The sequence below is a fragment of the Leptolyngbya sp. GB1-A1 genome (assembly GCF_039962475.1).
GTDB lineage: Bacteria > Cyanobacteriota > Cyanobacteriia > Elainellales > Elainellaceae > Leptolyngbya_A.
Genome location: NZ_JAMPLI010000002.1, coordinates 230,687 through 288,357, shown reverse-complemented (window position 1 = coordinate 288,357; position 57,671 = coordinate 230,687). Strand labels below are relative to the sequence as shown.

The 57,671-nt window shown below is 50.2% G+C and carries 45 protein-coding genes and 1 pseudogene (1 of these 46 cut by a window edge); 23 read left to right on the top strand and 23 right to left on the bottom strand.

Features of this window, described 5'->3' with window-relative positions; genetic code table 11:
- Window positions 1-162: 162 nt before the first annotated feature.
- A complete protein-coding gene (locus NDI45_RS03205) occupies window positions 163-1,869 on the top strand; it encodes an alpha-glucosidase (protein ID WP_348246268.1) in 1,707 nt (568 codons plus the stop codon).
- A 426-nt stretch (window positions 1,870-2,295) separates the two neighbouring features.
- On the opposite strand, the gene NDI45_RS03200 is transcribed toward NDI45_RS03205, so the two are convergent.
- On the bottom strand, window positions 2,296-2,493 hold the full coding sequence (locus tag NDI45_RS03200) for a hypothetical protein (protein ID WP_348246266.1): 198 nt from the start codon (window positions 2,491-2,493) through the stop codon (window positions 2,296-2,298).
- A gap of 267 nt (window positions 2,494-2,760) precedes the next feature.
- Here NDI45_RS03200 and NDI45_RS03195 point away from each other — a divergent pair, with 267 nt between their 5' ends.
- From NDI45_RS03195 to NDI45_RS03175, 5 genes are all read left to right on the top strand, one after another.
- Window positions 2,761-4,086 carry an ABC transporter substrate-binding protein gene (locus tag NDI45_RS03195; RefSeq protein WP_348246264.1) on the top strand — a complete coding sequence of 442 codons (1,326 nt, stop codon included), beginning with the start codon at window positions 2,761-2,763 and terminating at the stop codon, window positions 4,084-4,086.
- A 24-nt stretch (window positions 4,087-4,110) separates the two neighbouring features.
- Window positions 4,111-5,013, top strand: a complete 903-nt coding sequence (locus NDI45_RS03190) for a sugar ABC transporter permease (RefSeq protein WP_348246262.1) — start codon at window positions 4,111-4,113, stop codon at window positions 5,011-5,013.
- A 3-nt stretch (window positions 5,014-5,016) separates the two neighbouring features.
- On the top strand, window positions 5,017-5,913 hold the full coding sequence (locus NDI45_RS03185) for a carbohydrate ABC transporter permease (RefSeq protein WP_348246260.1): 897 nt from the start codon (window positions 5,017-5,019) through the stop codon (window positions 5,911-5,913).
- A gap of 62 nt (window positions 5,914-5,975) precedes the next feature.
- Window positions 5,976-7,091 (top strand): ABC transporter ATP-binding protein, encoded by a 1,116-nt coding sequence (locus NDI45_RS03180; RefSeq protein WP_348246258.1) that lies wholly within the window; start codon window positions 5,976-5,978, stop codon window positions 7,089-7,091.
- 252 nt (window positions 7,092-7,343) lie between these two features.
- Window positions 7,344-8,531 (top strand): calcium-binding protein, encoded by a 1,188-nt coding sequence (locus NDI45_RS03175; RefSeq protein ID WP_348246256.1) that lies wholly within the window; start codon window positions 7,344-7,346, stop codon window positions 8,529-8,531.
- Window positions 8,532-8,941: 410 nt separating this feature from the next.
- Here NDI45_RS03175 and purQ read toward each other — a convergent pair whose 3' ends face one another.
- Complete coding sequence (gene purQ, locus NDI45_RS03170; protein WP_348246254.1) at window positions 8,942-9,637, bottom strand: phosphoribosylformylglycinamidine synthase subunit PurQ; 696 nt, start codon at window positions 9,635-9,637, stop codon at window positions 8,942-8,944.
- A gap of 190 nt (window positions 9,638-9,827) precedes the next feature.
- On the opposite strand from purQ, the gene NDI45_RS03165 reads away from it, so the two are divergent.
- Window positions 9,828-10,808 (top strand): cysteine synthase A, encoded by a 981-nt coding sequence (locus tag NDI45_RS03165; protein ID WP_348246252.1) that lies wholly within the window; start codon window positions 9,828-9,830, stop codon window positions 10,806-10,808.
- A gap of 239 nt (window positions 10,809-11,047) precedes the next feature.
- On the opposite strand, the gene NDI45_RS03160 is transcribed toward NDI45_RS03165, so the two are convergent.
- The 8 genes from NDI45_RS03160 to glpK form a co-directional block, all read right to left on the bottom strand.
- Window positions 11,048-12,451: an MFS transporter gene (locus NDI45_RS03160; protein ID WP_348246250.1), complete on the bottom strand. Its 1,404-nt coding sequence runs from the start codon at window positions 12,449-12,451 to the stop codon at window positions 11,048-11,050.
- 681 nt (window positions 12,452-13,132) lie between these two features.
- Entirely contained in the window at window positions 13,133-14,872 is a 1,740-nt protein-coding gene (locus NDI45_RS03155; protein WP_348246248.1) for an endonuclease, read from the bottom strand.
- 268 nt (window positions 14,873-15,140) lie between these two features.
- Entirely contained in the window at window positions 15,141-15,455 is a 315-nt protein-coding gene (locus NDI45_RS03150; RefSeq protein WP_348246246.1) for a hypothetical protein, read from the bottom strand.
- A gap of 43 nt (window positions 15,456-15,498) precedes the next feature.
- The gene (locus NDI45_RS03145; protein ID WP_348246244.1) at window positions 15,499-17,220 is read right to left on the bottom strand and encodes a hypothetical protein; all 1,722 of its coding nucleotides are present in this window, start codon (window positions 17,218-17,220) and stop codon (window positions 15,499-15,501) included.
- A gap of 17 nt (window positions 17,221-17,237) precedes the next feature.
- Window positions 17,238-18,257 carry a hypothetical protein gene (locus tag NDI45_RS03140; RefSeq protein ID WP_348246242.1) on the bottom strand — a complete coding sequence of 340 codons (1,020 nt, stop codon included), beginning with the start codon at window positions 18,255-18,257 and terminating at the stop codon, window positions 17,238-17,240.
- 891 nt (window positions 18,258-19,148) lie between these two features.
- Window positions 19,149-20,636 carry a carotenoid oxygenase family protein gene (locus tag NDI45_RS03135; protein ID WP_348246240.1) on the bottom strand — a complete coding sequence of 496 codons (1,488 nt, stop codon included), beginning with the start codon at window positions 20,634-20,636 and terminating at the stop codon, window positions 19,149-19,151.
- 76 nt (window positions 20,637-20,712) lie between these two features.
- Window positions 20,713-22,053, bottom strand: a complete 1,341-nt coding sequence (gene guaD / locus NDI45_RS03130) for a guanine deaminase (protein WP_190794385.1) — start codon at window positions 22,051-22,053, stop codon at window positions 20,713-20,715.
- Between the two features lie 229 nt (window positions 22,054-22,282).
- Window positions 22,283-23,806: a glycerol kinase GlpK gene (gene glpK, locus NDI45_RS03125; protein WP_348246237.1), complete on the bottom strand. Its 1,524-nt coding sequence runs from the start codon at window positions 23,804-23,806 to the stop codon at window positions 22,283-22,285.
- A 255-nt stretch (window positions 23,807-24,061) separates the two neighbouring features.
- Here glpK and NDI45_RS03120 point away from each other — a divergent pair, with 255 nt between their 5' ends.
- From NDI45_RS03120 to NDI45_RS03110, 3 genes are all read left to right on the top strand, one after another.
- Entirely contained in the window at window positions 24,062-24,235 is a 174-nt protein-coding gene (locus NDI45_RS03120) for a PCP reductase family protein (protein WP_348246235.1), read from the top strand.
- Between the two features lie 27 nt (window positions 24,236-24,262).
- Window positions 24,263-24,799: an N-acetyltransferase gene (locus tag NDI45_RS03115; RefSeq protein WP_348246233.1), complete on the top strand. Its 537-nt coding sequence runs from the start codon at window positions 24,263-24,265 to the stop codon at window positions 24,797-24,799.
- 502 nt (window positions 24,800-25,301) lie between these two features.
- Complete coding sequence (locus NDI45_RS03110; protein ID WP_242067576.1) at window positions 25,302-26,414, top strand: substrate-binding domain-containing protein; 1,113 nt, start codon at window positions 25,302-25,304, stop codon at window positions 26,412-26,414.
- A 130-nt stretch (window positions 26,415-26,544) separates the two neighbouring features.
- Here the strand turns inward: NDI45_RS03110 and NDI45_RS03105 are convergent, their stop codons facing one another.
- On the bottom strand, window positions 26,545-27,453 hold the full coding sequence (locus NDI45_RS03105) for an alpha/beta hydrolase (RefSeq protein ID WP_347277928.1): 909 nt from the start codon (window positions 27,451-27,453) through the stop codon (window positions 26,545-26,547).
- A 200-nt stretch (window positions 27,454-27,653) separates the two neighbouring features.
- On the opposite strand from NDI45_RS03105, the gene NDI45_RS03100 reads away from it, so the two are divergent.
- On the top strand, window positions 27,654-29,123 hold the full coding sequence (locus tag NDI45_RS03100; RefSeq protein ID WP_348246231.1) for an FAD-binding domain-containing protein: 1,470 nt from the start codon (window positions 27,654-27,656) through the stop codon (window positions 29,121-29,123).
- A 143-nt stretch (window positions 29,124-29,266) separates the two neighbouring features.
- Here NDI45_RS03100 and NDI45_RS03095 read toward each other — a convergent pair whose 3' ends face one another.
- Window positions 29,267-30,622 (bottom strand): hypothetical protein, encoded by a 1,356-nt coding sequence (locus tag NDI45_RS03095; protein WP_348246229.1) that lies wholly within the window; start codon window positions 30,620-30,622, stop codon window positions 29,267-29,269.
- A gap of 270 nt (window positions 30,623-30,892) precedes the next feature.
- On the opposite strand from NDI45_RS03095, the gene NDI45_RS03090 reads away from it, so the two are divergent.
- The 4 genes from NDI45_RS03090 (at window position 30,893) to NDI45_RS03075 (ending at window position 33,401) form a co-directional block, all read left to right on the top strand.
- On the top strand, window positions 30,893-31,786 hold the full coding sequence (locus tag NDI45_RS03090) for an AraC family transcriptional regulator (RefSeq protein ID WP_348246227.1): 894 nt from the start codon (window positions 30,893-30,895) through the stop codon (window positions 31,784-31,786).
- A 39-nt stretch (window positions 31,787-31,825) separates the two neighbouring features.
- The gene (locus NDI45_RS03085; protein WP_190794375.1) at window positions 31,826-32,560 is read left to right on the top strand and encodes an AzlC family ABC transporter permease; all 735 of its coding nucleotides are present in this window, start codon (window positions 31,826-31,828) and stop codon (window positions 32,558-32,560) included.
- The gene (locus NDI45_RS03080) at window positions 32,557-32,889 is read left to right on the top strand and encodes an AzlD domain-containing protein (RefSeq protein ID WP_190794374.1); all 333 of its coding nucleotides are present in this window, start codon (window positions 32,557-32,559) and stop codon (window positions 32,887-32,889) included. Before NDI45_RS03085 ends, NDI45_RS03080 begins: the two co-directional genes overlap by 4 nt.
- A 128-nt stretch (window positions 32,890-33,017) precedes the next feature.
- The gene (locus tag NDI45_RS03075) at window positions 33,018-33,401 is read left to right on the top strand and encodes a hypothetical protein (RefSeq protein ID WP_190794373.1); all 384 of its coding nucleotides are present in this window, start codon (window positions 33,018-33,020) and stop codon (window positions 33,399-33,401) included.
- Window positions 33,402-33,622: 221 nt separating this feature from the next.
- Here the strand turns inward: NDI45_RS03075 and NDI45_RS03070 are convergent, their stop codons facing one another.
- The 4 genes and pseudogenes from NDI45_RS03070 to NDI45_RS03055 form a co-directional block, all read right to left on the bottom strand.
- Window positions 33,623-34,957 (bottom strand): hypothetical protein, encoded by a 1,335-nt coding sequence (locus NDI45_RS03070; protein WP_348246224.1) that lies wholly within the window; start codon window positions 34,955-34,957, stop codon window positions 33,623-33,625.
- A 496-nt stretch (window positions 34,958-35,453) separates the two neighbouring features.
- Window positions 35,454-36,050: a chromophore lyase CpcT/CpeT gene (locus tag NDI45_RS03065; RefSeq protein WP_348246223.1), complete on the bottom strand. Its 597-nt coding sequence runs from the start codon at window positions 36,048-36,050 to the stop codon at window positions 35,454-35,456.
- Window positions 36,051-36,233: 183 nt separating this feature from the next.
- Window positions 36,234-36,752, bottom strand: a complete 519-nt coding sequence (locus NDI45_RS03060) for a DUF2085 domain-containing protein (RefSeq protein WP_348246222.1) — start codon at window positions 36,750-36,752, stop codon at window positions 36,234-36,236.
- A 191-nt stretch (window positions 36,753-36,943) separates the two neighbouring features.
- Window positions 36,944-37,059 (bottom strand): annotated as a pseudogene (locus NDI45_RS03055) (protease); the annotation flags it as partial.
- 1,086 nt (window positions 37,060-38,145) lie between these two features.
- Here NDI45_RS03055 and NDI45_RS03050 point away from each other — a divergent pair.
- A complete protein-coding gene (locus NDI45_RS03050; RefSeq protein ID WP_348246221.1) occupies window positions 38,146-39,171 on the top strand; it encodes a glycosyltransferase family A protein in 1,026 nt (341 codons plus the stop codon).
- A gap of 447 nt (window positions 39,172-39,618) precedes the next feature.
- Here the strand turns inward: NDI45_RS03050 and psb27 are convergent, their stop codons facing one another.
- The 4 genes from psb27 to NDI45_RS03030 form a co-directional block, all read right to left on the bottom strand.
- Entirely contained in the window at window positions 39,619-40,017 is a 399-nt protein-coding gene (psb27, locus tag NDI45_RS03045) for a photosystem II protein Psb27 (protein WP_190794368.1), read from the bottom strand.
- Between the two features lie 236 nt (window positions 40,018-40,253).
- The gene (locus NDI45_RS03040; protein ID WP_348246413.1) at window positions 40,254-41,768 is read right to left on the bottom strand and encodes an MFS transporter; all 1,515 of its coding nucleotides are present in this window, start codon (window positions 41,766-41,768) and stop codon (window positions 40,254-40,256) included.
- Between the two features lie 137 nt (window positions 41,769-41,905).
- The gene (locus NDI45_RS03035; RefSeq protein ID WP_190794367.1) at window positions 41,906-42,778 is read right to left on the bottom strand and encodes a DUF72 domain-containing protein; all 873 of its coding nucleotides are present in this window, start codon (window positions 42,776-42,778) and stop codon (window positions 41,906-41,908) included.
- 241 nt (window positions 42,779-43,019) lie between these two features.
- Window positions 43,020-43,184, bottom strand: a complete 165-nt coding sequence (locus NDI45_RS03030; protein WP_190794366.1) for a hypothetical protein — start codon at window positions 43,182-43,184, stop codon at window positions 43,020-43,022.
- A 134-nt stretch (window positions 43,185-43,318) separates the two neighbouring features.
- Between NDI45_RS03030 and dnaK the strand changes: the two genes are divergently transcribed.
- From dnaK to NDI45_RS02995, 7 genes are all read left to right on the top strand, one after another.
- A complete protein-coding gene (gene dnaK, locus NDI45_RS03025) occupies window positions 43,319-45,967 on the top strand; it encodes a molecular chaperone DnaK (protein WP_190794365.1) in 2,649 nt (882 codons plus the stop codon).
- Between the two features lie 11 nt (window positions 45,968-45,978).
- The gene (locus tag NDI45_RS03020) at window positions 45,979-46,926 is read left to right on the top strand and encodes a J domain-containing protein (RefSeq protein WP_348246217.1); all 948 of its coding nucleotides are present in this window, start codon (window positions 45,979-45,981) and stop codon (window positions 46,924-46,926) included.
- Between the two features lie 237 nt (window positions 46,927-47,163).
- Complete coding sequence (locus NDI45_RS03015) at window positions 47,164-48,699, top strand: hypothetical protein (RefSeq protein WP_348246215.1); 1,536 nt, start codon at window positions 47,164-47,166, stop codon at window positions 48,697-48,699.
- Between the two features lie 73 nt (window positions 48,700-48,772).
- Window positions 48,773-49,684: a glycine betaine ABC transporter substrate-binding protein gene (locus tag NDI45_RS03010; RefSeq protein ID WP_348246213.1), complete on the top strand. Its 912-nt coding sequence runs from the start codon at window positions 48,773-48,775 to the stop codon at window positions 49,682-49,684.
- Window positions 49,681-50,652: an ABC transporter ATP-binding protein gene (locus NDI45_RS03005; RefSeq protein ID WP_348246211.1), complete on the top strand. Its 972-nt coding sequence runs from the start codon at window positions 49,681-49,683 to the stop codon at window positions 50,650-50,652. Before NDI45_RS03010 ends, NDI45_RS03005 begins: the two co-directional genes overlap by 4 nt.
- A gap of 122 nt (window positions 50,653-50,774) precedes the next feature.
- Window positions 50,775-51,197: a VOC family protein gene (locus NDI45_RS03000; protein ID WP_348246209.1), complete on the top strand. Its 423-nt coding sequence runs from the start codon at window positions 50,775-50,777 to the stop codon at window positions 51,195-51,197.
- Between the two features lie 321 nt (window positions 51,198-51,518).
- On the top strand, window positions 51,519-52,385 hold the full coding sequence (locus NDI45_RS02995; RefSeq protein ID WP_348246207.1) for an arylamine N-acetyltransferase: 867 nt from the start codon (window positions 51,519-51,521) through the stop codon (window positions 52,383-52,385).
- 62 nt (window positions 52,386-52,447) lie between these two features.
- Here NDI45_RS02995 and nifV read toward each other — a convergent pair whose 3' ends face one another.
- From nifV to purL, 3 genes are all read right to left on the bottom strand, one after another.
- Entirely contained in the window at window positions 52,448-53,581 is a 1,134-nt protein-coding gene (nifV, locus tag NDI45_RS02990) for a homocitrate synthase (protein WP_348246205.1), read from the bottom strand.
- Window positions 53,582-53,875: 294 nt separating this feature from the next.
- The gene (gene purF / locus NDI45_RS02985) at window positions 53,876-55,381 is read right to left on the bottom strand and encodes an amidophosphoribosyltransferase (protein ID WP_190792524.1); all 1,506 of its coding nucleotides are present in this window, start codon (window positions 55,379-55,381) and stop codon (window positions 53,876-53,878) included.
- Window positions 55,382-55,940: 559 nt separating this feature from the next.
- Window positions 55,941-57,671: the 3' portion of a phosphoribosylformylglycinamidine synthase subunit PurL gene (purL, locus tag NDI45_RS02980; RefSeq protein ID WP_348246203.1), read on the bottom strand. The gene runs 651 nt beyond the window's last position; 1,731 of the gene's 2,382 nt are visible here — the last part of the coding sequence; the start codon falls outside the window, past its right edge — the gene reads right to left on this strand; its stop codon occupies window positions 55,941-55,943.

Here is a 57,671-nt window from a genome sequence, read left to right as displayed (position 1 = left end):
CCAGGGGATTTGTTGTTGTAGGATGCCTGATTGATTTGTTTTGGAACAAAATGCAGGGATGAATCCAGGCAATATTGCTCTCTGCGGTGCGATTTCATACGCAATATCAGTATGTTAAGTTGTCCAGGATTTGCGATCTTGACGAGCAGGAGAGTTCCTGAGATGCAGAAGAGATGGTGGAAAGAAAGCGTCGTCTATCAAATCTATCCGCGCAGCTTTAAGGACAGTAATGGCGACGGGGTTGGCGATCTCCGGGGGATCATCGAGAAGTTAGACTACGTGCAAAAGCTCGGTGTTGACGTGGTCTGGCTCTGTCCCGTTTATCAATCCCCTAACGATGACAATGGTTACGACATCAGCGACTATTACGACATCAACAACGAGTTTGGCACCCTGTCCGATTGGGAGGAGCTGCTCGCAGGATTGCACGATCGCGGCATCAAGCTAATGATGGACCTGGTGGTTAACCATACCTCCGACGAGCATTCCTGGTTTGTCGAAGCGCGCAAATCCAAGGACAATCCGTATCGGGATTACTATATTTGGCGATCGGGTAAGGAGGGTCGCGAACCCAATAACTGGGCGTCCTTTTTCGGTGGGTCAGCCTGGCAGTACGACGAGGCAACCGATGAGTATTACCTGCACCTGTTCTCTCGCAAGCAGCCCGATCTCAATTGGGAGAATCCGAAGCTGCGTGCCGAGATTTATACCATGATGCACTGGTGGCTGCGGAAAGGCATCGACGGCTTTCGCATGGATGTCATCAATGTGATCTCGAAAGTCCCTGGCTTGCCGGATGCTCCTGTAGTGACGAGCGATCGCTACCAATTTGGCGGACAGTATTTCGTCAACGGACCGCGTCTTCACGAGTTTCTGAGTGAAATGAAGCAGGAAGTGCTATCTCACTACGATATTGTCACCGTCGGCGAGACACCGATGCTGACCACCGAGCACGGCATTGCACTCACCCATGAGGAGACGGGGCATCTCAATATGCTGTTCCAGTTCGAGCACATGGTCATCGACGAAGACCCCAACAGTGCCTTACCGCACCGGAGCGTTCAGCCGTGGCGACTACACAATCTCAAGCAAGTGATGACACGGTGGCAAAAGGATTTGGAAAGGAAGGGCTGGAATAGCCAGTACCTCACGAACCACGACACCCCACGGGCAGTCTCTCGGTTTGGGGATGATAGTCAGTACCGGGTTGAGTCAGCCAAATTGCTCGCCACGTTTCTGCATCTGCTGCATGGCACGCCCTATGTCTATCAGGGCGAAGAGATCGGGATGACCAACGTCAGGTTTGAGTCGATCGAGGATTACCAGGACATTGAGACGCGCACGGTCTATCACGAGTTGGTGGAGGAAAAAGGCATTGCTCCCGATGCTGCAATGGAAATTATTTATGCCAGAAGCCGTGACAACTCACGCACACCGATGCAATGGGACGGCACCCTGTACGCTGGATTCACCACTGGCACTCCCTGGCTCAAGGTCAACCCCAACTACCGCGAGATCAATGTTCAACAAGCACTGACTGACCCAAACTCGATCTTTGCCTACTACCAGCAGCTCATCCGGTTACGCAAAGCTCATCCGGTCATCGTTTACGGCACGTATGACCTTATCCTGGAATCGCATGAGCAAGTTTATGCGTTCACGCGAACCCTGAAGGACGAGCGTTTGCTGGTTTTGCTGAATTTCACCCAAGACACGCCCGTTCTTACCCTGCCAGACGAAGTATCCTTTGACAGCCAGGAACTATTAATTAGCAACTATGGAATGAACAACGATGAGGTAGAGGGGAGCGAGGAGATTCGCCAACTCACGCTGCGTCCTTTTGAGGCACGAGTGTACCGATTGCAGTAGTTTGCTGAGGAACGCGATCGATTGGGTGTCCGTCGCCTGAGAGCAAAAAACTTAGAGCAAGAAACAACGTTAAGCCCCAGAAGTTAAGCCCTAGAAAAAGAAGGGGATTCGATTAACGGTATAAGCTTTAAAGGATTTAGCGAAAGACAATCGAGTAATCCCACTATTCGTAATAGGAAAAATCCGATTACCTGCAGATTGCAGAGCCAAGAAAAGAGCTAGCTAAACAATTACAAATCTAAGCTGACGGAGTTCGTTACACAATGGACTCTTCTTATAAATTCCGACTAAGGTTATTCCGAGATATCTATCTTGGGATAGAAACAAAGCAAATATTCAAGATACGTAATACATAAAGGATTTACTTTTCTTAATGTATTGCTATATCCAATAGCAGAGGCGATCGCGCCGCAGAGCTTGATAGATCTAAAAGTCAGGTGAGGTTTGTATTTCTGAAAACAATCCTGCAATTCTCTTTGCAAACATTTGTGTTTCAGGAATTACGAAACGGTGGAAAAAAGGGCTTGCTTCTTTATTAGCACTCTTTTGTCCAATGATTGCATGGACAAGATGACTAAAACAAAGGGTAGTCAGCGTTGTCTTCTCTGAATTCTCCTCAGACATAGAGCAAGCTTCACAGTCTAGCAATCGAGAAGTTCAGGGTCATAAGCGCAAGGCGGAGGCAAACTCCAGCCGGGTCTTTTGCTTTCTGTGCTTTGTTCCTCGTTCTGTAAATCTCTCTGTAAATCTCTTTTCTCTCGAACTGTTCGATCTCGTTGTTTTTGTGCGAACTGTCAGCGAACAATGGCAAACCTGTTTTGTTTAGTTTCTTACTTAACTGTTTAGCCCCGTGACCCTAGCATTGATCGATAATTCAAACTTTTATAACCCATGAGTACTGATTCTTCAACTCACAACCTGCATCACTCTTTTAATCGCTGGTTGCTGCGTCGCTGGCGATTTCTTGCTACGGCGATCGTCGTTTGTCTAGGCGTGATTTTCTACAGTGTGATGGCACTGTCGCAGCAGCCAGTTCACATCGCAATGCTGATGACTGCACTGGACGTGGCACAGGAGCAACACATTATTGAGGCATTTGAAGCCCAAAATCCCGATATCAAAGTCGATGTGATCGAAGGTCCGAACGCCACGAATCTGGTCGAGGATTTGTACACATCCTCTTTCTTGCTGGGTAGCTCGCCTTATGATGCCGTGATTATGGATGTCGTCTGGCTACCTAAATTCGCTGCTGCGGGCTGGCTAGTGGATTTGACCGATCGCATTCCAGAATCCGAGCTGAAAGACTTTATTCCCGAGACCGTGGAAGGGAGCCGCTACCAGGGAAGACTTTACCGAATGCCCTACCGCACCGACTCCGGGTTGCTTTATTACCGGGAAGACCTGTTGCAGGCAGCAGGCGCACAGCCCCCCGAAACCTTTGAAGACCTGATCAATATTTCCAAGCAAATTCAGCAGTCGCAGGGTGCAGACTGGGGCTACGTCTGGCAGGGACGGCAGTATGAAGGACTCGCTGCGATGTTTGTCGAGGTGCTGGAAGGCGCAGGTGGGTTCTGGGTCAATCCCCAAACCCTCGAAGTGGGACTCGATCGCCCCGAAACGCAGAAAGCCATTCAGTTCCTCAGAACAACGCTCGATCAGGGCATTTCCCCTCCTGGCGTCACGACTTATCAGGAAGAAGAAGCCCGCCGATTGTTTCAAAGCGGACAGGCAGTGTTTATGCGGAACTGGCCCTACGCGCTGCCCCTCGCCAATGCTGACGACTCTGTGATCAAAGGCAAAGTTGGATTTAAGCCGATGGTTCACGCGCCGGGTCAATCCAGTGCCGGAGCATTGGGCGGCTGGGGGATTGGCATTGCCAAATCTTCTCCCCACCCTGAAGAAGCATTGCGGTTTGCTCAGTACTACGCCAGCGAAGAGGCACAGCGTAACCTGGTGCTGAAAAATGGCTATCTGCCCACCCGTCGATCGCTATACACTGATCCGCAGGTGGTAGAAAAATACCCCTACTTCCCCCGGATGCAAGCGGTAGCAGAAAGTGCAGCCCTGCGTCCGCCGATCGCCCAATATGCTCAGGCATCGGATATTCTTCAGCGATACCTGAGTGCTGCCCTGACGGGTCGAACCGATCCAGAACAAGCAATGCGTGATGCTGCCAAGGAGACGCGCAATTTGCTTCAACGCTACTCTGCCCGCTGAGCCGTATCCCATTAGGAGTCTTTCATGGCTGACACAATTCGTTCAAGAGAACAGCGCACGGGCTGGCTGCTGCTGCTTCCGGCAATGCTGGTGCTGCTGCTGGTTTATGCCTATCCAATCCTGCGATCGATCTGGCTAAGTCTGTTTACGCAAAACCTGGGAACGCAGTTACAGCCCGTGTTTACGGGATTGGACAACTACGGACGCATGGCACAAGACGGTCGCTTCTGGCAGACGATCGGCAATACAACGGTCTTTACTCTCTCGTCCCTGGTGCTGGAGCTGATTTTGGGGATGGCGATCGCGCTGGTGCTGAACCACGCCTTTCGGGGACGGAGTGCGGTGAGGACGATCGCAATTTTGCCCTGGGCACTGCCGACGGCTCTGATTGGCACGACCTGGGCATGGATTTTTAACGCCGAGTTTGGTGTCTGGAACGACATTCTGCTGCGGCTCGGCATTATCGATGCGGGCGTCAACTGGCTGGGCAATCCGACCCTGGCGATGATGTGCGTGATTGCGGCGGATGTCTGGAAAACGACTCCGTTTATCTCAATTTTGCTGCTGGCAGGCTTGCAGTCGATTTCGGGCGACTTGTATGAGGCTCATGCGATCGATGGCGCAACGGCATGGCAGAGCTTCCGCCAGATTACCCTGCCCCTGCTGATGCCCCAAATTCTGATTGCCGCGCTGTTTCGATTCGCCCAGGCGTTCGGCATTTTCGATTTGATTGCGGTGATGACGGGCGGTGGTCCTGGTGGCGCGACAGAAACGGTGTCAATTTACATCTACGCCACTATCATGCGCTATCTGGACTTTGGCTACGGCTCTGCGCTGGTCGTGGTGACCTTTGTGGTGCTGATTGCGGCAGTGGGGCTGGCTGCCTGGCTGCTTTCGAGAACTCGTACTGCTTTGAGAGGAGGTTAAGCCATGACGACGATTCAGCCGCCCGCTCGATCACAGGAAGCTCCACCCAGACAAACGCCCCAGAAGCGATCGGTTTCAATTCAAAATATTTTGTTTTTGATCGCCGTGCTGCTGGTGATTTTGTTTAGCCTTGCGCCGATTCTCTGGCAATTGCTCACCTCGTTTAAGGTGAATCAGGACATTGCCGCCATTCCAAACGTTTATTTTCCCAGTCGCTATACGCTTCAGCACTACATTGAGATTTTTAATCGCCGCCCGTTTTTGAACTATATGCTCAACAGCGCGTTTGTGGCGATTAGCTCCACGCTGCTCTGCCTGGCATTGGGCACCCCTGCCGCTTATGCACTGGCACGACTGAAGGTCAAAGGCGAACGGATTATTCTGGCGATCGTCCTAATTGTGACGCTATTCCCCTACATTCTGCTGTTTATTGGTTTGTTAGAAATCGTTCGCACCTTTGGACTCGCGAATAACTATTTAGCGTTAATCATTCCGTACACGGCAATTAATATTCCGCTAACCATTCTGGTGATGCGAAGCTTCTTCCAGCAGTTGCCTCGCGATCTGGAAGACTCCGCTAAGGTAGACGGCTACAACACCTGGGGAATGCTGACGAAAATTCTGCTGCCCCTAACCACGCCTGCCCTTGTCACCACCGGAATTCTCGCCTTTATCGCCGCCTGGAACGAATTCATTTTTGCTCTCACGTTTATCACTCGTGAATCAATGAAAACGATTCCGGTTGCCGTTGCCCAGATTAGCGGAACCGCTGTATTCGAGATTCCCTATGGAGCATTAGCCGCTGCTACGGTGATTGGTACGCTGCCTCTCGTCGCCCTGGTGCTGCTGTTCCAGCGTCGAATTGTGCAGGGCTTAACCGCAGGCGCAGTCAAAGGCTAACGACTTACCCACTGATTTACTTACCCACTGAATCTACCCCACTTAACTCTCCCAACAAAACCATGCCAAAACTCGAACTCATTCACCTCAACAAAACCTACTCGCCTAAAGTCGTCCCCGTGCGCGATCTTAGCCTGGGCGTGGACAACGGCGAATTCCTCACACTGCTGGGTCCGTCGGGCTGCGGCAAATCCACGACGCTGCGAATGATCGCCGGACTGGAACAACCCACCCGCGGCGAAATTCGGATTGCCGATCGCAATGTCACAAATAAAGCAGCAGGCGATCGCAATATTGCAATGGTGTTCCAGAGCTACGCGCTGTATCCGCATATGAGCGTGTATGACAATATGGCTTCCGGGCTACGGCTGCGCCACATGAAGTCAGACGAAATTCGGCGGCGGATTCATGAAGTCAGCGGCTTTCTGGGTCTGGAAGAACTAATGGAGCGCAAACCGGGACAGCTCTCCGGCGGACAGCGGCAGCGCGTTGCCTTGGGACGAGCACTCGTACGCCAGCCCGACGTGTTTCTACTCGATGAACCGCTCAGTAACCTAGATGCCCTGCTGCGGGAACAGGTGCGAGCCGAGCTAAAAGAAATTTTCACCTCGCTGAATACGCCCATAGTCTACGTGACCCACGACCAGACCGAAGCCATGACCCTTTCCACGCGAGTCGCCGTCCTGAATGGCGGCATTTTGCAGCAGCTTGACCCGCCCCGCCGCATCTACACCCATCCCGCAAACCGATTTGTGGCAGGCTTTATCGGCAGCCCGCAAATGAACCTGCTTGATCTGAAGTGCGACGGGCGATCGGCGGTCTTCGGTAACTATCGCATTCCCCTGCCCGATGGCTTTGTGCCGCCGCCAGAAATCACGCTGGGCATCCGTCCAGAACATGTCCATCTTGCCGATCCTAATCAGCACAGTGCTTCGACGGTGCAGGGCAGAGTCGTGCTGTCGGAAAACCTGGGCATGAGCGAACTGATTACCGTCCGAGTCAGAGGCGCAGAAACGATGATCTTCCGTGCTTTGATTTCCAGCGACAACCCCTTCCGGGGCGAAGAAATCACCCTCACCCTGCCGCCCGAACACATCCACTGGTTCAATACCCAAACGGGGGAACGTCTCCCCGCTAAAGTGCTTCAGTCTGTGGGCGATCGAAATCATCTGGGGTAAGCCCCAGTAAGCGTTAGTTTGAGAAGTCGCCAATGCCCTAGATTACCTCCTGAACCCCCTCCCCCATCCACTCACCACCCCTCTACCCCTCCACCTCTCCAGCCCCCTGGAGTTTTTTTTGCATTTCCGGGAACGCTTTGGAATCGATCGCAGTCCTGTGGAGGGTAGGCGAAAAGAATGCAATTGAGCCATGCGAATGAGTACCCCTTCGGGTTATTGATTCGTGAAGGTTTGCAGTGAAGGGAGACGGGTATGATTAACTGGATTGCGCTGGGTCTAAGCTTGTTTAGCGGTGGTACGATCGGTGGCATTAAAATTGGGGATGTCGTCAATGGCGTGAAGTTTATTGGGGATGTCTTTGGCTTTAATAGCAATGAAAACAAAAACATTCTGGAAGATCCTAGTTTTGGCAGTAACCTGCTAGGAAATCTGTTTAATACTCTCAGCAGCAGCAACTTTTTAGGCGGTATTGATCTGGGAGATGTTTTCACTTCAACGATCGGCGGAGGCACTTCTGGCTCATCGGGTTCAGGCGACGGAGGCTTTAACTTAGGTGATATCTTTTCGGGCTTAGGCAATAATAGTTCCTTTGATTCGATCAATCTGGGAAGCTTGCTGAATACGATCGTAGGTTCGGGTTCTTCGAGTTCAGTGAATAGCTCTTCTCTGGGCGATCTGTTTGACAACCTGGGCAGCCTATTTGGCAATATTGATCTCGGTGATCTGTTTGGTGGGCTAGATGACGATTACTATTACGTTTTTAGCCCCATGCCTGTTACCAATCTCTTCCAGAACTTGAGCGGTAACGATGTTCTCAGTCGCCCTGCTAGCAAGTTTGATGAAGTTGATTTATTAGACGGATTGGGCACATTTCTAAACGTGCTGGGTGAAGCAAATGTCCTGAATGGAATGGGCGTGCAGGATGTGACACGCGGCAATGTCGTGAACGATGCGCTGACGGGTAAAGCGAACAACGATCTGCTAATTGGCTTAAACGGCAACGATCGCCTTGCGGGTGCACTCGGTCGCGATATCCTCAATGGCGGTGAAGGAGACGATCGCTTGAATGGCGGCGATAGCGATGATGTCCTCGTGGGTCGCCTTGGCAAGGATATGCTGATGGGCGGTCGCGGCAAGGATGTGCTGATGGGCAACGAAGGCGCAGATACAATGATCGGTGAGCGGGGCAGTGACCTGTTTGTGCTGGACTACAAGTACGGCATGAAAGACAGCACCGACCTCATCCAGGACTTCAAGAAAGGCATCGACCTGCTGGGATTGCCCGAGGAAATCAACTTCAAGCGGCTGAAAATTACCCAAAAAGAAGACGATACGGTAATTAGCCTGGGTCGGACTTCGATCGCTGTTCTGAAAAATGTGGATGCCGATCGCATTGGCGCATCTGATTTTCTCAGCTTGGTGCAGCAGTCAGATCGCTAAAAGGTTTCAGGCTTACTTCAGCTAGTGGACTCCAGGCTTCTCAACTCCTAAAGCTTCTCAACTCCTAAAGCTTTTTAACTCCTAAAGTTTGCGGGCAAAGTGTGTGGAGGCTAACATTCAGGGTGCATCTTTATCTGAAAATTATCTGAATATTGCACGACAATCTTATTTTCTTATCGTTTCATTTCCGCTTCGGTTTTCTAGCATTGCCTCACAGCACAATTCACCCCTTCAAGATTCACCCCTTCAAACTGAGGAGCGCAGATTCACTCAACGGTGGGTTCAATATCCTCTGTGCCTCCTCAGTTCCCCAGTCATTCCCCGATCGTGAAGGACTTTAAATCGATCGTCAGTCCCCCCTCTGAGAAATTGAGAGAAATTGGGGGACTATCAGGCTTTTAAAGCACGCCCTAAGCCTCTACGAGCACCGACAGCAAGCCCTTAAACAATCCTAGCCCGTCCGTGTTGCCCAGAGCCGGGTCGGAAGCGCGTTCTGGGTGGGGCATCATGCCTAGCACATTGCCCTGTCGGTTGCAGATGCCTGCAATATTATTGAGCGAGCCGTTTGGATTTGCATCCGGCGAGGGGTTTCCTGCGGGGGTAGCATAGCGAAAAAGCACCTGCTGGTTGTCCTCTAGCTCTGCTAGAGTGTCGCGATCGGCGTAATAACAGCCTTCTCCATGAGCGATCGGCAACGTAATGACCTGTCCCGACTGGTAGTGCTGCGTCCAGGGCAAATCATTGCGTTCAACTTTAAGCGGCACTCGATCGCAGACAAAGTGCAGATCCCGGTTTCGCATGAGTGCCCCTGGCAGCAGACCCGCTTCGGTCAACACCTGAAATCCGTTGCAGATGCCCAGTACAAATTTTCCCTGCTTCGCGTGTTCAATCGTGGCTTGCATCGCTGGAGAAAATCGAGCGATCGCCCCACAGCGCAAATAGTCGCCGTAGCTAAATCCACCCGGCAGGATCACCACATCCAAATCAGATAAATCGCTGTCTTCGTGCCAGATCATCCGCGTCGGCTGCTGAAGCAAATCGCGGCTCACCATTGCTACGTCACGATCGCAGTTTGATCCGGGAAAGACAATTACGCCAAATTTCATGCTGCTGCTCCTGATTCTGCTCTTGATTCTGCTTTTGGCTGTGCCCCTTTTATCATGGTATCAAGGCGAAGCGGCATCCCGTGATAGGAGTTCGTCATTTGGAGTTCGGCATGCGGAATGACAAATTAATTTGCGGATGCACGCGATCGGTCAGAATCAGAGAAAGAGATCTAAGCAAGCAGTTTCCAGCATGGACATTAACGACGGATTTGTTGGTGCAGTCGGCAATACTCCCCTGATTCGGCTGCACAGTCTCAGTGAAGAGACCGGGTGCGAGATTTTGGGCAAAGCAGAGTTTCTCAATCCGGGTGGTTCCGTAAAGGATCGGGCAGCCCTCTACATTATTCAAGAAGCAGAAAAGCAGGGCTTGCTGAAACCGGGCGGCACTGTTGTTGAAGGCACGGCAGGCAATACCGGAATCGGACTGGCACACATTTGCAATGCTAAAGGCTACAAGTGTCTGATTATTATTCCCGACACTCAATCCCAGGAAAAAATCGATTTGCTGCGGACGCTGGGGGCAGAAGTTCGCCCGGTTCCGTCAGTGCCCTACCGCGATCCGAATAACTACGTGCGGCTGTCAGGCAGAATTGCGGAAGAGTTAGAAAACGCGATCTGGGCAAACCAGTTTGACAATCTGGCAAACCGTCGCGCCCACTACGAAACCACCGGACCCGAAATCTGGCAGCAAACCGAGGGCAAAATCGATGCCTGGGTTACAGCCACAGGAACAGGCGGCAGCTACGCAGGCGTTTCGCTTTATCTGAAAGAGCAAAATCCAAACGTGCGCTGTGTCCTGGCAGACCCGATGGGCAGCGGACTGTATAGCTATGCCAAATTTGGCGAAATTAAAATCGAAGGCAGCTCCGTCACCGAAGGCATCGGCAACAGCCGGGTCACTGCCAATATGGAAGGCGCACCGATCGACGACGCTATCCAGGTACACGACCAGGAGGCACTGCGGATGATCTACCAGCTTCTTCGCAAAGATGGCTTGTTCATGGGTGGTTCGGTAGGCATCAACGTGGCCGCAGCCGTAGCCTTGGCTAAACAACTGGGTCCAGGACACACGATCGTCACCCTTCTGTGTGATGGGGGGGCACGCTATCAGTCACGGCTGTTTAACCCAGAGTGGCTGGCAAGTAAAGGGTTATCGGTTCCGGCTGCTTAGGAGCGCCTGTCGTATCCCCGATCGCATTCAAGGTTTTGCAGCCCCCTCAATCCCCCCTTGTGACTTGCCGCTCCTAAAAAGCGAGGGGGGACTTTAAACAATTTGGGAGTTTCCCCTCTGTAGAAGCTTGGGGCGATCAAAATGACGCTTAGCCACGGCTGAACCCAGAGTGAGGGTGTTCTTACTGGCCTGGAGAAAATGCCCATCCTACAGGCTCCCTGCATTGCCATCATCAGCGATTAATCCCGCCGCCCATCATCCCGCAGCACAAACGTCAGAACAGCCGCCAACAAACAAACGCCCGCCAACCCAACTAAAAGGGGCATAACGCCGATCGACGTTTGCAGAATCGGTAAGCCAAAGGTTCCCAGAACGGCTCCCGCTTTGGCAACGGCAGCAGCAAACCCGGCTCCACTTGCCCGAATCGACGTGGGAAACACTTCACCCGACAGCAAAAATGTAGTCGAATTCGGTCCAGCATTCATCGTCAGGTTAAACACAAAAAAGCCCAGAAAGACGATCGCCGTATTCCAGGCACTGGCTGAACTGCTCCAGCCCGAACCCGCCAGAATCAGTAGCCCGATCGCCATTCCCACAAAACCCAAAATTTGCAGCCGAATTCGCCCCACCCGCTCGACGCAAACCACCGCAATCAAAAAACCTGCAATCAGAAACAAATCCACGATCGCAGACCCTTTTGCCGATGCCAGTTCCCGGTTGAGCAAATCGGTACGATCGGCGTAGGCAAGGGCAGCAATAATCGTCGGAGTAAAAATGCCGATGCCGTAAGTGGCAATATCCTGCAAAAACCAGGGAATCGAGGCAAGTAGCGTACGGCCACGATAAGCGACCGAAAACAAATCGCGATAGGACAGGCTAGATTCGGTCTCCGGTGGATTGGTTTCGGGCGTGAGGACGATCGGGGTTTCGAGCAGGGTTGAGGCTGCCTTCGATGCGGCTTCATAGTCTCCTCGTGCTAGATAATAGCGCGGACTTTCCAGCAAGAAGTTGAGCCGCAAAATTCCAACGCCGATCGCCAAAATTAGCCCCACACCCAGCATCCCTCGCCACGCATACTGAATTGCAGGCTGCACGATATCAGGATAAAAAGCTTGAAACGCCGCAATAATGCCAATTCCGGTGAGTGCACCTAGCAGTGCCCCAACTGCCTGAAACGTAAACGCCCCAATTACCATGCGTCCGCGTAGCCGAGCCGGAACGTTTTCGGTAATGTAAGAGACGCTAATCGGATAATCTGCCCCGATCGCCACCCCTACCAAAAAGCGAAACCCGAGCAGCGAAATCGCATTCCAGGCAAAAGCCGTTCCTGCCGTCGCAATTACAAACAAGGCAACGTCTACCAGCAGCATTCGCTGTCGCCCAATCCGATCGGTTAACGGTCCCAGGGTAAGAGAGCCGAGCAGGGAACCGACGATCGCCGCCACTGCCACCGCGCCAATTTCAGCCGACCCCAGGTTAAAGTCACGCTGAAGAAAGGGAAGCGCAACGCCAATAATAAAAAAATCAAAGCCATCCAGCGCGATCAGCCCTGCCGATAGGCCCCACAGAAGCCACATGACGCGGGTGAGATTAGATTCATCGAGCTGCTGTTCAAACGATCGAAGCTGGGGCGGGGCAACCATAGAGAAATAATTTTCGAGCGGCGGAGCGTCTCTTTTATGTTGTAACAAAGAGTGTTGCTAACAAGAAGCAGCAAAACAATGTTTTCGCAGATTATTCGTTGAGACATCTTTTATCGTTCATGAGCGATAGTCAGGCTCATCATCCTGCGTAAATAACACATCTGGTTGCAACGCTCAATGTGTATCTCCGTATCATGCCACCTGTCGTGAGCGATGGAGCAATTCCAAAACAGCAAAGCTACTGCCATCAACAACAAGGGCACGTTTTGGCAACTAGCGACGGAGTTGTTTGCCCATTTGCCTTGCCCAATAGTGATCGTTTTATAGGGTTGTCCCTACTATTGGTGATAGCGTTCCGAGAGAGCCAGAACCTCATGGTGTGACTTCCTGGATACAGAATGACTCCCACAATGACAATCTGGACATGTTGCTAAATTCGATGGGAAAATAAACCACAAAAGCAGGACGAGATGGTAGCAATCGGTTTTGGTACAGAGAACACAGTATTTTCAGGGGCGAGATAAACTGGATGCCTCTCACCCCATTTTTTCTATGTCAGGTACTACCCTGCCTCAAATTGGCAGAATCGAGCTAAGAGAAACTTTGCTTTATCGTTGCTTTGGAAGCTTCTAACAATGGGAGCTTTAAATAGACTCCGACAACAAAGTTTCTCTTTAGATCTTATTTACAGTATGTTCGTTCTGCTAGCGTAGAATCTAACACAAACGGATTTTCATTACCCTGGGCTGTTCGAGCGATTGCACGACTGCGTGCCACCTCACTAGTATCAATTGGATCATCCGCCTGCCACTTACAGAGAGTACCTTGTTGGGTCTCAAAAAAGCTTTCGTCTGCTAGCTCCGGATACACGGTGCGGAAATAAAACATCACCCGTGCAACGTCGCCTTTCTTCTCCTCACGGGGTTCAAAAGCTCCCCGTTTGAACTCACTGTACTTGTCAATGTCCTGTAAGCTTGGTTTGACTGGCAGTTCTTCATCATCGAGATACCAGGACGTGGTTTGATTATCAGGAATCTCTGCGAATGGATAGTTTGATCGATCGCTATTGATTTCTATCCGTGAAGCAAAAAGGTTGTGTAAATCGCTTTTTGCTGAACCCTGTGCCCCCATGCTTTGAGGCCAGACATGTTCTGCGTTAATACCCTTTTGCCCAGCTTCCTGTCTCGGTTTAGCTGAATTTTTGCTGATCGAGACAGTGTAGCCACCGTAGATATCTGTAACGATCCCGCCCTGGTTATCTATTTGCGTGTAAAGCAAGTCACGAGCACTGCCATAGCCGAGGGAAACACGAGGAGAGTAAAGCTCATCTAGTTCTTTCAGTAAATCATCTCCAGTCACACCCGAAAGGATTGTGCTTGATGAAGCGGCTGAGTCAGGGCGAGTGAGTCGAACAGGAGTCGCTGTTCCAAGAGCAGGTAGGGTGAATCTAGCAACCACAGGGTCATGATCGCTAGCTGCTCTAGAGATACCTGCATTAATATGAACAGCGTCTATTTCAGGATTCCCATTGCTAGATAAGTTTGGAGTAATCAAAATTTGGTCAATTTGCTCCTTGCTTCCTCTAAAGACAAAAGAGAATCGGTCTGATGATGGAATATCATCGACTAAGTTTTTCAGCTCATTCCCCTGAAGAGTTTTGATCGCTAAGGAGTTTGGTGTGTCGTTGAGATCACCCAGAACAACAATATTTGCATTGGGTTCAGCCCGCAGGCGATTGACGACAAATGTGTTAACAATTGCTGCCTGTGATACTCGTTTTGTATCGGAAGGTGCTCCCCCCTTCTTGGAAGCAAAGTGATTGTTGATTAAGGTAACGGGGATGTCATTGAACGTAAACTCACCCACGAGTGGCTTACGGCTGTCGGCAAAGGCTGGATCATCGGCAAAACGTTCAACCTTCTGTAGCTTTACTCGTTGGGGGTTGTACAAGAAACTTACCCGGATATTGCCGCCGGGTTGTCCTCCATCTTGTCCCTGTTTGGGAGAAATTTCCTTATGTTGATAAGTAGGACCGCCTACAGACTCAATTGAGTGAATCAGAGTTGTGGCAGTGAAATCAGCATCAACTACTGAAGACAACTCAGCTCCGTCATTGTCTTGTACTTCCTGTAGGGCAACAATATCCGGTGCTTTAAGATTAGTCACAATCTGACCTGCTAAAGCTGTAAACTTACCGCTTTTGACGTCATCGTCGACATTTCTAGCTGCCTTGCCATCCACCTTGGAAACATCTTCTTTTTTAGCATCAAGGTTTTCGACATTGAAAGTGGCTATCGTCAACTGCGAAGAACTTCCTACAAGGGGTGTAACTTCTGCACCATAAGCGATTCCTGCGGGAAGGCAAAATGCAAGCAGGACAACCAGCCATATTGTCTGTATTCCTTTTCGTATAACACACATAAACTTTTTTCCTTAAGCACAATAGAAACTGAATTCAATCCAGTAAATAGGAATGGCAGCTTAATTAAGCTCCTCTAACAATCCCGTCGGATATATCAACAGAAGGCGCAACTTTTCCGCAAGAAATGATATTTACTTCGGAATTAAACGTATTGCCTTAAATAAGCATTTCAACTGAAGCAATCATTCCAAAGATTGCCTCAACGAACTTTGAGTCGTACTGTTTCTCGATTTAGTTTCCTTTTCTTGGCCTCTGAAACTCGTTGCTTTATATGGGCGTTTTCGTTCGCAAAAATCCTTCTATGAAATCTGCACCAGAGTATCCTACGGCGACCAGCGTAAGTAGAAATTCTTTATCTATCTCGTTTCCTAATAGAGAGATTGCGCCTATGCCTCCTGCAACTCCACCAATCAAGAGACTCACAGCCAGTCTCTTAAGATCGACTATCCCTTTCAAGCTCTGCTGAGCTAGGGCAGCTTCGTCACTTGCTTTCTTCAATCCAACAATCACTCGCGTTCCTTGACCTAGAAGTCCTAGCAATATCCCTAGTGTTACGTAGGTCACTGATTGATACACATTCATAACTGTTTCTCTCCATTCTTAAATTTCAAGCGTTCTACAATCCCTACGGTAGGGGAAAGAGAAGATCGCCAGATTCATTAAGTGCCGACAGCGCTGCGTCTTCTAAAACGGATTTTCTCCTAGCGATCGCTAAATCATAAAGCCGCTGCAATTCAGCTTTCCTTGCGGCAGGATTGCTTTTATCAAGGCTAGTCGCTAGTCTAAAGCGATAGGCTTTGACTCGTTCCTGCAAAATTTCTCTTGGGTCACTGCTTTTTAGGATTTCAAAAAATTCGGCTTCAGGAGAATTGCTGGATGGACTAAGACGCTCTAGTTCGTCAATCACTGTTTGAGCCAGTTCGTCAGGATGACGCTTCACTGTCAATGGATCATCCCCTGCATCAAGCGGTTTGAAACGAAACTCATCAGGGATTAAATCTAATAGCTTCTGCCGCTTCTCAGATAGGATTGGGTTTTCCAGATCGATAGCCATGACTGCCGAAACAAACTCAGGAGTCACAACTCCTTGTCGCATCAGTTTGTCGATTAGATCATTGTCAATATAACTGGGTTCTGGAACAAGCCATGCAAAAACGGCATCCCCAGGTTGGCGCCCACCTAATTTTGTTTGCGATTGAACTATTAAGTCTTTGTATTCATTGGGGGTTAGCTCTGCAACATCATCAAAAGTTTGGGGAGTTAGCTCTGCAACATCATCAAAAGTTTGGCGATCGCGAATTTCTAGCCCTTTGAGTGGTGGTACCACACTACCACTCATCAAATTTGCATTCAGGAAAAAACTATTAGGAATTTTGACATTCTGACTGGGACCATCTGTAGTGATAGTAGGAAAAGGATGTAAACCAGATTGGGGGCGATTGGCACTAATGATATTAAATTCAGTTGTGGTGAAGAGTGGCTTTAGAAGCGTTTTACCATCAATAACTTTTTGCAATCCATCACCATCAGTAATAGGTCGCCCATTGTTATCAAGTTGAAGCTTTTTTGAGATCCTTGTACTATTAAATTCTTGAATTGATGGAATAATTGTTAATTCAAGCTCCTCAGCTCCCTGGAGTCTGCCGTCTATCTTAATATCCTTTGCAACCAGCCAGGGAACAATTGAGCTGGCTTCCAAATAAGTTACTTTAAAGTCTAAAGAGTCCCAATTATTCCAGGGGCGTAAAAGTTCCTTCATAATCGGTGCTCCATTAATATGGCACTGCATGCAAGTCCCCCCCCGTTCAGCAACAGTTAACCGATCGGCATTATCAGATGAGCCTCGAAACTTCCAAGAGGGGCTACCCGTTCCCTGTTCGTCCAATCTGTAGTAGTTATATCGCCCTCGCTTCCCATCCCAACCCCAAGCTTCTACAGCCTGTTGCTCGGGAAATTTATTAGAATCGAAGGAAACTGAAAGCATCACATTTGACTTAAGATTTTCTTTTCCATTGCTTCCGGAATATGTAAGTACAGATCTTCTCGATTGACCTACCGTTGGATCAGCAATCCTTTCATCAACTACAAATGTGTGTCTCTCCTGCTTAAGGGGTTGTATTAAATCTTCTATAGCGGATAGAGTAGTCACATCTGCATGATCCTTCAAAACTAAGTTAAAAAATGGATCGGCTAATTCATCTCGAAGCTGAGATTTCAAAGATTCAACAGAGCTTAAATTAGACTTTTGATGCAATAGAACTCCTGTAGAAATCTGGGCAAAAGCAGGCTCAGAGGCTAAAACAATAGCCAAAAGCAAGCTTAGAAAAAATGTAAGAAACTTGAACATTGCTAAATCTCCTATGACTAAGGTGCCCGCATCGATTCATTTCCTGTTTTTGCCCAGGTCGGCAAACTGGCATCTGGTGCAGAAATGACATCTGCTTCTACCTGCAGCTGGTTTGAAACCTCTGCTCCACTCGTAATAGGAAAGCCCCCAAGCGTTACGTCTTGAGTGAGGTCTAATACAGCACGGCGACCGTTACGGCTAATAATCCAGACTCCCTGATTATTAGTCTCGTCATTAATATCAACAGGAGCTCCCGCTATTTTCCAATTGCCAAAAAGTTCTTTTATCCGAATCCCAACTGGATCTACTAGACTAATAGCGCGAGAAGAGCGAATCATATTCTGAGAGGCTTGGCAAATCACTGGATCTGAATTGCGTCCTGAACCACATGCACCTCCCACCGCATCACAGACTGCGCCTGAAGGAATACCTATCTTTTGGATGGAGCATTCGTCTACTAAGTGAAAAAGAGCACCCGCAGTATTAAATCGCTGAGTCAGGCAAAGAATTCCTTTTTCACCGTTATTCCAAGGGTTTTGAGTTAAATTTTGTCTGAACCGTTGGGCACGCTCCTCACCATTATCAGTTCCAGGATCAAAGCCTGAACCAAAGAGTTCATCTAGAGTTGGATCAGCTCCAGGAATAACATCTCGGATGCCTGCAATTAGCGCATCGGCACTTACCCTTGCCAGAGCTTGATAATACTCTGGAAACTCGGTTGTAAAGGTAATTCGTGTAATTTGACCTGTTGTAGACCTTTCAACTCGCCATTCAACATACTCGTCCTGCCAGCTAAAGCGATCCTTATCAATTTTATCAGGGGAGGCTGAAGCAGTTATCGGAAAAGCACGCCAGGGAATAGAATCTATTTTGCTTGTGCCAGGGGGAAGGTTCTCGAAAGCATCAAGTAACGTGAAACCAGACTTTGAAACACTCGCTGAGTTTCTATAGAAGCGATCGATTATCGCTCTATATTCACCTAAAGCACCTTGAGCATCCAGAAGATTTGTTCCTGTGGGATCTGTGTATTCAAACATTTTGACAACCTATCTAATGGAACTAAAAACCTTTACCTGCATCTTCAATGGCATACAAGTGCCTAGAAACTAGAGGAATTGCATGAAAACGTCCCTATGTATAAAGCAGCTTATTGAGTAGTTAATGATAGATTTGCAATTCCGCAAACAGCTCTACTCATTCTGCTTCAACGGGATGGAAGACAGTGTTCAAAGTCTCTGAAAATCTAAATTTTTCTACCTGGAAAAATTCACCAGCCCATGAATTGCTAACTACAATTAAACTTCAACTCCCTTATTTCCGTCTCCTAATGAGCGTTAGGAATTTACGTTAGAAGTTTTTTGGTAGATAATCCATGAAAAAAACTAAGACATAATCCTATAGCTTCATAGGACTAGCAAATCGCAAGTTGTGCTATCTGCGCTTGCACACCCGTAAATCATTTTGATGCACTGGGCTAGAAGCTTAGATAAACTTTGAAAAATCAGATTCCTAGTAAGCAAGAATACCCATTAAGCGGATCTAATTGTTCCTACCTTGTAGGTATATAAGCACGTCGACCGTTAACTTATATTTAGTACTCCACCTATTCGAGCATTTAGCTATAGTAAGACTATAAAATACGTTCCACCTTAACCCTAAACTTGTAACCAAGCTTCAGATTCAACAAGCTAAATTTGTTCGACTTCTCGATTGATGGAGTGAGTTAGCTTAGCCTAACGTTACGTAGCTCCTCTAATTAATCATTAGTTCGATCAATTTCTCGTATAGTAATTCCGGTTCTAGAAGTTATTCTGAATTCTTAAGAGTTTCTTCAGTTGCTTTCCCTTGCATTGCGCTTTAACAGTGCTGCTTTCATCTAGATTCTTTAAGAGAGGGAATGTAAAACAAGAATACTTTCTAACCTCCTTCTATCGATGCACCTGACTTAGATCGATCGCCGGATGAATCGAGGGAAAATACTGCCCGTGAAACTGAAATGGAATCACATGGGGAACTTCTGCCCGTGCCAGTTCGCTCATGGATTGAGCATCGAGCATGAGGAGAAAAGACTGTTTGCGATCGGCATCCAGCACCACAGAAAGCAGAATTCCTTCGTCTTCGGCTGAGGCGTTGGGCGCAGAAACAAAGACAGGTTCACCGGGATAGCAGTTTTCGTCTGACCAGAAGGCAGTCTTGCCCGTATTCGCATTGATTTTAACCAACTGATCGTTAAAATTATTCAGAATTTGATTGCCGACGCCATACACAAACTGATAGGGTTTCGCGTTTGCCTGTCGGTAATGGATTCTCGGAAGCTCGATCGTTTCATCGGATAAAGTTTCACCGATCGCATCACCTGAATTGAGATTGAGGCAATATCGCTTCAATTTTCCGGCGGCATTGCCCGATCGTCCGGTTCTTAACAGCTCTAAATATAAATCATCAATAATTTTGCCGTCGGGATAAGCGATCAAATCGATCAACAGTTCATTACCCTGCTCAAACGCATTTACGTGATGAAAGGCGAAAAAAGGTTCACTCTCACAGGTTTTTATAACTTCCCCAGTTGATTTATCGACTACCGTGAAATGGGTGCCGCGATCGGTCTTCCAGCGATAGTTTTCAATAATCGGTTTGCCGCTAGTTAGTAGACCGAGCAAATTCAGCCGCAGGGGAAACTCGGTGAGAATAATGTATCGATCGCTCATGGCGAAGGTGTGCATATAGGCGGGTTCCTTCACCGGAATCGAGGCGACCAACTCGCGGCGGCTGTTGTGGAAACCCATGCGGTAAATGTTGTATTTGCTGGGCGAACCAAAGGCAATTAGATAGTTGAACAAACACTGGCGATCGAAATCAAAATGCGGATGTACAGTCGTTGTCTGTCCCAAAATGCGATCGTCAAACGGAAACTTATCCAGCGTTTCTAGCGTGTCGGGGTTAAACACAATCGGCTGCGGGACTTCAGTGGTACTAACAAGTCGATCGCCCAGCGGCAGGATATTCACGTTGGCGTTATCGGTCGGGCGCGGCAGCGGATCGCGCAATCGTTTCCAAAAAGAAGTCCGAGCAGTTGTGCCAAATTCACCCCGGCTAATTTTGCCTTTCTCGTGTGCCTCTTGATAAGAATCACTGGCAAGGAATCGATTCACATAGCTCACTCGCCCCGCCTGAAACGAAAATCGCGACAGCATCGCCAGTCCATCAAACCAGTGGCGATAAGGCTCTCCGTCAATGTCAAACTGAGCCGGACCCGTGCGAATCAGCGTTCCCGTTAGCCATTCTGGCAGCGTTCCGGTCAGCGGCAAAGCATCGATCGTCGCTTCTTCAGTTGCCGTCTCAAAACCGATCGCATAGGGAGGAGTGATTTGCGCCGCAGGTTGGGCTTCAGGCTGAATTCCGGGGCGAGTGTGCATAAAAGACGCTCAAACAGAAACCTTTTTATTGTGCGAACATTCGCGATCGTTTAGACCCGTCCCAAGAGAGAAGCTTCTACTGTGCTGCCGCCTTCTGATAAATTGGCTCACCCGCTACATACGTTGCCGCGATCGATCGATCGTCTCCCAACATCATCGTGCCAAAAAGCTGTGACTCGAGTACATCCAGCGATCGGGCAGGAACGGCTCCGTTTCGGAGTGCCAGGATTGGCGTGGCGTGGAGATCCAGCACTGTAAAATCGGCTTCTTTGCCAGGGTCGAAACTGCCGATCTTTTCTGCAAGCGAAAGCGATTTTGCTGCGCCCAAGGTTGCCAGATAAAAGGCTTGAAAGCTAGATAAATTTTGTCCCTGAAGCTGAGCAATTTTATAAGCTTCGCTCATGGTATGCAGCATCGAGAAGCCAGTGCCGCCACCCACATCCGTCGCCAGTCCCACACCCACGGGAGAATGAATCGACTTCGCCCGATGCAGCTTAAACAAACCGCTCCCCAAGAATAAATTCGAGGTGGGGCAATAGGCGATCGTTGCACCTGCCTGAGAGAGCCGCTCAAACTCAGACTCGCTTAAATGCAGCCCATGAGCAAAGATCGATCGATCGCCCACTAAGCCGTACTGCTCATACACTTCAAGATAATCGCTAGTGTTGGGAAACAGTTCCGAGGTGTATGCAATTTCCTGTGCATTTTCCGACAAATGGGTATGCACATAAACATCAGGAAATTCTGCCTTTAGTTTTCCGGCAAACTGCAATCCGGCTTCTGTTGAAGTAATCGCAAATCGAGGGGTAATCGCATAAAGCTGTCGTCCTCGATTGTGCCATTTTTGAATTTGTTCGCGGCTTTGGTGATAAGTCTCGATCGCATCATTCAGCAAAAAATCCGGCGCGTTGCGATCCATCCACATTTGTCCGGCAATGATTCGCATATTGCGGCGATCGGCTTCCTCAAACAGGACTTCGACCGACTGCGGAAAAATTGTAGTCAGCACGACTGCCGTGGTTGTGCCATTTTTTAGCAGTTCATCCAGAAAGAACGTCGCGATTTGCCGGGCATAGTCCGCATCCTGAAACTTTGCCTCGGTGGGAAAAGTGTATCGCTCCAGCCACGTTAAAAGCTGCTCCCCGTAGGCGGCAATCATTTCGGTTTGCGGATAATGAACGTGGATATCGAGAAAGCCGGGGATGATTAATTGACCGGGATAGGTCGTAACGGGAATTTCCTCGAAGCGGGGGGCGATCGTTTCATAGGCTCCAAAGGCTTCAATGCTGCCGTTTTTTAGCACCAGTAGCCCGTCTTCGAGGTAGCGAACGCTGTCCCGCTCGTTGCCGTAAAACGGATCGCCTACAAAGTCTAAAAACGCGCCCCGAATTGCTTTAGCTTTGCTGAAAGTTTGCATTTGGTTTGCCTGCATAATTTGCCCCTTGATGAGGTTAGCTGATTAATCTCAGAGATCCTGCATTGCCCCCTAAATCCCCCATCAATGGGGGACTTTGAAACTCCTCGAAAGGCTCGGTTTCCCTCAGAATTGGGGGGTGGTTCGGAGCACAATTCAGACTTCTCAAACGTCTTCTAACCCAAATACCAATATAGAATCCCTTTCAAGAAGGCGATGACACTCACCCCAATTAATCCTTCGCTCGCTCCCAGTGTTTCGCCCGATTGACTGCCTCTTGCCAGATTGCAAAACATTTGATCGCACGAGCAGAGCTGCTCCCAGGTTCAAACACCCTATCGACCTGACGGCTTGAGGTCTGGAAATCTTGACCAAAGCCGATCGTCTGACCCGCAGCAAAGGCAATGCCCTGAACGGTCGTTTCCTGCACCAGGGGACGCTCAACCGGAATGCCCAGCACATCCGCCTGAAACTGCATCAGGAAATCATTGTTACACGCGCCACCGTCTACCCTGAGCCGATCGATCGACACGCCCGATTCTTGAATTGCCTGCACTACTTCTTTCACCTGAAAGGCGATCGACTCCAGCACCGATCGCACCAGATGGGGACGCTTTGCGCCGCCTGTAATCCCGAAAAATGCGCCCCGTGCAGTCATATCCCAGTGAGGTGCACCTAAGCCGCTCAGCGCAGGCACAAAGTAAACGCCGCCGTTGTCCGGCACTTGCTGAGCCAGCATCTCGGTTTCGGCAGCGGATTGGATCAGCTGAATGCCGTCGCGCAACCACTGAATGCAGGCTCCCGTCGTGAACATACTGCCTTCCAGCGCATAGCCGCAAGCTTCAGAATCAGCTTTAGTCCAGGCGATCGTGGCGATCATTTGCTGGGGCGATCGAACAATCTCCTGACCGGTATGGGCAACCAGAAAACAGCCAGTGCCATAGGTGCATTTCACCAGCCCCGAATGATGGGCAGCTCCGCGATAGGGAGAATCGCACCCGTGCCCGAACAAAGAAGCCTGCTGATCGCCCAGAATTGCGGTTACAGGAATCGCTGCACCTAGAATTCCAGGATCGATCGTGCCAAACTGACTCAGACTCGGCTGAATCCGCGGCAGCCAGTGAGCGGGAATCTGAAACAGATCGAGCAGAGCAGCATCCCACTGTCGCGTTTCAAGGTTATACAGCATTGTGCGGCTGGCGTTGCTGTCGTCAGTGGCGTGAATTCTGCCCCCGGTGAGGTTCCATAAAACCCAGGTGTCAATCGTCCCGGCTAGAACGTTCGCCGCATCAATCCCTGACGGTTTAACAACATACTGATGCAGCCAGGAAAGCTTCGTGGCGGAAAAATAGGCATCAATCACCAGCCCGGTTCGCTCAAAAATCTCTGCGCTGTAGCCCTGCTGTTTCAAATCGTCACAGTGGGTAGCCGTGCGCCGATCCTGCCAGACGATCGCTCGATGAAGCGGCTCTCCTGTCGTTTTATTCCAGACCAGACAGGTTTCGCGCTGCACCGTTAGCCCGATCGCCTGAATTTGATTCGCGTGAATCTTTGCCTGCTGAATCGCCGATCGCATTACCTCACAGGTTGTCCGCCAGATTTCGATCGGATCATGCTCTAACCATCCGGGCTGCGGGTAGTGCTGCGTGAGTTCCCGATATGCCTGACTGACAATCTGCCCTGTCGCATCAAATACAAAGGCACGGTTGCCCGTCGTTCCTAAATCCAGTGCCAGAATGTAGCCTGATGCGGTCATAGGCAATACTCAGAGTCAGTACTCGGAATCAATGCTCAAAATCAATGCTCAAAATCGTATTCTCACTGTACATCGGGCGCGACGAGGAATAATTTTTATCTGTCCAGGAATAGGAATGCGGAATGCGATTGTGCAGAGCATGAATTCTGGGCCTATGCGGGGGTGAGCATTTTTGAGAAATGGGAAACAGGGTAGAGTAAATAGACGAATGAATTGAACGCTGAACCACTAAGATCAAAAACAGATCAAAAACCTATGAGTAGCGCGATCGAATGGACGACTGAAGCAGAAGCTCGCCTGAAAGAAATTCCGTTTTTTGTGCGTCCGGCGGCTCGCAAGAAGATCGAGAAGTTTGCTCAGGACGCAGGCTTAACGCAGATCACCGTGGAAGTTTACGAACAGGCAAAGCAAAAATTTGGCTCGTCTTGATTTGGTCTCTAGAAACACGGTTAACAGATGACGATCGATCGCTTTGCTGTTTCCCAGGAAGGTAGCTGTCTCCAGGTCGGTACTTTACGCAATGCTGCGCCTGCCGATGTGCCTGCGATTCATGCCATGACCCAGATCGCCTATGCTGGCTACCGCGATCGGCTTCCCTACAGCAGCCTGTGGCAGGAAACCGAAGCCGATGTCGCGCAGGAGTTAGCCGCAGGAATCATCGTGCTCTGTGAAACTGCAGGGCAGATTGGGGGCAGCGTTCGGTGTCAGGTGCGGAACGATGTCGCAGCGTGTCAGCCGTTTGTCTATGTTCATCGATTGGCGGTGTTGCCCCAGTATCAGCGTCAGGGCATCGGGCGGCAATTAATGCAGGCAGTTGAGGCATTTGCTCAGGAACATCAGGTGAATTGGGTGCGGCTAGAATATCGGCTGGCACAACCTGAAAACGCGCTGTTTTACGATCGATTAGGCTATCACATGGGGGAAACCAGCCGCTTCTTTGCTGATGGAAGCCCGCGATCGAGGTGGATGTTTAAGCAAATTTCGCTGCCTTAAAGCCAGACGACAAGAGGCAATTCACTCTTTCACACCGTTCTTTCACACCGTTTCAAAACACCCTCTGAAAAGGCGAGCAGTTGCTATTTTGTTTTAAATAACTTATTTAAGTATTTCAGTATCGCTTCACAAAAAAGATTTTTTGCCAATCCTTTTACAAGGCTTAATATCACTTCATGAACCTGGCTTGTATTGAATGGGAATCAGTTTATCCTCATTCTGAATGATGTCTTTTTTCAGCGGAAGTGACTAAGCTGAATTGCTATTGAAAAACGCAGGATTTTTATTCTTGTAAAACGCTTCTTAAAGAATAATGAAAAGCTCTGAAGTTAGAGTATTTCGGGTTGTTTTTAATAGGTTCTTCCAGAGGAAGAAAAACTTAACTCCCTTTCGTCTCTTCATATCTCGCGTCGCGTAAAAGTATACCCCTATGTTTAGAAGAAATCAGTCTTTAAGTAGATTTTTTGCATTCTTCTTAGGTAGCTTTCTTTTCTTCAACGCGTTGACTGCCTGTAGCCAAAATGCGTCAGCTCCTAACGGAAATACGGCACAAAATCAAAATCGCCCAACCACAAACGCCTCGACTGCGTTTCCTGCTGCCCAGGGCTGTAAGAATATTGGAATCTTGCTGCCCGAAACTGACACTTCAACCCGCTGGGAAAGCTACGATCGCCCCCTGCTAGAACAGGAAATCAAAAAGGCCCTTCCTGATGCTCAGATTCAATATGCAAACGCCAACAATAACGCCGATGCCCAGCAAAACCAGGCAGAATCCGCTTTAACACGAGGAGCCTGCATTTTAGTAATTGGTGCGAACGATAGTCAAAAAGCTTCGGCGATCGTGCAGTCCGCGAAAACCACTGGCGTTCCGGTGATTGCCTACGATCGACTGATTCAAGACAATGACCTTGCTTACTACGTTTCGTTTGATAACGTGCGCGTCGGTGAAATGCAGGGGCAATACATTATCGATCAGTATAAAAAAGGAGCCTACGGACTGAAGCGCGGTGCAAACGTGGCAATGCTGAATGGCTCCCGCACCGATAATAATGCGTTGCAGTTCCGTGAGGGTGCGCTGAAAGTCCTGCAGCCGTATTTCGATCGGGGGGAGTTGAACCTGGTATTTGATCAGTACACGCCGAACTGGGATCTGGCAAAAGCGCAATCGCTCACCGAAGGCGTACTGACCCGCGAAAAAAACAACGTTCAGGCAATCTACGCTGCCAGCGATATTCTCTCGACGGGAGCGATCGCCGCACTGCGCGCCCAAAACCTCAACGGTAAAGTGCTGGTGACAGGTCAGGATGCCAATGCCTCCAATATTCAGGCGATTCTGGCAGGCGATCAAAGCATGACCATTTATAAGCCGCTCATTAATATTGCAACAGCAGCGGCTCAAATTGTGGCGGCTCTGAGCAACGGCACGGATACTGCCTCGTTGACCAATGCGACGACGAAAACGACTGAGGGCGGTCAAATTCTCTCTGCGCTCTCGAAGCCGCAGCTTGTAGATGCCAGTAATATTCAAGACACGGTGATCAAAGATGGCTTCCTGACTAAGGAACAGGTTTGCCAGGGATTGCCGACAGGAGCGGGTAAGGATCTTTGCTCCTAAAGCGTTTGTGCGGTGAGTGTCTTATCTGCGGGTGGGGCACTCATCGTTTTTAAAGGCGATGTAAAACTTGAAACACTGCTCAAACCATCTGCGGGGATAGGGGAAGGCAGTCCCCATGCTACAGAATTCGTTAGGACAAATACTTATTCAAAAAGGGCAAAATTCCCTCAATCAGTTCCTCTGGATATTCCTCATGCAGTCCAAGCGAACCGGGCATCCGGTAGACCTGCACAGCGGTAAAGTGTGCCAGCACTTCCATCTCGGCTCTTGATTTAGGTGGCGTTTGTTCGCCGATCACCATCAGTACCGGGACGGGCGGCAAAGGCTGAAAGTAGTCCATAAATTTGCTGCGGTTCTTAACCGAATCCAGTGCTCCCGTAACGAAAGCAACCGAGGCGTGTCTCGCTCCCCAGCGTTGCGTCGTGCGCCATTTCTGCCCAATGAGCTTCCGGGTGACATTTTTGCCGTTGCCGTAAACGTGGCGACGATACATCAGTGCCAGAAAGGGCGGCAGCGTATTCAGAAAATAAAGCAACTGTCCCAGCAGCGGCAGGCGAACGATCGTCTTAAGCAGCTTATAAAACCAGCGATGCTCACCAAAGGCAGCCGGCAGCGGTCCGCGCCACGTAGGGGAAACCAGCACCACCCAGGACCAAGGCGGATTCGGCTGCTGGGTCAGATCCATCACGTATCCGGCTCCATGTCCTGCCGCAATCACGACCACGGGTTCCAAGAACATCGATCGCACAAAGTCGCGCAGCAGTGCCCGATAGACCGGGGGCGTGTAGTTCAAAAACGGACGGGAAGATTCGCCAAAGCCCAACCAGTCGATCGCCACCACCTGATACTGCTGGGCAAGCCGTTCAGCAATTCCCCGCATTTCGCCCCGCGATGAAACGCTGCTGAGGGCAGGCAAGAGCAAAATCGGTTTGCCCTCTCCCATCACTTCATAGGCGATCGTGACGGACTTTTTCTTCCAGTTCCAGTGGTACTCTCTGGCAGCACCACCGATAGTCGAGGTAGGGGTAGATCGTGACACAACACTTGCTCTAGACGCTGAAGAACTTTTCTGCCCTGATATTAAATCACCAGCCTAATAAGAGCTTAGGTTAATCTGGTTCCGCTTTAGAAAATTCGCGAAATATCGGTTACTTTGCAATATCTTCTGCTAGAGTTTTTTCTGCCTGCCACAATTCAAGATAGGACAAATGTTCATCCCTCACCACGCTAATTCATTTCATGACTGATCTGATTCTGTTCTGGCATCGTCGCGACTTACGAACGGTTGACAATATCGGACTGGCGGCTGCCCGTCAGAAAACGCCTAGAGTCGTCGGGGTCTTTTGCCTCGATCGCCTGATTCTCGATCGTGATGATGTTGCTCCTGCCAGAGTCACTTATTTGATCGAAAGCCTGCGAGAGTTACAGCAGCAGTATACCCAGGCAGGCAGCCAGCTCTTGATTCTGGAAGGCAACCCGATCGAGCGAATTCCGGCACTGGCAAAGGCTCTGAATGTTAAAGCCGTTCACCTGAATCGCGATGTCGAACCTTACGGACGGGAACGCGATCGAACCGTAGCAGCCGCTCTGCGCGAAGCGGGCATCGAAGTTCAACCCTTTTGGGATCAGCTTTTGCACGCCCCTAGGGCAGTGATCACCGGATCGGGACAGCCCTACACCGTCTTCAGTCCGTTCTGGCGCAACTGGAGAAGTCAGCCCAAAGCAGCTCCGGCTCTGAATCTGGAAGGAGCAACGGGTCTGACCGAAGCTGAACAGCAGGCCGCTCAAGCCGTCGGGACGATTGCCTCCGGCAACAGCGAAGCTACCGCCCTACCCAGCGCGAAGGATCTGGGCTTTGTCTGGGATGTAGACGTTCTTCCCCTGGCTCCGGGCACGAGTGCGGCAATGGCGCGACTAGAAGAATTCTGCAACGACTCGCTCACGGAATACGGCGAACAGCGCAATTTTCCCTCGGTGCGGGGCACGTCTCAGCTCAGCGCGGCGTTGAAATTTGGCACGATCGGCGTGCGAACCGTTTGGGCAGCAACCGAGCAGGTTTATGGCCAGAGCCGCAGCGATGAAACGCGGGAAAATGTGCAGTCCTGGCAGCAGGAGATTGCCTGGCGAGAGTTTTATCAGCACGCGATGTACAGCTTTCCGGAACTGGCAGACGGTGCATACCGAGATTCGTTCAAAAACTTTCCCTGGGAAAACCGGGACGATTACTTTCAGGCGTGGTGCGAAGGGCGAACCGGATACCCGATCGTCGATGCTGCCATACGTCAAATGAATACGATCGGCTGGATGCACAACCGTTGCCGCATGATTGTTGCAAGCTTCATGGTGAAAGATCTGCTGCTCGATCCGCGATTGGGCGAAAAATATTTCATGCAAAAGCTCGTAGACGGCGATCTGTCTGCCAATAACGGCGGCTGGCAATGGACGGCATCGAGCGGTATGGATCCAAAGCCGCTTCGCATTTTCAACCCTGCAAGCCAGGCACAAAAATTTGACCCGGAAGCCGACTATATCCGCGAATATCTACCGGAACTGCGGAGCATCGACACAGCCGATTTAGTCACAGGCAAGATTGGCTCCTACGATCGCGAACGCTGCGGCTACCCAGAACCGATCGTCGATCACAAAGTGCAGCAAAACCGCTTTAAGCAAATTTATCAGCAGCAGAAAGAAGTGACTGCACTGAGCTAAAAACTCGATTCGATCGAATTTCGTAGGATGTGTTAGGCGTAAGCCGTAACGCATTGAGCTTTTGTAATGGGAAAGGCGATCGTTGAGATGCATGAATCTCTGAAACTCATGTGTCACGTTGCGAAATATCTTACGCTTGCGACTTAACGCCTTAAGCGCAGTGATCTTCTCTTCGGTGCAGCCTTTTTGTTTCCTGAATATTTCTCAATTAACGTATCAAATACGCTATCTACAAATCGATCGCTAAAACCAATTAAAAACGATAAAACCAAAATTACATTATTATCGGAAATTACATTATTATCTTGGCTTGAACCGAGAGATTGTCCATTTCCTGATATTAAGAATAATCCAGAAACTAAAACTAAATAAAAAGCTGAGCTGAGAACAACTCCTTGAACATGGCGCGTCAGCATCCACTTAACAAGGTCATTAAAGTAATAAACTGAGTTTCGATTAAAGCGATGGATCATTGCAGCAAAGCTACCAATGAAGCTCCAGATGATTACAGATGCAGGTATATTAAGGAGTGGAACAGTTTGAGTACTAATTGTCCTACTATCAAAACTAGTTGGAAAATTTAATTTCAGTTTAAAAAGTTTAGAAAGATTAGAAAGAATCGCTTGCAACAGCCCAGGAAAAATAGCTTCAAGTGTAGGAATAAACAGAGTAACGATCGCAACTACAACAATATAACTTGTAGCCAATCTAACAGTCTTTTGTCTTTTCTTCTGATCCTGGAAAAACAGCTCTTCCATTCGTAACCTGCGTAATTCTATTGCGGTCATTGCACCAATAATTGACTGCGCCTTTGGGTGTAGAATATCTAGTTTTAATAGCTTTTCGATGTCGATAGCATCTACACCATCATTTTCCTTTTGTGACTTCTGTTCCTGCTGACAATCCTCTTCATCAGTAAGCAATGCTTGAATTGAAGCTAGCAGCTTTCTGATGATTTTGTAGTTACTTTCTGCTTCTTGAATCAATTCTGGATGTCCAATCTTAGGCATTAAAGTTTGAACAACCTCACCCCTAATAGAAATAGGTAGTAAAGAGTGATTAAAAAGACTATTCAGTTTCTTGTGCATCAAGTTAATATCACTAATAATTTCTCTAATTTGTTTTTCTTTTAGTAGAACTTCATCTCCAGAATTAATCTTTGTTACGTCATGCAATAGCCCGGGCAATCGTTTCTGATGCTGATTTAGCGGAGTTTCCTTCAAAGATTCTGCTAATTCAAAAAGAGGCTCAGGCTCGATTAGGGCTTCCTGAATCACTTTAATTTTCGTTTCTTTTTTCTCACCCTTAATGTATTTAGGACGGTAGAGTAATTCTGCATGGAGTCTTATAGATACTGCTCTCAGGTTTATTAACTTGACTAGTAATTCTGAAACAGTAATTAAATCATTTAGCTTTTTCTCTAGTTCAGAAGGTTCTCCATTGTTTTTAGAATCTACTTCGCTATTTTCTCTGAAATTTATAGGAGTCGTAGCGTTCATTGAAACCTCTATGCGTTAATCTTTAGGGGAAAATAACGTAGTGTAAATACATAACTTAAAGTAGCGGTTCCGAAAACCAATTTACACCTAACGATCGTTAGAAAATTCCTTAAGAAAGATTAAGCAAGAGTTCAAAAAGATATGGATAGGATTGCTCCTTGCCGCGACAGCCTCTAGCAGTGCCTTAGCTGATGCAAAAACATCCGAGACAGACCGGGCAGAAATCTTCTACGCTAAAGCTATCTGTTTTAAGTAGACTCAGGGAAAAAGATGGCGCAACCGCTTCAGGAAACTGCCAAGTTTTGGCGCGATCCTGCGTTGCAAAACTTAGAGATGCTGCGCGCAACTTATGTGACGCATACCTTCTCACGCCATACTCACGAAGGGTATGCGATCGGCGTCATCGAGCAGGGCATCGAAGAATTCACCTATCAGGGCGCAACTCATCAGGCTCCGGCAGGCAGCATTGTGGTAATTCACCCTGGCGAAGTGCATACGGGACACGCCGCAAATTCTGATGGCTGGACTTATCGAATGCTGTACCCGGATGTCTCTCTGATGCAAAAGGCGGCAGCCGAATTTACCGGACGACTAACGCTTCAGGAAAGTGCAAAGCAACCGATCGAAGTGCCCTACTTCCCCAATCCCGTGATGGATGACCCCCAGTTAGCGGCGCTGCTTCGGCAGCTTCATCAAACAATTGAGCATTCGCGATCGGTTTTAGAGCGAGAGTCACGCTTTTTGTGGCTATTTGCCCAGCTCATTGCCCGATATGCCGATGTTTGTCCTCGCTTTACTCCCATTGGCAATGAGATCCAGGTTGTCCGGCAGGTTCAGGATTATCTGAAGGCAAACTATATGCACAGTATTACCCTGGAGCAGCTTGCCCAGCTTGCCCAACTCAAACCGCTCCGGCTACTGCGTTTGTTTCAGAAGCACGTTGGTTTGCCGCCGCACGTTTATCTGGTGCAAACCCGCGTCATGAATGCGAAGGCACTGCTGCGATCGGGAGTTCCCTTAGCGCAAGCCGCTGTCGATACCGGATTCACAGATCAAAGTCACCTGAATCGCCATTTCAAACGACTGGTTGGAGTTACGCCAAAGCAGTATGCGATCGGCTGCAAAAACGTCCAAGATTTGCCAGAAGCAGTTTTCCTAGAATAGGACGGTTGTAATTCATTCAATTAGGGTTCACTCACAGGAATGCTTCACTCTACTTCCGTTTCGGCGGGTCTACCCACACCTCGATCCGAGTTTTGGGCAGGCAGTCGAGCCATGTTTCCGCTCGTGGTCGGGGCAACGCCGTTTGGAATCTTGTTTGGAACGCTGGCAGTCAAGAGCGGACTCTCGATCGCCGGAACGCTGGCAATGTCTGCTTTCGTGTTTGCCGGGTCAGCGCAGTTCATCTCGCTAGGCTTACTGGCCGTTGGAACGCCTTTACCGCTAATTTTGCTCACGACGCTGGTCGTCAACCTGCGCCATCTGCTGTACGCGATCGGGTTGCTTCCTTATGTGGGAAAACTGGCTCACCGATGGCGATTGGCAATGGGCTTCTGGCTCACCGATGAATCCTTTGCGGTGGCGATCGCCCGCTACTATCAATCTGATCCGTCGCCCTACAAGCACTGGTATTACCTGGGAGCCGCCCTGTTTATGTATGGGAACTGGCAATTCTGGACGGCGATTGGCATCTGGCTCGGTCAGCAGCTTCCTGATGCAACACAGTGGGGTCTTGATTTTGCCATGTCGGTCACGTTTATTGGCATGGTCGTTCCCTACGTCATCACCGTTCCCATGCTCATGACCGTTCTGGTTGCAGGTGTAACTGCGTTGCTTGCCCATTCTCTGCCGCATCAACTGGGCTTGTTAGTTGCCGCTTTAGCAGGGGTAGCCGCCGGATTCGCTGTAGAGCAGTTTTTTAGTCAGGAGACAAAATGAACGAATTTTATTTAATTGCTGGCATGGCGGCAATCACGTTTGCAATTCGCTATGGGCTGCTGGCACTCTGCGGACGGATTCGCCTGTCCTCAAAACTCACGCAACTGCTGCGATACATTCCTCCGGCAGTGCTGACAGCGATCGTGGTTCCTGCGGTGCTAATGCCGACGGGGAATGAGCTGCAAATCACGCCAACCAATGCTCGACTGGTCGGGGCAATTGTCGCGGTTCTGGTCAGCTACAAAACCAAAAATCTGTTGCTTACGATCGGACTGGGAATGCTGTCATTTTTCCTATGGCAGTGGTTTTTGCAAAGCAGCTTTCACTGACCCGCTCATTCTTTTATCTCCCTTTTGTTAGTTCCTATGTACTAGAATCAATACCCTGAGATAGACGGCACATCGATCGTTGCTGCTTATAACAGGAAGAGTATGGATTCTTGAACCGGGAAACCGATATGGCACTCGAAGAACTTCGGAAAAGCGAAATGATGGCGCATCTGCTGGATGCCCTCAATGAAGGCAAAGACATTGGACATTACGGCAGACTGACCTTTGCCATGATTGCGCGTCATTTTATGACAGAAGACGAGCTGATTGAATATCTGCAAAAAGACTCCGATTTCAGCGAAACGGAAGCTAAGGCACTGGTGAAGCAGGTCGAGGGCAAAGACTATAATCCGCCCAAGCGCGATCGCATCTTAGACTGGCAGCAGCAGCAGGATTTCCCCATTTGCCCCAATCCCGACGATCCCGATAGCTGCAACGTTTATCGCGACCTCCAGTTCCCCGATGAAGTCTACGAGCATATCTCCAGCTACTACGAACACAAAGTCAGCTAGGGAATTTATAAGGGTGATTTAAAACATTCCCTTGAAAGTACCAGCATTCCTGCATTCGCCCCCAGTTCCCATCCGTAGGAGACTTCCGATCAAAGGTTCAGTTCAGAATTCCTCAACCCAAGGACTTCAAACTTTACTCCGGCTCAAAGTCTCCCCTGAATGTGGGATTTAGGGGGCGGTTCGATCGCCCTTTCAAAACCTCTGTATGATTCCAACACCCTTTATGAGCCGCAGGGAGAACTCCCCTGATACAGCTTCAGCGTGCCAAAGTTAAGGCTTAGCGCGATGTTAAGGTTCTCGAGCGATTGAATCAGCCAGGTTACAGCATCGCTGGCATAGGTTTCATAGTGCTTAAACAAAATCGCCAGACGTGCTTCCAGGCAGGGCTTCACCTTGCGGCAAATCAAGACAATCTTCAGCAGCAGCCCGATCGTCGTTGTAATGCCCAGATTGCCCGTCAGATCGACAAATAAACTGTGGTTGAGCTTCTGAGGACTGTCTACGACCAGGAGGTTCAGCAGACGGCGGCAGGTTTGCACCATCAGCACATCGGAAAACGGGTCGGCGTGATGCTCTGGCAGCGTTTCCTTTAAGAACTGGTGCAGGCGCGAATTAAACTGGCAATTGCCATATTTTGGATCGATCGACTCCACCAAATACTCGTAGAGGTCATCCTTAAACGATCGATAGGACGAAGTGTGACTGGTATAGGTAACAAAGCGATGTGCCCGATCGCGGTAAGTATTAGAACCATCGATCTTGCCGCCGAAGTGGAGCAGTGCCCGATCGATCTGGCGATCGCTAAGTAGGGTCGGGTTTTGCAGCGATGCACAAGAGCCATTGGGCTGGGGCAATCGACCATCCTGCCGCACATCAGGCTGAACCTCATTGGATTGAAGGCTGAAGCTGTTGCCGATCTGTCGATGGGTAGCATAGCAGGCGAGGTCTCGCTCAAACTGACGCTGCACTTGACGGCGAATCTGGCGCACCCGACGACGCTGCTCGTCTGAACTGTCCCTAGTCAGCAGGTTTGCTTCGTACAGGCAGGGATAGCGGCGAATCAGCGTTCTCAAGGGTCTGGAGCCAGTGTAGTTATCTGGCGTTTGACTAACCACCTGTGCCAGGCGTTGCAGGGCGGCATACTGCTCGGTGGATTTAAACTGCTTCACAAGCTGCCGAAGGCGAAGGGTTGTTCGCGATCGAGCATGACTGTTTGAAACGCGATCGAATTGGTTCACTAACTCCGAGATCGCACTGTGGAGCCGGGGCTGCATTAGCCAGTGGTTAATCAAAATGTGACAGCTTCGATTGAGAATGAACTTAAAATCCTTCTCAACGTAGGGTGAGTCAATCACGCACTTAAGTGCCAGCCAAATTTCATGATTTGGGTAGCCTGCGCCATCAATGAACAGCATCCAAAAGCGCTCGATCAGCGCATCGGGTGATTCTACCCTGGCACAATCGAGAAGATGGCTGTAGAGTAACTGCTCCTGCAAAAGATTGGGCTGAACTTGGATGGTCCGACGCTGATAGTAATCTGACCAGGAATCCATCATGCTTGACGACTTCCTAAATAGTGCTATGAACGTAAGCGAAGCGCCTGAGGCGATCGGTTTGTTTAAGGCGATCGAGTGAACTGTCGAACAGTTGTACAGTCAGCTATCAGGGGCAGGACAGCAAACAGCACGATGAAGCAATCCAGGGAAACACGGCACAGGAGACACAATGCAGGGGATACAACACAGGGAACACGATGCAGAAAACAATTCCAGGTAACACCTGCAGCAGAAGTATCACATTTATACTCTGACTACAAGTGCCCAAGGACAGGTTCCTGCGATCATTTTTTCTGCGATCGGTTTTCCTGCAATCTTTTTCCTGTAATCTCTCTTCTTCCTATGGTTTCCTAAGACTCCTATTTATGAATCCCAAAAATGAGTATCGATATGAATCCTAAAAATGAGTATTGATTAATTTTCTCAGTGTCTCTCTTTGCTGAAGTGGCTTATTGGCACCTGATCTTAATCTAGCTTCTCAGTGAAATTGCTGAAGTTAGTGTGAAACTTTAACTTCATTTGCAAAGCTGGCTCGTCGAATAAAGTGAAATGGTCCGGCAATCGATCCCCACACTAGCTCGTTGGTGTCTGGATCAAGCCCGCGATCGAGGCTGATAAACTTCTGCTCGTCAATTTCAAATTCGCTGTCTAGATAAGTTGCCTGCCCTTTACGATGCACAATACAGGCTTTGCCGGGTTCCACCGAACCTTTAAAGCTATGCCCAGTCCATTGGACAATCATGTTACAGCCTGGAAGCTTCTCAAGCTGGTCTGGTCGCAGCGTTTGCAGCCGATTCAAATCGCGAGACGCACCATATAGAGCCGTTTCGTCTTTGACGACATAGTTTTCGATTTCAATGCGATCGCCTTTCGCGATCAGCTTGAGAACGCGCACCCGGTAAGGATCATTCAGCATATAGTCGTATGCCTGCTCAACAAAGAGGCTCGTACCCGACAACAGATCAACGGGTAGCGGACGCATACAAACTCGAATGTGAGCAAAAAAGGGTGGATTTTCAAATGCCTGCGCCTGGTTGCTAAAGTCAGCTGCCATCCAGCGGGCAAGCGTCGAGATGTCGGTGGTGTGGGTCATGCCAGAATTAATACAAAGAGATGTAATTAAAAGATTCAGACGATAATTTTCCCTATTCTATGAGTTTTTGAACGAGGTTTAACCCAGCAGGATCAGGAGAAACCCGCAAAAGTTTCACCTCGCTTCAGGAATTGTACTTTCAGCGTTCTCCCAGAGTTCCCGCCATATTCTCTTTGAGCAATGCTACTGAGCAGGTGCGGCAACTTTCCTTAAACCGTGCAAAATCGGCATTGCCAGCAGTCCCCAACCAACGCCTGTGATCAGTCCAAACAGGGTCATGACGCCCTGGTTGACTTGCCAGCCCGCAAACATCTGCGCTCCGTACTCAAATCCATAAGCCATCATCAGCCCACTGGCAAAAATCGCCCCGCCCCAGCCGTACTGATGCAGCCAGTAAAATCCTCTGCCTTTCGTCATGCCATAAAGTAATCGCGTTACGAATAAACCCAGAACCGTACCATAGCAGCGCATACAGACTGCCATTATCCAAGGGGGCGACAGGGCAAGACCCAATTCGGGCTGCGGGCAGACGTGACGACCCATGAAATAAATAATATTTGCCACGATCGGTACACCCGACAATCCTGACCCTGCCAGAAACGGAGCCATCAGCGGACCCACAACCATTCCCGCTAGTAAAAAATCTGCCGTCCCGCCGGCCCAGTTCCGGGACGATCGCGGTTTTCTTGAGGCAATCTCCATTCAAGCTCTCCTCTGCGTCGCTGTCATTTATTCTAAAGGTCGTGGGAGCTGACTGTGAGAGGAAGCCAAACGATCGCACTCCACTCGCGAATCGATTCAGGCATGCTGAAGCAACCGGACGATCGCCCAGGCAAACCGAGTTTAAGCGCAGCCAGGCTAAGCCATGCTGAAGAAACAGCCTTTTGCTTCTACTACACCAGGGCGAAGCGGGCGTGTTCAATTCGAGTGTCCAGCACCTTCAGAAACTCTGCCAGCCAGCGCGGAGGGGGAACCAAGCGGGAGCCGTAACCCGATTGCCGTCCACAACCGTTGAGAAACCATAATTCTTGCTGAAACTGCCCTGTAAGTGAAAGAAACGGTCAAGGTAGGGTGAAACATTGCAGAATCGAAATCTAGAATTTTGGAAAAAACATTCTGACTGGAAAAGAAACGTTAAAGCAGCCCCTAATTCTCCCAAATCCTTCAAAGCAAAGCATTTTGCTTTTGTCATGAAATTGCTAAAGACTGCCTTTAACCAGTGTTACTACGCAATCGATAATATGTTCTTTCTGTAAAGACTGCCTTTAACCAGTGTTACTACGCAATCGATAATATGTTCTTTCTGTAAAGAAGCACCAAATGCGGATGTTCGCAGCTCCTAATTCTCCCAAATCCTTCAAGGCAAAGCATTTTGCTTTCGTCATGAAATTGCTAAAGGCTGCCTTTAACCAAGGATTACTACGCAATCAATAATATGTTCTTTTTGTAAAGAAGCACCAAATGCGGATGTTCACCGAGGGGGTATGAACTTAAATAATGCTGATGGTGCATCGCTTCAAGATTGTTAGCGAATTAGGGTTCTAGCGAACAGAAGATTCTTTATCCCTTGGAATCTCTTTTTTCAAGGAGCTTAGATAATGCTAGATGGTGCATCGCTTCAAGATTGTTAGCGAATCAGGGTTTTAACGAATAGAAGATTCTTCATCCCTTGGAATCCCTTTTTCCAAGGAGCTTAGATAATGCTGATGGTGCATCGCTTCAAGATTGCTAGCGAATCAGGGTTTTAACGAATAGAAGATTCTTTATCCCTTGGAATTTCTTTTTCCAAGCTTCATAGCCTTTGCTCAGCAACAAAAAGAGTATCGATTGCCAGAGCAATGATGGCTATTGATATCACCTTCTCGATTTGAGGAAAAGGACAAACCTAATCAAACCAAACCAGAGAAACGAGAGCTTTCCCAGCATGGGTTCTCTCTTGGTTTTTCCATTTCTTGCTAACTGCATTCATCTGTTTATTTTTGTACCGATGTAGCTGATGCTTCGGTGTGTTCCTGCTGCGCCTCCTAGCTCAAAAAGAGTAAAAAGATTCGGGTAAAGTTTAGTGCCTACAGTATTCTTTGAATTGGAGAATTGTATGAACAAGGTAACAGTAATTATCCCTGTTTATGGAGTAGAAAAGTATATCGCTTCAACGATCGAATCTGTTCTGGCACAGAGTTATCAAAACTTTGAACTGGTGATTGTTGATGATGGCTCACCAGATAGAAGCGTTGAAATTTGCCAACGGTTTAAAGATCCTCGAATCAGAATTCTACGCCAGGAAAACCAGGGACCTGCTGCTGCTAGAAACCTTGGAATTGCCAACTCTGACGGAGAATATATTGCCTTTCTCGACGGAGATGATTTATGGCAACCTGACAAGCTCGCTAAGCATGTAGAACATCTCAATAATGCTCCTGAAGTTGGTGTCAGTTTTTGCCGATCGGAGTTGATCGATGAATTTGATCGATCGCTTGGAATGTATCAGGTCATCACGAAGCTAGAAGACATCACACCACTCGATTTACTTTGTCGAACACCGATCGGCAATGGCTCTGTACCTGTGATTCGACGTAGCACTTTAGAAGATATCAAATACACCCTTAATCAGGGTCAAACAGAGCAAACTTGCTTTTTTAACCCCGATCGAAGCATCCATCCTTCTGAAGATGTGGAGTGTTGGATGAGAATTGCTTTGACAACGTCTTGGAAAGTTGCTGGAATTCCAGATGCACTAACGCTCTATCGAGTGAACTCAAGAGGATTTTCTGCCAACCTTGAGAAGAAATTAGCTTCCTGGGAACGAATGCTTAAAGCGGTAGAGCAGTACGCTCCAGACGCTTGCCAGAAATGGATGCGCCCTGCGATGGCTTATCAGTTGCGTCATTTAGCTCGACGAGCCGTTTCGCTACGTGATGGGCAAATGGCGATCTCTTTTTCACACAGAGCGATGTCAGCCTACAGCCCGATTTTGACAGAAGAACCCTATCGAACGTTTCAGACTTTTGCGGCTGCGTATTCAGTTCGCTTCTTCCCGATCGAGCTGTATAAAAAGCTCGAAAAATTCATGATGCAGAAGAACGGTATTGTTCAAAGCTATGTCGCAAAAACTTCTGAGTAACAGAGGAGTCGTGGCGTTCGCTTGCTTCAGCAAAGATGTCTGAGAAGATATCTGAGAAATAGTAAAAGCGATCCGAATTGCCCTCTAGCTCCCAACAAGGTGACAGACCTAGATCTCTTGCCGGGTTCAAAGTCTTCTGGAATTGAGGAATTTAGGGGGCAATGTAGAATCTCTGGCAAGTAGCAGGACATCATTCAACCAGAGATAGGCAGGTCAGCAGAATTAAAAGGCTCTTCGGAGAATGGGTTATCACAGCGTAAGTATCATCGTCAGAAATGCTGGAGATGAACGGGTTACCGCTTTGTTTAACCCATCCTTCGTTTAATGATGTCCATCCACTGACTACAAAACCAACAAAAAGAGGGATCGATCGACCCCTCGCAGCTTGCAATTTTTAAGTTAGAAACTCAATTTTTTAAGTTGAAAACTACAGATTAAGAGCGAATATTAACCTTCTCGTCTTAGAGCCGCTTCGACCTGATTAAATTCAATTTCCAGACGGTCCTTTAGTTTTTGGGGGACAGGGCGATTGGGATAGGAGCTGTAGTGACCTGCAAGCGAGTTCAGAGCAGTTCTCATCGTAGTAAAAGAGCTAAGCTTCAGCAGCGAACCGTCGCGGCGATAGCGAGCTGAGAAATCGTTAATCTTTTCACGCGCTTCTACCTGTGCTTCTATCTTGTCAGGCGAATCATTTGGCAATTCTAGTGCCCCTTTGAGGCTTTCGATCAGTGCCAGGGTATCTTGGCGATAGTTGCCGCTGAGTCCGGTTGGCGACGATGAGCAGCCCATTAACCCAACCACCAGAACCAGCGCGAGAGCAAATACACGAGACAGAAATCTGTTCATAAAACCTCAGTAGTATAGAGCGCAGTATGGATAGTATCCGATCGAACATTCAACTGGATTCGACCCGTAATGCTGATTTTATCTTGTCTGGGATCGCTTTAACCTGATCCCTTGCAGAGGCAGGTGCAGAGCAAAGCGGTGGGCAAAGACAAGGAGTACCTGAGTTTCAATGAAGCTAATTCACCCCCTGAGGAAAGCCTCTTCGCACCATCGCCAGTCCTTCTCCTAAACTGCTTTTATGCTTCTTCCTGCGTCTGCTTTTTCCGTTCATGCAGCTTTAGCAGCATCTCGGCGTGTTTCTCGCGAGTAATGGGATAGAAATAAGCCAGCACCATGCCGCAGATCAAAGCCACTGTGGGAAAGGGTCCGATCGCCAATCGAATCGCCTGCACTGCGGTTTCGGGCTGAACAGGCGGCGGCTGTCCGGGAGTGGTTGCCAAAAATCCGGCGCGATCGAGCGATTGCCCCACGAGAAATAGCCCTACCGCAAGTCCAAGCTTTTGCAGCAGCACCATAAAGCTGTAGAAAATGCCTTCCCGTCGCTGTCCGGTTCGCAGTTCATCGAGTTCGATCACGTCGGGAATCATCGACCAGGGAATTAAATAGGCGATCGACACTCCCGCACCTGCCATGACTGCCAGCGGGTAAACCAGAGAAACCTGATCGGGACGCAAGCCAAACAGTAAACCCTGAGCAATCATCCATAGCACCATGCCCATGAAGTAGGTCGCTTTTTTGCCGTAGCGATCGCTGACTCGTTGCCAAAAGAACAGCAGCACCAGAGCCGTCGCCTGCACGATCAGCGCGATCACAGTGAAGTTTGCCGAGGGCAGCCTGAGCGCGTCTACCACATAGTAGGGCAGGATTGAAGCCGTGACTTGAACTGCCAGCCAGGAAAACAGGTAAATGCCAATTACATACAGAAACGGCACATTGGTGAAAGTGACGAGAAAATTGACGAGCCAGCTCTTCTGCCGCCATTGTTCTCCCTGCGTGGAGGTGAGCCATCGCTGAAGCCACTGAGGAAGGGCGTTCACGGCGAGGCTGAGGTTTTGGGCGGTGGGGGTTGCTGAATCTGTAATGCGGGCAACGACTTTCGATCGCGCCGATGTGCCAAACACACACCAGTAAAGCGGAATTGTCGAAATCACAGCGCAAATGCCCCCCAGAATCAAATACTGCTGCTCTGGGTTGGGAAACGCCTGAAAAATCAGCAGTGCCAGAATCAGTGAAAAGATACTGCCGCCGATCGAAAACGCAAACCGATAGCTGTTCAAGCGGGTGCGCTCGTTGTAGTCCTGCGTTAGTTCAGCAGTCAGTGCCGTGTAGGGCAAGTTGACCATTGTATAAAAGCTATTAAACAGGATGCCGATAATGACGTAGTACCAGAACAACGCCTGCTGATTTGCGCCCGGATCTGCACTGAAGCGAGGAACCAACCACAGCAAAAAGAAAGTTATCCCAAACGGAATCGCGCCGTACAGCATCCAGGGATAGCGTCTGCCTTGGGCTGACTGCGTTCGATCGCTCAATAGCCCGACGATCGGATCATTCACCGCATCCCAGATTTTGCCAACCAGCAGAATGCTACCCGCAACGGCGGCGTTCAGTCCGGCAACGTTCGTGAAAAAGACGAGCGAAAAGAATGCCAGAACATTCGCGGTAATCGCCGGACCCAGATCGCCTGCGCCATAGGCAAGTCGAGTGCTGAGATTCATCGGCGGGGTTTGTCCAGTGGGACGGTCTGGCATCGGCGGGGAATTTGCGTCAGGAGAACTCATGGGATATGCACGTCAAACGGTAAAGTCTACTCTGCCACGATCGCAGAGGATTCTATTCAGGACGCAGGAATTCTTTAGCTGAGTTCCAGGAGGAGGCAGGGGGTCGGTTAGAAAAGTTCGAGCTGGGTAGATTGAGGCGGAGTAGATTCGTTCAGGCTGATTTGCTCCCAGGGAAGGGGCGGCACAGAGACTTTCTGCTGTGCTAAAAGCTGCTGAAATAAGCGGGCATTTTGCGGCGAGTGAACTTCGACTGGACAGTGAACGAAGAAATACACTTGCGTTCCCTGGGTCAGCCACTCGCGAACTTGCTCGGTCCAGGTGTTGAGATAAGACAGGTTAAAATCGCGATCGGGATGGCTAATATAGCGAATCAGCGTGAACGGAGCCGTCACCACCGGCTGAAGCGGAACCGGGGGCTTGCGTCGCTCCGAGCGCAATTGCGGATCATCGGGGCAGTCATAAATGGGGCGCGTATCGAGCAGAACTCGTCCGATCCCCAGATCAGTTAACAGCGCGTTGAGATGGCTAGCGTATGGCTCTTTGAACCAGTCGGGATGGCGCACTTCCAGAGCAAGGGGCGTTTGGCTGCGCGGAAAAGCGGTGAGAAATGCGGTCAAATCTTCCAGGCGAGCCGGACTGTAGCTGGGCGGGAGTTGGGCAAACATCGGACCCGATCGCTCCCCCAGAGGCTCCATGCGTTTCAGAAAGGCGATCGTCCCCGGAATGGCAGCCGTCAATAATCCTTGATGGGTCAAATCACGCGGAAGCTTCAGGCAAAACTGAAAATCAGCAGGCGTTTCGGTTGCCCATCGCTGCACAGTCGGCGAGTCGGGGATCGAATAAAAGGTCGTATTGCCTTCCACCGTAGTAAATCGACGGCTGTAGAGCCGCAAAAACTCAGACGATCGACTGCCAGAGGGAAACAGCGAGCCGACCCACTCTTTATATGCCCAGATTGCACAGCCTAAGCGGAAATTCATGTTTTGATTCTACAGGTGGGCTGCTTCTTAAAGGAGGTTTGATAGGGATGAGGGTTTCTACATCGCTCCCTAAATCTCCCAATTGTTAATCTCCCAATTGTTAATCTCCCATTTGTCACCTGCCGCTCTAAACGAGCTTTGTCACCTGCCGCTCTAAACTAGCGAGGGCGGACTTCGAATCCTTGTAAGGGCTCGGTTCCCTCCAAAATGGGAGCTAGGGGAGCAACCCAAATCGCGTTATTCAGCGGGTAGGCATAACCAGGATTGCAGACAAAACGGTTCCGATCGGTTTCAGTCGGGAGAGTTCCTCTAGGATGGGTAGAATCGACAGATGAACTGCGGACAGCAATGGTACGCTTTGCAAAAGGGCGATCGGCGTAATTGCAGTAAAAACTGCCTGGGGCATGGGTAAGGTCATCCAACGGTGGAAAGCCGGACTTGACGGAAAACCTTACCGTGTCCATCATCAGTAGCAAGATAGAATGGATTGGCAACCATTCTCAACATTTCGCATTAAACAGGCGAGGAGCTTCGCAGTTCATGGGAAAAGTCGTTGGCATTGACTTAGGAACCACCAATTCAGTTGTCGCAGTGATGGAAGGCGGCAAGCCCATTGTCATTGCCAATGCGGAAGGAATGCGGACGACCCCGTCAGTCGTTGCCTTTACAAAAGATGGCGAAAAGCTGGTCGGGCAAATGGCGCGGCGGCAGTCCGTCCTGAACCCTCAGAATACCTTTTACGGCGTGAAGCGGTTTATGGGTCGTCGCTACACCGAAGTCAACCCAGACGCTAAGCGCGTACCCTATACAATTCGCAGAGACGAAACGGGCAGCGTCAGAATTGTGTGTCCGCGTCTGAAGAAAGACTTTGCGCCCGAAGAGATTTCGGCAATGGTGCTGCGAAAACTGGCAGAAGAAGCGACGCGCTATCTGGGTGAATCCGTGACGGGTGCAGTGATTACGGTTCCTGCCTATTTCAACGACGCACAGCGACAGGCGACCCGCGATGCCGGACGCATTGCTGGACTGGAAGTGCTTCGCATTCTCAACGAACCCACGGCGGCAGCTCTGGCGTATGGACTTGATCGTGCCGACAATGAAACGATTCTGGTCTTTGATCTGGGCGGCGGCACATTTGATGTTTCAATTCTAGACGTGGGCGATGGTGTATTCGAGGTGAAAGCCACCTGCGGTGATACCCAGCTCGGTGGTAATGATTTTGATAAGCGCATCGTAGACTGGCTGGCGGATCAGTTTTTAGAGCAGCATGGAATTGATTTAAGGAACGATCGCCAATCCCTTCAGAGACTGATGGAAGCGGCTGAGAAAGCCAAGATTGAGCTATCGGGAACTACTGTCACCGAGATTAATCTGCCGTTTATCGCCGCCACCGAAGACGGACCCCTGCATCTCGAAACCCGATTGACCCGATCGCAGTTTGAAGGCTTTTGCAGCGACTTGGTGAACCGTCTACGTCAGCCCGTTAAGCAAGCCCTGACAGACGCTCAGCTATCGCCCGCTCGGATCGATCAGGTGGTGCTGGTGGGGGGCGGTAGCCGCATGCCTATGGTAAAGCAGTTGGTGCGATCGCTGATTGATCTGGAACCCAACGAAAACGTCAACCCCGATGAAGTCGTCGCTGTTGGAGCCGCAATTCAGGCAGGTATTCTCACCCAGGAAGTGCGCGATATCCTGCTGCTTGATGTTACGCCACTGTCGATCGGTCTAGAGACGATCGGGGGAGTCACCAAAAAGCTAATTCCCCGCAACACTACAATTCCGGTACGGCGATCGGATGTGTTCTCCACATCGGAAAATAACCAGACGATGGTGGAAGTCCATGTGGTGCAGGGCGAACGCGAAATGGCAAACGATAACAAGTCGCTCGGTCGCTTTAAGCTGATGGGCATTCCGCCTGCGCCACGCGGCATTCCGCAGATTCTGGTGTCATTAGACATTGATGCAAACGGGATTCTGCAAGTCACTGCGCTGGACAAAACCACCGGACGCGAACAGGGCTTAACGATTCAGGGAGCTTCAAACTTGAACGAAGCCGAAGTGCAGCGCATGATCCAGGAGGCAGAGAAGTTTGCTGACCAGGATCGGCAGCTGCGCGATCGCATCGAGAAACGTACCAAAGCAGAGGCTCTCACCTTTGAAGCAGAGCGGCAGTTGCGGGAAGTGGCACTCGATTTTGGCATGCAGTTTGCCAGCTCTTACCGTCGCCGGATCGAAAATCTGGTGCAGGAATTGCGCGGCTATCTGAAGCAAAACGACGATCGCGGCATCGACATCACTCAAGCAGACCTGCGCGACGCAATCTACGAATTGCAGCAGGAAGTCTATTCCCTTACCCGCGACGACGAAGACGAGAAAGATTTCTTCGGCTCAATTCGCCGCACTCTGTCCAGCATTGGCGATGACCTGTTTGGCGACGATGACGACTATTACTACGACGATCGCCGGGATTATGGACGCGACCTCTACGGGCGCGATTCCCGTCAGGACTACGGACGCGACTATCGCCAGGACTATCGCCAGGATAACGGCAGTCGTAATAACGGTCGCGATGCCTTTGGTAGTGGCGGCAGTGACTATTACAGTGGTCGAGAGGATTATAGAAAAGACACTGGCAAAGATAGCCGCAACAATCTCGGCAGAGAAAGCTTTGGTCGAAGTGACTATCGACAGGATGATTACCGGCAGGATGATTATCGCCGCAACGATTCAAGCAGGGAGAACTTAGGCAAGCCTGGCAGGGATGACTACGATCGAGCCGATCTCGGCAGGGGCAATCAGGGCTACCGGGATGAAAATCCCCGTGATTTAGACCCATTTTCCTCCCGCAATAGTCGGCGCGCCCCCGATGCAGACAACTGGGAGCAGCCGCGTGACCCAAGTCGGCGGGAACCGCGTGACCCCTATGGGGATGAGCCTCGATCGCCCCGTAATGCCGGACGCGGAGAGGTGGATCGACAGCGTGAGCCTTATGCTGAGAACGATCGCTATCTAGAAGATCGGTATGACGCAGATCGATCGCGTCCCCGTGACCCTTATGCTGAGGACGATTACCCTCAGGGGGAAAGTGCTTCGCAACGCTATCGCCGAGATGCCCGCCGCTCCTATCCGCCCAGCGATCCCTACACCAATGCGGCGGATGACGATTGGGACGATGACGACGAGTGGTAGAGGACACCGCAATGCAAAACTTCCGAAACTATTACGCGATTTTGGGAGTTTCCGCCGATGCCACGGTCGAAGAGATTAAAAAGACTTTCCGCCAATTGGCGCGGCAGTATCACCCGGACATGAACCCCGGCGATAAGGTCGCAGAGGAAAAGTTCAAAGATCTCAACGAAGCCTACGAGGTTTTGTCGGATACAACCAAACGCGCACAGTACGACAAATACAAGCGATTTTGGGACAAGGATGGCGGCAGCAAACAGCGCGGCTGGGGTAACTTTAATCGTGCTCCTGAAGACATGGACTTCGGGCAGTTTCGCGACTTCAACTCGTTCGTCGATCAGTTGCTAAACCGCCGAGACCAGCCTGCCGACCCCCCGCCTGCCCGCGATCGCGATCCCTTCCGCCCTGGCACAACCAAAACGACCTACACCGTTCCCCGCTCTGGACCCAAACCCCGTAATGCGGAGGCAACCCTCACTGTTCCCCTCGATCGCGCCTACACCGGGGGACGGGAGCGGATTCGCTTGGAAGACGGTCGATCGCTGGAAGTGAATATGCCTGCCGGAATGTTTACCGGACAAAAGGTGCGCCTGAAAGGACAGGGCATCAACGGCGGCGATTTGTATCTGACAATCGAAGTCTCACCCCATTCGTTCTTTCAGCTCGACGGAGCCGATATCTATTGTCAGTTGCCCATTACCCCTGCTGAAGCAGTGCTGGGCGGACCGATCGAAGTTCCCACGCTGGATGGCTTAGCCCGCATGATGATTCCACCGGGTGTGCGATCGGGTCAACGGCTGCGGCTGGGGGGCAAAGGATATTTGATTGACGGCGATCGAGGCGATCAAATTGTGGAAGTTCAAATCGTCACCCCCAAAGATCTGACCGAGCAAGAGCGAGAGCTATACGAAAAACTGCGGCAGATCGAGACATTTGATCCGCGTGCAAACTTGCCGATTTAGTCCGGTCTATCCTTCAGCTTTGTTATTGTGGTTGTGACCAAAGCCTGACTATCACAACCGAATACCTGTAGGGAAAAAGTATTAGGGACACAGCATTCGCGTCGAGATTCTTAGTGCTCAAGCCATAGCTAGCGTTCGTGAGCCAAGCTCAGAAAACTTGATTAATGGCTCGACATCAAGGACACTCCTTAAAGCACAGGTTTTAACATAACAGTACAAAGTTTTAACTTTGACAGCATGGCTAATTCGTTGAGTCGTCTTAAATCGCTTCGTCAGCCGATCGATCGCACTGCAATTGTGCTGATTTTGGCATTAACGCTGGCAATTGGCGGACTAATCATTAAAGGCGATCGGGCAATGGCACGAGTGCGCGACTTTAGCTGGGCGGGGCGGCAAGTCGGCGCAGAAGATACAGCATTTATTCTCACTTTTAGCCGTCCGATGGATCACAGCAGCGTGGAAAGTAACCTGAAGATCGATCCACCGCTGAGCGGCAAGGTAAGCTGGGCAGGCAGACGCATGGCATACACCCTAGAAACTCCGGCTCCCTACGGAGAAACTTATCAGGTGACGCTGAGCGGCATTCGCGATCGGTTTACCCCTGCCCATGATCCCCATGCCGGAAACTCGCAGTTTAGCGGCACGTTTCGCACCCGCGAGCGAGCGTTTGTTTATCTGGGTGTAGCGGGGGAAGAGAAAGGGCGACTGGTGCTGCAAAATTTGACCCGCCAGGAAAAGCGCATCCTCACGCCGCCAAACCTTGCCGTAATGGAGTTTGAACCGTATCCGCAGGGCGATCGCATCTTATTTTCGGCGACGGACTCGGCTCAGAATATGCAGAACGTGCTGGATCAGCAGCTTTACACGGTCAGCACTGGAATTCAAATCGAATCTCCTGCCAGCACCCCCACCGAACTGAAGCAGGGTGTTGCGCCTGTTGCGGTTCCGGCGAAGCCTGCGGGCACGATCAATCTCATCCTGGACAACAAAGACTATCAGAATCTCAAGTTTGACCTGTCTCCCGATGGAGAGTCGATCGTCGTTCAGCGCGCCAATCGCAAAAACCAGGCTGAGTTCGGCTTGTGGATGCTGAAAACCGGGGCAGCCCCGCAGCAAATTAAAACCGAGCCGGGCGGTGATTTTTTGATCGCGCCCGATAGCCGATCGCTTGCCATGTCACAGGGTCAGGGAATGGCAATTTTGCCGCTCGCAACGGATGCTCAGCGCCTCGACTTTCTGCCCCGGTTTGGCATGATTTTGAGCTTTTCTCAGGATGGCTCGGCAGCAGCAATGGTGAACTTTAACAGCACGCCCGGTAACCCGTCGCGATCACTGTTTTATGTCACGAATCAAGGCACTGAAAAAGAGCTGCTCAAAACCAACGGTTCGATTCTCAAAGCACAGTTCGACCGGGCAAAGCAGACACTCTACTGCCTCTACACCAAACTGCTGCCAGGAGATTTATACCTGGAAGAACCCTACATTGCCGCAATTCATTTGGAAACCGGAAAGCTCACCGATTTGCTGCGGCTGCCGCTCCAGCGCGATATTCAGGTTAGCCTCGCTCCCGACGGGCTGGGAATTCTGTTTGACCAGATTGTCGCGACCAATGACCCGAATCAGTCTGGTTCAGTTCAGACTCAGGCAGGCACGACGATCGCCAGCAGTCAGCTCTGGTTTTTGCCTGTGGTGCAGGACGATCGAGGCAATCCTGTTCAGGCACAGCCCCAAGCACTCAACATTGCCGGATTACGTCCACGCTGGCTTCCCTGAGTTCGGTATTATGGCAGGATGACTGAAACTGACAGTGAAGCTTCATTTAAATCCCTTACGAAAAGTAGATTCCATGAAAAGAATCCGTCACTTTATCATCCTGCCCCTGCTGGCTTTGGTCACGGCGGGCATTCTGATTGCCTGCGCGACGGGCGGCAATAGCAGCAGCACTCAAACTCCGATTCGGGTTGGCTCCAAGGACTTTACAGAGCAGTTTATCATCGGCGAGATGTATGCCTCGGTGCTAGAAAAAGCTGGGCTTCAGGTCGAGCGCAAGCTGAACCTAGGCGGAACACCCGTGGCTCAAAAAGCACTCGAAAACGGTGAAATTGACGTTTACCCGGAATATACGGGAACCGGACTGCTTACCGTCCTGAAACTGCCGGCGAATAGCGATCAAAAAGCGGTCTTCGACACCGTTTCCCAGAACTACAAGGAGAAATTTAATCTGGTGTGGCTGGAGCCTGCCCCAATGAACAACACGCAGGCTTTGGCGATGACGACTGAAGGTTCTCAAAAGTTTGGAGTAAAAACCATTTCAGACATGGCGGCAAAAGCCAGCGAACTCACGATGATCGGTCCGCCCGAATTTGAAGTGCGCGAAGATGGGCTTCCCGGTATCAAGCAAAAGTACGGTAACTTTCAGCTCGAAGAATACAAGGCGGTCGATGCCGGTTTGCGATACAAGGGATTGGTTGACGGCGAGGCAGATGTCACCGTTGCCTTTGGTACAGATGGCGAAATCAGTGCCTTTAAGCTGATTGTGCTGGAAGACGACAAAAAGTTGTTCCCGCCCTATCAAATTGCGCCCGTGGTGCGGCAGGCTGCGATCGAAAGCCACCCCGATATGCAGAAGGCGTTAAATCAGCTTGCTCCTTTGCTGACGAATGAAACTATGCAGCGACTCAACTACGAAGTCAGCGGCAAGCAGCGCGAACCCGCAGAGGTGGCAAAAGAATTTTTGCAGCAAGAAGGACTGCTGTGAGCCAGATCCGCTTTGATCAGGTATCCCTGCGGTTTCCGGGGGCGACTCGTCCGGCGGTCGATCGCTGTAGCGGCACGATCGACTCTGGCGAACTGGTCGTGATCCTGGGACCGTCGGGGTGTGGCAAAACCACACTGCTGAAGATGGTTAACCGTCTGTATGAGCCGACATCGGGCAGCATTTATCTGGGCGATCGCGATATTCGCCAGGTTTCGCGGACTGCTCTGCGGCGACAGATTGGCTATGTGATTCAGCAGGGGGGCTTGTTTCCCCACATGACCGTTGCCCAAAATATCGGAGTCGTGCCAAAGCTGCTGGGCTGGTCGCGTCCCCGCATTCAGGCAAGAATTGATGAGCTATTGATACTGGTCGAACTACCACCTCAGGAGTTTCGTCGTCGCTATCCGGCACAGCTCTCGGGCGGACAGCAGCAGCGGGTCGGCTTAGCCCGTGCTCTGGCAGGCGATCCGCAAGTGATGCTGATGGATGAACCCTTTGGGGCAATCGATGCCATCACACGCACAACACTGCAAGATGAAATTTTGCGGCTCCAGCGTCAGCTTCAAAAAACGATCTTATTTGTCTCCCATGATGTCGAAGAAGCGTTGCGCCTTGCCGATCGCCTGTTAATTATGCGACAGGGACAAATTATCCAGTTCGATACGCCCTTTCGCGTTTTGACCCAGCCTGCCGACTCCTTTGTGCGAGAGCTGGTGGGCGCAAACGATATAGTGCGTCAACTGGGGCTGCTGCGGGTGCGATCGGTCATGTTGACCACTGCTGAACCCTATCCAATCTCATCTGAGTTGACCCTTTCCCCAGACGATACGCTGCGCCGGGCACTCTCACTCATGCTACAAACCGGAGCGGAAAAGCTGATGGTCGTCGAGCAAGGTCGTGCGATCGGCTTCATTACCTTAGACGAAATCAGGCGATCGAGCCAACCACAACCTATCAAAGAAATGTAATTCTGGTATTGTAATTGACCTGCAATCGATCGATTCAGGCGATCGTCCCCATTGACTTAGTGCAAATGTACTTGCTATTATCGCTTCAAAGTTTAATCTTGAATCGAATCTGACGAGGGTTTATGGAAGATAGCCCCAGTATTCTTTCGCACGTTTCGATCGGCACAAACCATTTTGAACGGGCAGTTGCCTTTTACGACAGCGTGTTGCCAACGTTAGGCTGCAAACGAATTATGGAACATCCGGGCGCAGTGGCTTACGGAAAGATGTATCCCGAATTTTGGGTGCAAACGCCGATCAACGGTCAGCGCGCAACCGTCGGAAATGGTACGCACATCGGGTTTATCGCACCTACTCCAGAAGCAGTCCATGCGTTTTATGAAGCCGCGTTAGCCAATGGAGGAATTGACGAGGGTGCGCCGGGAGGCAGACCTGACTACGGTGAGCCTTACTACGGCTGCTTTGTACGCGACCCGGATGGGCATAAGGTTGAAGCGTCCTACTGGGATGAGCAGCTCATTCAAGAGCTTTATATCGACACATAATCTTTGAGCGCGGTACTACGAAGTGCTGTACAGCATTTAGAGAACCTTGAGCTAGGGGACGTTCATCTAGAAAACATTCATCTATTGGCAGTAGATCGATCTAAAATGACAGCCCCAATGAATGAAAGATCTACAAATGAAAGATTTACGAAAGACTACTTGCTTGAACGGTCAAACAAATTAGACTGAGGAAAGAACTGGGGAACTTTCTTAAATCGTTGCTTAAATCGTTGTTAACGAAAATGCTGCGGCTTTGTTCTCCAGGAGAGAAACTCAACATAACCGTCTTTGAGAATTGAGACGGATAAAGGAGTTTATACATTGGAACAAACTTTCGCCCCAGTCAATCTTGATGCTTATTTTCAGCGGATTGGCTATCGCAACAATGCAAATGGATTCTCTCTTGAGAATAATTATGCTCCGACGCTGGATACGCTCAAAGCAATTCATCAGCGACATCCCGCAGTCATTCCCTTCGAGAATCTGAATCCGCTGCTCCAGCAGCCCGTTCGACTTGATTTGCCATCGCTTCAGCAAAAGCTCCTTGAGCAGGGTCGAGGGGGATATTGCTTTGAGCAAAACTTGCTGCTGCGATCGGTTTTAATCGCCCTTGGATTTCGCGTGACCAGTTTGGCGGCACGGGTTCGGTGGAACATACCTGAAGGAACGATGATGCCCCGAACCCACATGCTGCTTCTGGTTGACATTGACGAGCAGCCCTATATTGCCGATGTGGGATTTGGCGGATTAACGCTGACTGCCCCGCTACGTCTAGTTCCTGACATCGAGCAAAGCACGTCCCATGAGCCGTTTCGATTTATCGCCGACAACCACACCTACACAATGCAGGCTAAGCTCGGCGAGGCGTGGAAGCCGCTCTACACCTTTGACCTTCAGGAGCAGCATTTGCCCGATTACGAAGTATCAAACTGGTATGTCGCAAGCCATCCTGATTCTCTGTTTGTCAATCACCTGATTGTTGCCCGACCTGATATCGACTGTCGCTATTCTCTGCGAAACAATCAGCTTTCGACGCATTATCTGAACGGACAAACCGAACAGCGCGTCCTCAAAACCATTGATGAATTACGCACTGTACTGGAGGATATTTTTCGCTTGACCTTACCTGCGATCGATTCTTTAGATAGAACGCTCCAGCAAATCGTAAACCCCGTCAACAAGCTGTAGGGCAATCGCGGATTGATTCGATGATTGATCTGAATCATCTCGCCAGTTATTGATCTGGTCATTCAGCCGATCGCAGGAGTGGATTTGCGGTGCTGCACCAGCGTCAGCAGTTCGTCTGGAGTCAGATTGCGCTTCATTTGGGTCGATCGCAGCCGGACTGCATCGAGAATCATTTGGGTTTCCTGAGGGGTCAGGGTGATGCCGTGCTGCTGCAATAAATTGATCAGCGAATGCCGTCCCGAATGTTTGCCGATGACGAGACGATGCTGCCGCCCAATTTCTTGCGGATCGTAGGGCTGATAGGCGATCGGGTTTTTCAGAATGCCATCGGCGTGAATACCAGATTCGTGTACAAAAGCATTCTCGCCCACGATCGCTTTCCAGGGTGGAATACAGCTTCCAGAGGCTTTCGCCACAAGCTGAGAAAGTTCAATCAGCTGATGAGTTGCGATTCCCGTTTTAATTCCATAAATTTGTTTCAATCCCATCACCACTTCTTCCAGCGGTGCATTTCCGGCACGTTCTCCCAAGCCATTTACCGTTGTATTCACCGAAACGGCTCCGGCTTTGACTCCGGCTAATGCGTTTGCCGTTGCTAATCCCAGATCGTTATGCGTGTGCATTTCGATATCCAGTGCAGTAGCAGCCATTAACTCCCGCACTTTTTCATAAGTGGCAAACGGATCGAGAACGCCGACTGTATCACAGAAGCGAAAGCGGGACGCACCCCACGCTTGTGCCTGAAGCAAAACATCGAGCAGAAAGCCGGATTCGGCTCTGGAGGAGTCTTCGCCGCCGATCGCCACGTATAAATCGTGATCTTTGGCATAGGCGATCGTGTCTCGCAGTCGAGTAAGCATTTGCTGACGATCGCCCTGAAACTTAACCGCGATTTGAATTTCAGACACAGGAACCGAAATATGCACCCGCGTTAAGCCACAGGCCAGAGATGCAGTAACGTCTGCAATCACGGCTCGATTCCAGCCAATCAGCTTTGCGTTAAGCCCAAGGTGACGAACGGCAGTAATCGCCTGAATTTCGGCATCGCCCATTGCCGGAATCCCGACTTCGATTTCGGGGACGCCGATCGCGTCTAAGAATTGGGCAATTGCTACTTTTTCTTCCAGGTTAAAGGCAACTCCCGCAGCCTGTTCGCCATCGCGTAATGTAGTGTCATTAATCTGGATGAGGGGCATCAGTTCACTCCTGAAGGAAATCGAGAACAGAAACAGCGACAGAATCTTTGAGAATCGCCTTGCTCCTATTCTGATTTGAGTTGCGCCCCGCAAAAGCCGCCGTCTCAGTTCTTTTCAATTCCTCTCAAAACGTCACGTTCGATCGAAACAATGGCGTTCGATTGGGATGAAGCTACTTAAACAGGTTCTTTTGCTGCAAAACTAAACCGACGATCGAACTGCATTGAGAAACAAGTCTTGCAGTCTGCGATCGTCGGCAGTGAGGAACAGGTTAATCGGCTGAATTTCAGCAGTCTAGACAGGCACTTTTTCCAGCAAAAGCTTCGATCGCTTCACATGTTCAGGCACAGCAACAGGGTAATCACCTGTAAAGCAGGCAGAACAAAAGCTTGCGGGATCCTCACCCGTCGATTTCAGCATTCCTTCCCAGCTCAGGTACGCCAGGCTATCCACGCCGATTTGCTGCCGGATTTCTTCGACCGATTTCGTGGCAGCAATGAGCTGATCTTGAGTGTCGGTGTCAATGCCGTAAAAGCAGGGATGAGTGACAGGCGGCGAGGAAATTCTCATGTGAACTTCGGTGGCTCCCGCATCGCGCAGTGCCTTCACAATCTTGCGGCTGGTGGTTCCGCGCACGATCGAATCATCCACAATTAGGACTCGCTTCCCGACCAGCACATCCTTTAGCGGATTTAGCTTCATGCGAATGCCCGACTCACGCATCGATTGCGTAGGCTGAATAAAAGTACGCCCGACATAGCGGTTTTTGATCAAGCCTTCTGCATAGGAAATACCCGACTCTTGCGAAAAGCCGATCGCCGCCGGAATGCCAGAATCTGGGACGCCCATCACCAAATCGACATCAGCAGAAGATTCCTTTGCAAGCTGTCTGCCAATCCGCATCCGGTAGGTATAGAGGCTTTCTTCGTTCATTACGCTATCGGGACGGGCAAAGTAAATCATCTCAAAGATGCAGAGTTTCCGCTTGGTTTGCGGTGCCCACTGAACCGAACTCAGCCCTGTTTCGGTGATCCAAACTAACTCTCCGGGCTGCACATCGCGCAAATAGTCCGCGCCGATAATGTCGAGTCCGCAGGTTTCTGATGCCAGGACATAGCGAATTCCGGCATCTTCAGTTTCAAGTGTGCCGATAACGAGCGGACGAATCCCGTTGGGATCCCGCGCCCCAATAATGCCCTGCGGAGTGGCAATACATAAGCTAAAAGCTCCCTCACAACGTTTGAAGGCAGCGACCGCCCCCTGAACCCAGTCACCCAAATCACTCACAGCTTCTGCCATTGCGTGAGCGATCATCTCAGAGTCGGTCGTGGTCTGCAATTGAGCATCGGTTCGCAGCAATTCTTCGCGAAGCCGGGGCGTGTTGACCAAGTTGCCATTGTGAGCCAGAGCCAGGGTGCCCAGGCGAGTTTCAACGACTGCGGGCTGAGCATTTACCACTCGGCTCGATCCGGTCGTGGAATAGCGCGTGTGCCCAACTGCCAAATAGCCTGGAAGCTGTTTCAAAATCTGTTCGCTAAACACCTGCGATACCAAGCCCATGTCTTTGTGCAGGTGCATTTGCTGACCGTCAAAGGTCGCAATTCCTGCCGATTCCTGTCCGCGATGCTGAAGCGCATACAAGCCAAAATAAGTGAGTTTGCCGACATCTTCGCCAGGAGCATAGATACCAAATACGCCGCAGGCTTCTTCGGGCTTATCGGGTCGGGGGTCAAGGCTAGAAGATGCCATTGTGGGCTGGTCGGCAACCTGATCGGCGTGATCCGCAGAATTTGGCAGCATGGGCGCGTTTGATTCCTCCGTGGATGGGGTATTAATGGGCGATTGGTAATGTCAGGTAATTTTGTTAGGTTGCGATCGCATGGAATCGCGTCAGATTGAGCGCAAAAGCCAGGGGACTTTTTTTGAACTAGGAGCTGGGCAAAGCTGAACTAGGACACTGGACGAAAACGCTGGACTAAGACTTGGTTAAAATTGCTTAATGTCCCCTTTAACAGTAGCGTACTCTTCGAGCGTCTTGCTAGCGGAATAAAAGATGGGTCATCCGAACTCCAGAGATGCAGATATCAATCCTTGAATTGGCCTTGAATTGGATTTGGGTAGGTCAGAAGGCGATCGGGGTAGGGAATCAGGAGAATTAGGGTAGAGAACAAGGAGATAGAGGAAGGGCGAGAGATCCTGCATTGCCCCTTCTGCTTCTCTTTCTGACCCCAATTCTCAGAGGCTGACCCCAATTCTGGGAGGACTGCGAGCCGCGGAGAAAGCTTAATTTCCACACCGATTAACCTAACAAATTAACCTGTACGGGATAGCTAGCCTGTCCGATGCTCAAGCGAATGGCTCAATCCTGCTGCATTCGACGCTCGATCGCATAATTCCATCGATCGCTGATTTGTTCAACCGGGAGATTGAGGAGTTCCGGGGTATTAGAGGTGGTCAGGCGCAAGCTTCCCCCTGTTTGGTTAACTTGACCGATCGCCTGCCAGCAGCCGTGGAGGTGCTGATTCAGATAGTCTTCCCAGGCTTGTACGTGATCGGGGGCGATCGAGACAATGATTCTGGCTCCGCCTTCGGCAAACAGCAAATGATCGAATCGCTCCGACAAAGCATTTGCAATTTGAATCTCTGCGCCCCGGTTGCCAGCAATACAGCACTCAGCTAACGCAACCGCCACCCCTCCCTCTGAGCAATCGTGCGCCGATCGCACCCAACCTTGCTTGATCCCAGTACGGCAGGCAGTTTGAACCTTGCGTTCCAGGTCAAAATCCACGATCGGGGGAAGTCCGGCGATCGTATTGTGCAGTGTTGCTAGATATTCCGAGCCGCCTAGCGTTAGTGCGGGAGAGGCTTCTGTCATGAGACCCAGCAGATAAATGCGATCGTCTTCCGCTTGCCAGCCCTGCCCGGCAATTTTGCCTAAGTCCTGGACGAGCCCGACCATACCCACCACCGGAGTGGGATAAATTGCTTGGGGGTTGCCTGCGGGGTCGAGGGTTTCGTTGTACAGCGAGACGTTGCCCCCTGTGACGGGCGTACTGAATTCCTGACAGGCTTCCGCGAGTCCCCGGCAGGCTTCTGCAAGCTGCCAGTAGCCGATCGGCTTTTCGGGGCTACCAAAGTTGAGGTTATCGGTAACGGCAAGCGGTTCTGCACCCACACAGCTTAAATTCCGGGCGGCTTCAGTCACTGCCATTTTTGCCCCTTCGTAGGGATGAAGGTAGACATAGCGGGGATTGCAGTCTACGGTGGCGGCAACACCCTTGTTGAACGCGGCAGGGGCGTTGAGGGAGAGACGGGAATCAGGGGAAGCAGCAGGAAGTTGAGGACGGAGGCGGACGATCGCGGCATCTGCTCCACCGGGAAGCAGGACGGTGTTGTTTTGTACCTGATGGTCGTACTGGTGATAAACCCAGCGTTTTGAGGCGATCGAGGGCGTATCCAGCAGCGTCAACAGAACCTCATTCCAGGTGTAATTCTTGCTATCGATCGTAATGCCTTGTGCGGTGCAGGGCGGCAGCTGAGACTCGTTCCACTTCCAGGCGGTTTGGGCATATTGGGGCGGTTCGGGCGGCAGTTCCCGGTGATAAATGGGCGTGTTGTCTGCCAGTGCCGTAGCGGGAATTTCGGCGGCAATTTCACCTTTGAAGAGGATGCGGACGATCGGCTCCTCGATCACGGTTCCAGCGACAACCGCATGAAGTCCCCAGCGATGGAAAATATCGATGAGTTCCTGTTCGCGTCCTATGTGGGCAACAAACAGCATTCGCTCCTGCGACTCGGACAGCAGATATTCGTAGGGAATCATGCCTGTTTCGCGCACTGGAATTTTGTCCAGGTCTAGCTCAATGCCAACTCCACCTTTGGCTGCCATTTCCGATGTAGAGCAAGTGATTCCGGCAGCTCCCATGTCCTGCGCGGCAACAACTGCCCCAGTTTTGAATGCCTCCAGACAGGCTTCAATCAGGGATTTCTCCAGGAACGGATCTCCCACCTGCACGGCCGGGCGATCGTCAATCGATTCATCGCTTAATTCTGCACTGGCAAAACTCGCACCGCCCATGCCGTCTCGTCC

Bases quoted from the DNA above. Each gene is read 5' to 3' on its own strand.
- NDI45_RS03140 (WP_348246242.1), bottom strand. From the start codon at position 18,257: ATGTTTGAATACACAGATCCCACAGGAACAAATCTTCTGGATGCTCAA.
- NDI45_RS03120 (WP_348246235.1), top strand. From the start codon at position 24,062: ATGAGTAGCGCGATCGAATGGACGACTGAAGCAGAAGCTCGCCTGAAA.
- purQ (WP_348246254.1), bottom strand. From the start codon at position 9,637: ATGAAATTTGGCGTAATTGTCTTTCCCGGATCAAACTGCGATCGTGAC.
- NDI45_RS03065 (WP_348246223.1), bottom strand. From the start codon at position 36,050: ATGACCCACACCACCGACATCTCGACGCTTGCCCGCTGGATGGCAGCT.
- guaD (WP_190794385.1), bottom strand. From the start codon at position 22,053: ATGCAAACTTTCAGCAAAGCTAAAGCAATTCGGGGCGCGTTTTTAGAC.
- NDI45_RS03155 (WP_348246248.1), bottom strand. From the start codon at position 14,872: ATGTGTGTTATACGAAAAGGAATACAGACAATATGGCTGGTTGTCCTG.
- NDI45_RS03060 (WP_348246222.1), bottom strand. From the start codon at position 36,752: ATGGAGATTGCCTCAAGAAAACCGCGATCGTCCCGGAACTGGGCCGGC.
- NDI45_RS03205 (WP_348246268.1), top strand. From the start codon at position 163: ATGCAGAAGAGATGGTGGAAAGAAAGCGTCGTCTATCAAATCTATCCG.
- nifV (WP_348246205.1), bottom strand. From the start codon at position 53,581: ATGCCCCTCATCCAGATTAATGACACTACATTACGCGATGGCGAACAG.
- psb27 (WP_190794368.1), bottom strand. From the start codon at position 40,017: ATGAACAGATTTCTGTCTCGTGTATTTGCTCTCGCGCTGGTTCTGGTG.
- NDI45_RS03195 (WP_348246264.1), top strand. From the start codon at position 2,761: ATGAGTACTGATTCTTCAACTCACAACCTGCATCACTCTTTTAATCGC.
- glpK (WP_348246237.1), bottom strand. From the start codon at position 23,806: ATGACCGCATCAGGCTACATTCTGGCACTGGATTTAGGAACGACGGGC.
- NDI45_RS03090 (WP_348246227.1), top strand. From the start codon at position 30,893: ATGGCGCAACCGCTTCAGGAAACTGCCAAGTTTTGGCGCGATCCTGCG.
- NDI45_RS03175 (WP_348246256.1), top strand. From the start codon at position 7,344: ATGATTAACTGGATTGCGCTGGGTCTAAGCTTGTTTAGCGGTGGTACG.
- NDI45_RS03160 (WP_348246250.1), bottom strand. From the start codon at position 12,451: ATGGTTGCCCCGCCCCAGCTTCGATCGTTTGAACAGCAGCTCGATGAA.
- NDI45_RS03145 (WP_348246244.1), bottom strand. From the start codon at position 17,220: ATGTTCAAGTTTCTTACATTTTTTCTAAGCTTGCTTTTGGCTATTGTT.
- NDI45_RS03035 (WP_190794367.1), bottom strand. From the start codon at position 42,778: ATGAATTTCCGCTTAGGCTGTGCAATCTGGGCATATAAAGAGTGGGTC.
- NDI45_RS03040 (WP_348246413.1), bottom strand. From the start codon at position 41,768: ATGCCAGACCGTCCCACTGGACAAACCCCGCCGATGAATCTCAGCACT.
- NDI45_RS03095 (WP_348246229.1), bottom strand. From the start codon at position 30,622: ATGAACGCTACGACTCCTATAAATTTCAGAGAAAATAGCGAAGTAGAT.
- NDI45_RS03185 (WP_348246260.1), top strand. From the start codon at position 5,017: ATGACGACGATTCAGCCGCCCGCTCGATCACAGGAAGCTCCACCCAGA.
- NDI45_RS03115 (WP_348246233.1), top strand. From the start codon at position 24,263: ATGACGATCGATCGCTTTGCTGTTTCCCAGGAAGGTAGCTGTCTCCAG.
- NDI45_RS03165 (WP_348246252.1), top strand. From the start codon at position 9,828: ATGGACATTAACGACGGATTTGTTGGTGCAGTCGGCAATACTCCCCTG.
- NDI45_RS03100 (WP_348246231.1), top strand. From the start codon at position 27,654: ATGACTGATCTGATTCTGTTCTGGCATCGTCGCGACTTACGAACGGTT.
- NDI45_RS03135 (WP_348246240.1), bottom strand. From the start codon at position 20,636: ATGCACACTCGCCCCGGAATTCAGCCTGAAGCCCAACCTGCGGCGCAA.
- NDI45_RS03080 (WP_190794374.1), top strand. From the start codon at position 32,557: ATGAACGAATTTTATTTAATTGCTGGCATGGCGGCAATCACGTTTGCA.
- NDI45_RS03200 (WP_348246266.1), bottom strand. From the start codon at position 2,493: ATGTCTGAGGAGAATTCAGAGAAGACAACGCTGACTACCCTTTGTTTT.
- NDI45_RS03000 (WP_348246209.1), top strand. From the start codon at position 50,775: ATGGAAGATAGCCCCAGTATTCTTTCGCACGTTTCGATCGGCACAAAC.
- NDI45_RS03020 (WP_348246217.1), top strand. From the start codon at position 45,979: ATGCAAAACTTCCGAAACTATTACGCGATTTTGGGAGTTTCCGCCGAT.
- NDI45_RS03070 (WP_348246224.1), bottom strand. From the start codon at position 34,957: ATGATGGATTCCTGGTCAGATTACTATCAGCGTCGGACCATCCAAGTT.
- NDI45_RS03190 (WP_348246262.1), top strand. From the start codon at position 4,111: ATGGCTGACACAATTCGTTCAAGAGAACAGCGCACGGGCTGGCTGCTG.
- dnaK (WP_190794365.1), top strand. From the start codon at position 43,319: ATGGGAAAAGTCGTTGGCATTGACTTAGGAACCACCAATTCAGTTGTC.
- NDI45_RS03150 (WP_348246246.1), bottom strand. From the start codon at position 15,455: ATGAATGTGTATCAATCAGTGACCTACGTAACACTAGGGATATTGCTA.
- NDI45_RS03030 (WP_190794366.1), bottom strand. From the start codon at position 43,184: ATGCCCCAGGCAGTTTTTACTGCAATTACGCCGATCGCCCTTTTGCAA.
- purF (WP_190792524.1), bottom strand. From the start codon at position 55,381: ATGCTGCCAAATTCTGCGGATCACGCCGATCAGGTTGCCGACCAGCCC.
- NDI45_RS03075 (WP_190794373.1), top strand. From the start codon at position 33,018: ATGGCACTCGAAGAACTTCGGAAAAGCGAAATGATGGCGCATCTGCTG.
- NDI45_RS03180 (WP_348246258.1), top strand. From the start codon at position 5,976: ATGCCAAAACTCGAACTCATTCACCTCAACAAAACCTACTCGCCTAAA.
- NDI45_RS03015 (WP_348246215.1), top strand. From the start codon at position 47,164: ATGGCTAATTCGTTGAGTCGTCTTAAATCGCTTCGTCAGCCGATCGAT.
- NDI45_RS03010 (WP_348246213.1), top strand. From the start codon at position 48,773: ATGAAAAGAATCCGTCACTTTATCATCCTGCCCCTGCTGGCTTTGGTC.
- NDI45_RS03085 (WP_190794375.1), top strand. From the start codon at position 31,826: ATGCTTCACTCTACTTCCGTTTCGGCGGGTCTACCCACACCTCGATCC.
- NDI45_RS03050 (WP_348246221.1), top strand. From the start codon at position 38,146: ATGAACAAGGTAACAGTAATTATCCCTGTTTATGGAGTAGAAAAGTAT.